Source organism: Streptomyces sp. NPDC048258, from assembly GCF_043201995.1.
In the GTDB taxonomy this organism is placed as follows: Bacteria; Actinomycetota; Actinomycetes; order Streptomycetales; family Streptomycetaceae; genus Streptomyces.
This window is the reverse complement of record NZ_JBICZH010000004.1, coordinates 1-56,264: the sequence shown is the minus strand read 5'-3', so window position 1 is coordinate 56,264 and position 56,264 is coordinate 1. Positions and strand designations below refer to the sequence as shown.

General features: G+C 69.0%; 50 protein-coding genes, 1 tRNA gene and 6 pseudogenes. 28 read left to right on the top strand and 29 right to left on the bottom strand.

Features of this window, described 5'->3' with window-relative positions:
• Nucleotides 1-187: 187 nt before the first annotated feature.
• The 10 genes and pseudogenes from ACGFYQ_RS10915 (at nt 188) to xdhC (ending at nt 9,352) form a co-directional block, all read left to right on the top strand.
• Nucleotides 188-676 carry a hypothetical protein gene (locus ACGFYQ_RS10915; protein WP_393742256.1) on the top strand — a complete coding sequence of 163 codons (489 nt, stop codon included), beginning with the start codon at nt 188-190 and terminating at the stop codon, nt 674-676.
• On the top strand, nt 598-1,362 hold the full coding sequence (locus ACGFYQ_RS10910) for a hypothetical protein (protein WP_393742254.1): 765 nt from the start codon (nt 598-600) through the stop codon (nt 1,360-1,362). The genes ACGFYQ_RS10915 and ACGFYQ_RS10910 overlap by 79 nt, the downstream gene beginning before the upstream one ends.
• 369 nt (nt 1,363-1,731) lie before the next feature.
• Nucleotides 1,732-1,947 (top strand): DUF6243 family protein, encoded by a 216-nt coding sequence (locus ACGFYQ_RS10905; RefSeq protein ID WP_393742252.1) that lies wholly within the window; start codon nt 1,732-1,734, stop codon nt 1,945-1,947.
• A gap of 183 nt (nt 1,948-2,130) precedes the next feature.
• Entirely contained in the window at nt 2,131-2,619 is a 489-nt protein-coding gene (locus ACGFYQ_RS10900; protein ID WP_393742250.1) for a nuclear transport factor 2 family protein, read from the top strand.
• Nucleotides 2,620-3,000: 381 nt separating this feature from the next.
• Nucleotides 3,001-3,552, top strand: a complete 552-nt coding sequence (ectA, locus tag ACGFYQ_RS10895) for a diaminobutyrate acetyltransferase (RefSeq protein WP_393742248.1) — start codon at nt 3,001-3,003, stop codon at nt 3,550-3,552.
• Between the two features lie 112 nt (nt 3,553-3,664).
• The gene (ectB, locus tag ACGFYQ_RS10890; protein WP_393742246.1) at nt 3,665-4,933 is read left to right on the top strand and encodes a diaminobutyrate--2-oxoglutarate transaminase; all 1,269 of its coding nucleotides are present in this window, start codon (nt 3,665-3,667) and stop codon (nt 4,931-4,933) included.
• 31 nt (nt 4,934-4,964) lie between these two features.
• The gene (locus ACGFYQ_RS10885) at nt 4,965-5,369 is read left to right on the top strand and encodes an ectoine synthase (protein ID WP_393742244.1); all 405 of its coding nucleotides are present in this window, start codon (nt 4,965-4,967) and stop codon (nt 5,367-5,369) included.
• 48 nt (nt 5,370-5,417) lie between these two features.
• Nucleotides 5,418-6,320 (top strand): ectoine hydroxylase, encoded by a 903-nt coding sequence (gene thpD, locus ACGFYQ_RS10880; RefSeq protein ID WP_393742242.1) that lies wholly within the window; start codon nt 5,418-5,420, stop codon nt 6,318-6,320.
• Nucleotides 6,321-6,765: 445 nt separating this feature from the next.
• Nucleotides 6,766-8,541, top strand: a pseudogene (locus tag ACGFYQ_RS10875) (xanthine dehydrogenase molybdopterin binding subunit); the annotation flags it as partial.
• A 1-nt stretch (nt 8,542) separates the two neighbouring features.
• Nucleotides 8,543-9,352 carry a xanthine dehydrogenase accessory protein XdhC gene (xdhC, locus tag ACGFYQ_RS10870; protein WP_393743247.1) on the top strand — a complete coding sequence of 270 codons (810 nt, stop codon included), beginning with the start codon at nt 8,543-8,545 and terminating at the stop codon, nt 9,350-9,352.
• 497 nt (nt 9,353-9,849) lie between these two features.
• Here xdhC and ACGFYQ_RS10865 read toward each other — a convergent pair whose 3' ends face one another.
• On the bottom strand, nt 9,850-11,064 hold the full coding sequence (locus ACGFYQ_RS10865; protein ID WP_393742240.1) for a hypothetical protein: 1,215 nt from the start codon (nt 11,062-11,064) through the stop codon (nt 9,850-9,852).
• A gap of 91 nt (nt 11,065-11,155) precedes the next feature.
• Between ACGFYQ_RS10865 and ACGFYQ_RS10860 the strand changes: the two genes are divergently transcribed.
• Nucleotides 11,156-11,229: transfer RNA gene (locus ACGFYQ_RS10860), tRNA-Met, on the top strand.
• A gap of 227 nt (nt 11,230-11,456) precedes the next feature.
• Here ACGFYQ_RS10860 and ACGFYQ_RS10855 read toward each other — a convergent pair.
• Together ACGFYQ_RS10855 and ACGFYQ_RS10850 are read right to left on the bottom strand one after the other, a co-directional pair.
• Nucleotides 11,457-12,002: an EF-hand domain-containing protein gene (locus ACGFYQ_RS10855; RefSeq protein ID WP_393742238.1), complete on the bottom strand. Its 546-nt coding sequence runs from the start codon at nt 12,000-12,002 to the stop codon at nt 11,457-11,459.
• A gap of 137 nt (nt 12,003-12,139) precedes the next feature.
• Entirely contained in the window at nt 12,140-12,946 is an 807-nt protein-coding gene (locus tag ACGFYQ_RS10850) for a hypothetical protein (RefSeq protein ID WP_393742235.1), read from the bottom strand.
• Between the two features lie 149 nt (nt 12,947-13,095).
• On the opposite strand from ACGFYQ_RS10850, the gene ACGFYQ_RS10845 reads away from it, so the two are divergent.
• Together ACGFYQ_RS10845 and ACGFYQ_RS10840 are read left to right on the top strand one after the other, a co-directional pair.
• On the top strand, nt 13,096-14,580 hold the full coding sequence (locus ACGFYQ_RS10845; protein ID WP_393742233.1) for a methyltransferase domain-containing protein: 1,485 nt from the start codon (nt 13,096-13,098) through the stop codon (nt 14,578-14,580).
• Nucleotides 14,581-14,609: 29 nt separating this feature from the next.
• Nucleotides 14,610-15,896 carry a cytochrome P450 gene (locus tag ACGFYQ_RS10840; protein ID WP_393742231.1) on the top strand — a complete coding sequence of 429 codons (1,287 nt, stop codon included), beginning with the start codon at nt 14,610-14,612 and terminating at the stop codon, nt 15,894-15,896.
• Nucleotides 15,897-16,272: 376 nt separating this feature from the next.
• On the opposite strand, the gene ACGFYQ_RS10835 is transcribed toward ACGFYQ_RS10840, so the two are convergent.
• Together ACGFYQ_RS10835 and ACGFYQ_RS10830 are read right to left on the bottom strand one after the other, a co-directional pair.
• Nucleotides 16,273-16,509 carry a hypothetical protein gene (locus tag ACGFYQ_RS10835; RefSeq protein WP_393742229.1) on the bottom strand — a complete coding sequence of 79 codons (237 nt, stop codon included), beginning with the start codon at nt 16,507-16,509 and terminating at the stop codon, nt 16,273-16,275.
• Between the two features lie 218 nt (nt 16,510-16,727).
• Nucleotides 16,728-19,667 carry a BTAD domain-containing putative transcriptional regulator gene (locus ACGFYQ_RS10830; protein WP_393742227.1) on the bottom strand — a complete coding sequence of 980 codons (2,940 nt, stop codon included), beginning with the start codon at nt 19,665-19,667 and terminating at the stop codon, nt 16,728-16,730.
• Between the two features lie 80 nt (nt 19,668-19,747).
• On the opposite strand from ACGFYQ_RS10830, the gene ACGFYQ_RS10825 reads away from it, so the two are divergent.
• The 7 genes and pseudogenes from ACGFYQ_RS10825 (at nt 19,748) to ACGFYQ_RS10795 (ending at nt 26,322) form a co-directional block, all read left to right on the top strand.
• Complete coding sequence (locus ACGFYQ_RS10825) at nt 19,748-21,382, top strand: GNAT family N-acetyltransferase (RefSeq protein ID WP_393742225.1); 1,635 nt, start codon at nt 19,748-19,750, stop codon at nt 21,380-21,382.
• A gap of 78 nt (nt 21,383-21,460) precedes the next feature.
• Nucleotides 21,461-21,709, top strand: a complete 249-nt coding sequence (locus tag ACGFYQ_RS10820; protein ID WP_393742223.1) for a hypothetical protein — start codon at nt 21,461-21,463, stop codon at nt 21,707-21,709.
• A complete protein-coding gene (locus ACGFYQ_RS10815) occupies nt 21,706-22,494 on the top strand; it encodes a VOC family protein (protein ID WP_393742221.1) in 789 nt (262 codons plus the stop codon). The genes ACGFYQ_RS10820 and ACGFYQ_RS10815 overlap by 4 nt, the downstream gene beginning before the upstream one ends.
• A gap of 101 nt (nt 22,495-22,595) precedes the next feature.
• Complete coding sequence (locus ACGFYQ_RS10810; RefSeq protein ID WP_393742219.1) at nt 22,596-23,813, top strand: glycosyltransferase; 1,218 nt, start codon at nt 22,596-22,598, stop codon at nt 23,811-23,813.
• Nucleotides 23,814-23,986: 173 nt separating this feature from the next.
• Nucleotides 23,987-25,177: pseudogene (locus tag ACGFYQ_RS10805) on the top strand (glycosyltransferase); the annotation flags it as partial.
• 18 nt (nt 25,178-25,195) lie between these two features.
• Nucleotides 25,196-25,933, top strand: coding sequence for an SAM-dependent methyltransferase (locus ACGFYQ_RS10800; RefSeq protein WP_393743245.1), 738 nt, complete (start codon nt 25,196-25,198; stop codon nt 25,931-25,933).
• A gap of 38 nt (nt 25,934-25,971) precedes the next feature.
• Complete coding sequence (locus ACGFYQ_RS10795) at nt 25,972-26,322, top strand: YceI family protein (protein WP_393742217.1); 351 nt, start codon at nt 25,972-25,974, stop codon at nt 26,320-26,322.
• On the opposite strand, the pseudogene ACGFYQ_RS10790 reads toward ACGFYQ_RS10795, so the two are convergent.
• Nucleotides 26,228-26,783 (bottom strand): annotated as a pseudogene (locus ACGFYQ_RS10790) (type III effector protein); the annotation flags it as partial. The gene ACGFYQ_RS10795 and the pseudogene ACGFYQ_RS10790 overlap by 95 nt on opposite strands.
• 98 nt (nt 26,784-26,881) lie before the next feature.
• Between ACGFYQ_RS10790 and ACGFYQ_RS10785 the strand changes: the two are divergent.
• Complete coding sequence (locus tag ACGFYQ_RS10785) at nt 26,882-27,421, top strand: phosphate-starvation-inducible PsiE family protein (protein WP_393742215.1); 540 nt, start codon at nt 26,882-26,884, stop codon at nt 27,419-27,421.
• 35 nt (nt 27,422-27,456) lie between these two features.
• Here the strand turns inward: ACGFYQ_RS10785 and ACGFYQ_RS10780 are convergent, their stop codons facing one another.
• The 9 genes from ACGFYQ_RS10780 to ACGFYQ_RS10740 form a co-directional block, all read right to left on the bottom strand.
• Nucleotides 27,457-29,208 carry an FAD-dependent oxidoreductase gene (locus ACGFYQ_RS10780; protein ID WP_393743243.1) on the bottom strand — a complete coding sequence of 584 codons (1,752 nt, stop codon included), beginning with the start codon at nt 29,206-29,208 and terminating at the stop codon, nt 27,457-27,459.
• Nucleotides 29,208-29,471 carry a UBP-type zinc finger domain-containing protein gene (locus ACGFYQ_RS10775; protein WP_393742213.1) on the bottom strand — a complete coding sequence of 88 codons (264 nt, stop codon included), beginning with the start codon at nt 29,469-29,471 and terminating at the stop codon, nt 29,208-29,210. Before ACGFYQ_RS10775 ends, ACGFYQ_RS10780 begins: the two co-directional genes overlap by 1 nt.
• A 239-nt stretch (nt 29,472-29,710) precedes the next feature.
• The gene (gene trxA, locus ACGFYQ_RS10770; RefSeq protein WP_393742211.1) at nt 29,711-30,169 is read right to left on the bottom strand and encodes a thioredoxin; all 459 of its coding nucleotides are present in this window, start codon (nt 30,167-30,169) and stop codon (nt 29,711-29,713) included.
• Nucleotides 30,166-32,805, bottom strand: a complete 2,640-nt coding sequence (clpB, locus tag ACGFYQ_RS10765) for an ATP-dependent chaperone ClpB (RefSeq protein ID WP_393742209.1) — start codon at nt 32,803-32,805, stop codon at nt 30,166-30,168. Before clpB ends, trxA begins: the two co-directional genes overlap by 4 nt.
• Nucleotides 32,796-33,203, bottom strand: coding sequence for a chaperone modulator CbpM (locus tag ACGFYQ_RS10760; RefSeq protein WP_393742207.1), 408 nt, complete (start codon nt 33,201-33,203; stop codon nt 32,796-32,798). Before ACGFYQ_RS10760 ends, clpB begins: the two co-directional genes overlap by 10 nt.
• On the bottom strand, nt 33,200-34,150 hold the full coding sequence (locus ACGFYQ_RS10755; RefSeq protein ID WP_393742205.1) for a DnaJ C-terminal domain-containing protein: 951 nt from the start codon (nt 34,148-34,150) through the stop codon (nt 33,200-33,202). The genes ACGFYQ_RS10760 and ACGFYQ_RS10755 overlap by 4 nt, the downstream gene beginning before the upstream one ends.
• Before the next feature lie 6 nt (nt 34,151-34,156).
• Complete coding sequence (locus ACGFYQ_RS10750; protein WP_393742203.1) at nt 34,157-34,774, bottom strand: nucleotide exchange factor GrpE; 618 nt, start codon at nt 34,772-34,774, stop codon at nt 34,157-34,159.
• Between the two features lie 9 nt (nt 34,775-34,783).
• A complete protein-coding gene (dnaK, locus tag ACGFYQ_RS10745) occupies nt 34,784-36,679 on the bottom strand; it encodes a molecular chaperone DnaK (RefSeq protein ID WP_393742201.1) in 1,896 nt (631 codons plus the stop codon).
• 52 nt (nt 36,680-36,731) lie between these two features.
• The gene (locus ACGFYQ_RS10740) at nt 36,732-37,217 is read right to left on the bottom strand and encodes a general stress protein (protein WP_393742199.1); all 486 of its coding nucleotides are present in this window, start codon (nt 37,215-37,217) and stop codon (nt 36,732-36,734) included.
• A gap of 289 nt (nt 37,218-37,506) precedes the next feature.
• On the opposite strand from ACGFYQ_RS10740, the gene ACGFYQ_RS10735 reads away from it, so the two are divergent.
• Nucleotides 37,507-39,288, top strand: coding sequence for a PucR family transcriptional regulator (locus tag ACGFYQ_RS10735; protein WP_393742197.1), 1,782 nt, complete (start codon nt 37,507-37,509; stop codon nt 39,286-39,288).
• Between the two features lie 836 nt (nt 39,289-40,124).
• On the opposite strand, the pseudogene ACGFYQ_RS10730 reads toward ACGFYQ_RS10735, so the two are convergent.
• The 5 genes and pseudogenes from ACGFYQ_RS10730 to ACGFYQ_RS10710 all read right to left on the bottom strand — a co-directional run.
• A pseudogene (locus ACGFYQ_RS10730) lies at nt 40,125-40,286 on the bottom strand (pirin family protein); the annotation flags it as partial.
• A 507-nt stretch (nt 40,287-40,793) separates the two neighbouring features.
• Nucleotides 40,794-41,336, bottom strand: a pseudogene (locus tag ACGFYQ_RS10725) (thiamine pyrophosphate-dependent enzyme); the annotation flags it as partial.
• Between the two features lie 256 nt (nt 41,337-41,592).
• Nucleotides 41,593-43,032, bottom strand: coding sequence for a cation:proton antiporter (locus tag ACGFYQ_RS10720; RefSeq protein ID WP_393742195.1), 1,440 nt, complete (start codon nt 43,030-43,032; stop codon nt 41,593-41,595).
• Nucleotides 43,032-43,874, bottom strand: coding sequence for a TauD/TfdA family dioxygenase (locus ACGFYQ_RS10715; RefSeq protein WP_393742193.1), 843 nt, complete (start codon nt 43,872-43,874; stop codon nt 43,032-43,034). The genes ACGFYQ_RS10720 and ACGFYQ_RS10715 overlap by 1 nt, the downstream gene beginning before the upstream one ends.
• Nucleotides 43,867-44,394 carry a nucleoside-diphosphate kinase gene (locus ACGFYQ_RS10710; protein WP_393742191.1) on the bottom strand — a complete coding sequence of 176 codons (528 nt, stop codon included), beginning with the start codon at nt 44,392-44,394 and terminating at the stop codon, nt 43,867-43,869. Before ACGFYQ_RS10710 ends, ACGFYQ_RS10715 begins: the two co-directional genes overlap by 8 nt.
• A gap of 188 nt (nt 44,395-44,582) precedes the next feature.
• On the opposite strand from ACGFYQ_RS10710, the gene ACGFYQ_RS10705 reads away from it, so the two are divergent.
• Nucleotides 44,583-45,047, top strand: coding sequence for a CYTH domain-containing protein (locus ACGFYQ_RS10705; protein ID WP_393742189.1), 465 nt, complete (start codon nt 44,583-44,585; stop codon nt 45,045-45,047).
• Entirely contained in the window at nt 45,044-45,907 is an 864-nt protein-coding gene (locus tag ACGFYQ_RS10700; RefSeq protein WP_393742187.1) for an NAD(P)-dependent oxidoreductase, read from the top strand. Before ACGFYQ_RS10705 ends, ACGFYQ_RS10700 begins: the two co-directional genes overlap by 4 nt.
• Here ACGFYQ_RS10700 and ACGFYQ_RS10695 read toward each other — a convergent pair.
• The 9 genes from ACGFYQ_RS10695 to ACGFYQ_RS10655 form a co-directional block, all read right to left on the bottom strand.
• Nucleotides 45,901-46,218, bottom strand: a complete 318-nt coding sequence (locus ACGFYQ_RS10695; protein WP_393742185.1) for a DUF190 domain-containing protein — start codon at nt 46,216-46,218, stop codon at nt 45,901-45,903. The two genes, ACGFYQ_RS10700 and ACGFYQ_RS10695, sit on opposite strands and share 7 nt — an antisense overlap.
• 30 nt (nt 46,219-46,248) lie before the next feature.
• On the bottom strand, nt 46,249-46,857 hold the full coding sequence (locus ACGFYQ_RS10690) for a histidine phosphatase family protein (protein WP_393742183.1): 609 nt from the start codon (nt 46,855-46,857) through the stop codon (nt 46,249-46,251).
• Nucleotides 46,854-48,233 (bottom strand): cation:proton antiporter, encoded by a 1,380-nt coding sequence (locus tag ACGFYQ_RS10685; RefSeq protein ID WP_393742181.1) that lies wholly within the window; start codon nt 48,231-48,233, stop codon nt 46,854-46,856. The genes ACGFYQ_RS10690 and ACGFYQ_RS10685 overlap by 4 nt, the downstream gene beginning before the upstream one ends.
• Before the next feature lie 65 nt (nt 48,234-48,298).
• Nucleotides 48,299-49,090, bottom strand: coding sequence for an HAD family hydrolase (locus ACGFYQ_RS10680; protein ID WP_393742178.1), 792 nt, complete (start codon nt 49,088-49,090; stop codon nt 48,299-48,301).
• Entirely contained in the window at nt 49,087-50,235 is a 1,149-nt protein-coding gene (locus ACGFYQ_RS10675) for an MFS transporter (RefSeq protein WP_393742176.1), read from the bottom strand. The genes ACGFYQ_RS10680 and ACGFYQ_RS10675 overlap by 4 nt, the downstream gene beginning before the upstream one ends.
• Nucleotides 50,236-50,380: 145 nt before the next feature.
• On the bottom strand, nt 50,381-51,301 hold the full coding sequence (gene hisG, locus ACGFYQ_RS10670) for an ATP phosphoribosyltransferase (protein ID WP_393742174.1): 921 nt from the start codon (nt 51,299-51,301) through the stop codon (nt 50,381-50,383).
• Nucleotides 51,302-51,310: 9 nt separating this feature from the next.
• Nucleotides 51,311-51,982, bottom strand: coding sequence for an SDR family oxidoreductase (locus tag ACGFYQ_RS10665; RefSeq protein ID WP_393742172.1), 672 nt, complete (start codon nt 51,980-51,982; stop codon nt 51,311-51,313).
• A 16-nt stretch (nt 51,983-51,998) separates the two neighbouring features.
• A complete protein-coding gene (locus ACGFYQ_RS10660; protein WP_393742170.1) occupies nt 51,999-52,757 on the bottom strand; it encodes a phosphoribosylaminoimidazolesuccinocarboxamide synthase in 759 nt (252 codons plus the stop codon).
• Entirely contained in the window at nt 52,747-53,379 is a 633-nt protein-coding gene (locus tag ACGFYQ_RS10655) for an NUDIX domain-containing protein (RefSeq protein ID WP_393742168.1), read from the bottom strand. Before ACGFYQ_RS10655 ends, ACGFYQ_RS10660 begins: the two co-directional genes overlap by 11 nt.
• 251 nt (nt 53,380-53,630) lie before the next feature.
• On the opposite strand from ACGFYQ_RS10655, the gene ACGFYQ_RS10650 reads away from it, so the two are divergent.
• The 4 genes and pseudogenes from ACGFYQ_RS10650 to ACGFYQ_RS10635 form a co-directional block, all read left to right on the top strand.
• Complete coding sequence (locus ACGFYQ_RS10650) at nt 53,631-54,398, top strand: hypothetical protein (protein ID WP_393742166.1); 768 nt, start codon at nt 53,631-53,633, stop codon at nt 54,396-54,398.
• A 21-nt stretch (nt 54,399-54,419) separates the two neighbouring features.
• Complete coding sequence (locus ACGFYQ_RS10645) at nt 54,420-55,241, top strand: hypothetical protein (protein ID WP_393742164.1); 822 nt, start codon at nt 54,420-54,422, stop codon at nt 55,239-55,241.
• A gap of 29 nt (nt 55,242-55,270) precedes the next feature.
• Entirely contained in the window at nt 55,271-55,597 is a 327-nt protein-coding gene (locus ACGFYQ_RS10640; RefSeq protein WP_393742162.1) for a DUF190 domain-containing protein, read from the top strand.
• A pseudogene (locus tag ACGFYQ_RS10635) lies at nt 55,594-56,264 on the top strand (vitamin B12-dependent ribonucleotide reductase); the annotation flags it as partial. The gene ACGFYQ_RS10640 and the pseudogene ACGFYQ_RS10635, both read left to right, overlap by 4 nt.

Genomic DNA, 56,264 nt, shown 5'->3' with positions numbered 1-56,264 from the left:
GTCCGCCGGTTCACCCGGCTCGCTCACCGTAAGTGGCCCTGCCGGCCTCGATCTCCGCGAACAGGGGACGATGAGGGCCGATTCCGCTGCACCCCTTCCGGTGGCCGGTGGCCGCGCGCCGTGGCCGGCGAGTGGAGACCGTGGATGAGCGACCTTCTCGAAGGTCCGGGGATGACGGCCAGTTCCCATGTACATGGTGGCGGCGTTCTTCCTCGGGGTCTTCTTCGCCATGCAGTCCGGGACGTTCGAGTCGGTCGTCTACGACACCCTGCTCGAGGAGACCGGGTCGAGCGATGACTTCGAGCGGGTCATCGGGCGGATCCGGGTGGTGGAAAGCGTCGCCCTCGTCGGGAGCGCACTGGCCGGCGGCGCCGTCGCGGAAGTCCTCTCCCTGCGGGACACGTACTTCCTGACCGTGCCGCCGCTGGTCGGAGCCTGCCTCGTGCTGTACCCATTCCGCGAGCTACAGCTGCACAAGGCCGAGGAGGCCGAGCCGCTCCGCCGCCAGATCGCGACCACCTACCGCGTGCTGCTCCAGCGCGGCCGGCTTCGTACGGTGATCACGCTGACCGTCGTCAGTGCCCTGCTGATGCAGGCATGCTGGAGTTCGGACCGCTGTGGCTGGTGGCGCTGGCCGTTCCGGCGTTCTGGTACGGGCCGCACTGGGCGGGCCTGACCTCCGCACTCGGCCTCGGCGGTCTGCTCGGGTCACATGGCCGGATGAGGCGGCGGCTGCCGGTGACGTTGCTGGCCGCCCTGATGGTGGGCTGCTGCTGCGTGCTGGTGACGAGCACCACCGTGGCACTGGTGATCGTCGCCCAGGTACTTCTCACGCTCGCGGTCGTCGCGGTGAGCATTCCGGTGATGCACCAGTTGCACGACGCGGTACCGTCGACCGTTCGTGCCGGAGTCGCGTCCGGCGTCAGCACCCTCACCTGGCTCGCCTTCGTGCCGTTCGCGCTGGTCATCGGGTTCGTCAGCGACAGACGAGGAGTCGGCGACGCGGGCTGGCTGTTCGTCGCGGTCGCGGTCGCGTCCGGGATCCTGATGATCGTGGTCCTGCCGGCGGCGCCGGGCACCCCGGCGGCCGTGCCTGTCGAGAGGGAACCGGAGCCCGCTTTCCCCGCGGATCGGTTCCTCCCCGACGACCACCCGGAATGGCCGGGCCATTGGGCGGTCCCGCCCGTCCCCTGGGAGGCACTCGGCCTCGACCCGGGTAGCCACGAGGCCCTCGCGGAAGTACGTACGGCGATCCTGGAGATGCCGGCCGAACTGCGGCGGGTCATCGTGCTGCGTGACGTCCAGAGCCGGTCGCCCTCCGAGACCGCCCAGCTCACCTTCCGCGAAGTACGCCGACGCTAAAGGTTGTCCCGTAACGGCCGGGCGCAAGTGAGATGATCTCTCATGCCGTCAGTGTGCTCGCGACCACGGACAACGCCCGCGGCGGGCCGGTGACGCCCATCTGGACCTGCCCCGGGCGGGCGGCGACCACCGGCGGGTGCTGGCTGTGCTGAGATTCCCGGAAGGAAACGGCCCGGCCGACGCCGGGGCGGCGAAAAGGTTGGTGCGCGGGGCCGACGGAACCGGGTAACGTCTTTGTCATGTTCTTCCAGACGCCGATTTACGAGTGAGAGCGTGATGGGCCCCTGCTGACGTCCTTCGACGTCGCCGCCCGTCCCCCACCGATGAATCCGTAGATCACTTCACTTCACATCATTACCGGGAGAACCCGTGACCGTGAGCAAGAACATCAACAACCCCGTGGGCATGGGCGGCGGCCAGCGCAAGAAGCTGTCCCGCGCCGAACGGCAGAACAACGGTCCGCACCGCAACCTCGACCGCCGGGGTGCAGCCGACCAGAAGGCGGAGCTGGTGCGCAAGATGCGCGAGAAGGCAGGCGCAGCCGAGGGCGCCGGGCAGGCGGGCGGCGACACCGCACAGAGCTGACGCACCGCCGCCGCAGGGCGGCACCGCACGGGGCAGGGCCCGGACCGCGACGCGCGGTCCGGGCCCTGCTGCCGTACCGGGGCTCTGCTGCCGTACCGGGGCTCTGCTGCCGTACCGGGCGCGGCCGGTCCCGCTCAGCTCTCGGCCGACCGGCCGAGCCGGGTCGGCTCGGAGGTGGCCGACATGCTCGACTCGACCGTCGGGTCGGTCAACAGCGCCCTCAAACGGGCCCGCGCCGGCCTGCAGCACCAGCTGCCGCCCACCGGCGAGCGAGAACCGGCTCCCGCCCCCGACTCGGCCTCCGAGCAGACGCTCGTGGCAGAGTTCGTCCGAGCCTACGAGTCCGGGGATCTGGACGCGCTGGTCGCCCTTCTGACGGACGATGTCTTCCTCTCCATGCCACCGATCCCCCTCGAGTACCAGGGCCGCGACGTGGTGGCCCGTCTCTTCGCCGGCATCTTCGACTCGGGCAGGAGGGTTGATCTCGTACCGACACGAGCCAACGGTCAGCCGACGTTCGGTGCCTACCTGCGCGGCTCCACCGGCAGCATCCGCCATGGAACGGGCCTGTTCGTCCTCACCCTCACCGGCGACCGGATCTGCGCCTTCACCCGCTTCGACAGCAGCGTGCTCCCGTGGTTCGGGCTGCCGCGATCGCTTCCTGGCCGATAGCCCGCGGCGCCCCACCACGACACCCGATCTCAGCCGGTCCGGCATCACGCACCCGGGCTCTGGGGCCCGCCCGCACCCCGCGAAATCCGTCGCGTCAGTCGGACGGCCCTCGCTTATAACCGCGCAGCTCTGAACGAAACCCCCGACCGACCGACGCAGACATCACATTCAAGTGGAAAATATGAGACAGAGCAAAGACGTTACCCGCTCGTTATAGAGGCGAGGGTGGGGTGAAAATGTCGGCATTTTTCATAGGACTACGGGCGCATTACCAGCGCTTCACGCTCCCTGGAAGGCGTCTTCAATTATCACGAGCCACCCCAATTCCGTAACCCCTTAGGGCCATGCAATTTGCGCCAGCCCTGGGTAACTTCGGCCCGCATGACTGCTCATGCAGAACTGGTCCGTTACAGGAAGACCCTGCCGTCCACTCCGACCACCTCGACGACGCACATCGACCGCCCCCGCCCAGGTGACGGCCCCCTGCTGTGGCGCCTCGCTCGCGACTCCAGGACGCTGGACCTCAACTCGGCCTACAGCTATCTCCTCTGGTGCCGTGACTTCGCCGGCACGTCCGCAGTGGCCCGCGACTCGTCCGGGCGTGCCGTCGGATTCGTCAGCGGATACCTGCGGCCCGACAGCCCCGGAACCCTGCTCGTCTGGCAGATCGCCGTCGACGAATCCGTCCGCGGCCTGGGAATCGCCGGGGCCCTGCTCGACGGCCTCTCCGCCCGTGTGGCGGCAGAACACGGATTGAGCTCCCTGGAGACCACCATCTCCCCCGGAAACCTCGCGTCGGAGCGACTGTTCGCCTCGTACGCCGCACGGCACGGCGCCACGCTCACGCGCGAAGTGTTGTTCACCGCAGAGGAGTTCCCGGACGGCGGGCACGCCCCGGAGGTCCTGCACCGCATCGGGCCGCTCCACTTCTGATCCCGGTTCCGGCCCGGCAGCCCGCTGTCCGCGAGCCGCGCCGGGCAGCCGTCCGGGCCACCACCCCGAAACACGCCGCACCGAACACCCCCACGCACACAGGAGAGTTGCCTTGACCATGACCGAGCCGGTCCTGTCCGTCTTCGAGACCGTGGAGTCCGAGGTGCGCAGCTACTGCCGCGCCTGGCCCGTCGTCTTCGAGCGCGCCACGGGAAGCCGGCTGTACGACGAACACGGCCGCGGCTACCTGGACTTCTTCGCGGGCGCCGGGTCCCTGAACTACGGCCACAACAACCCCGTCCTGAAGCGGGCCCTGCTCGACTACCTGGAGCGGGACGGCATCACGCACGCGCTCGACATGGCGACGACCGCCAAGAGGGCCTTCCTCGAGACCTTCCGATCCCACGTCCTCGAACCCCGCGCACTGCCCTACAAGGTGATGTTCCCGGGGCCCACCGGCACCAACGCCGTCGAAGCGGCACTCAAACTGGCGCGGAAGGTCAAGGGCCGCGAGTCGGTCGTCTCCTTCACCAACGCCTTCCACGGCATGTCGCTCGGCTCGCTCGCCGTCACGGGCAACGCCTTCAAACGGGCCGGCGCCGGCATCCCCCTGGTCCACGGCACGCCGATGCCCTTCGACAACTACCTCGGTGGCAGGACCCCCGACTTCCTCTGGTTCGAGCGCCTGCTGGAGGACCAGGGCTCCGGCCTCAACCACCCGGCGGCGGTCATCGTCGAGACGATCCAGGGCGAGGGCGGGGTCAACGTGGCCCGCGCGGAGTGGCTCCGCGCCCTCGCGGACCTGTGCCGACGCCGCGACATGCTGCTCATCGTCGACGACGTGCAGATGGGCTGCGGCCGGACCGGCGAGTTCTTCTCCTTCGAGGAGGCGGGCATCACTCCCGACATCGTCACGCTGTCCAAGTCCATCAGCGGCTACGGACTCCCCATGTCCCTGTGCCTGTTCAAGCCCGAACTGGACCTGTGGGAGCCGGGCGAGCACAACGGCACCTTCCGCGGCAACAACCCGGCGTTCGTCACCGCGACCGCGGCCCTGGAGACGTACTGGGGCGACGGCGTCCTGCGCGAGCGGACCCTCGTCCAGGGCGGGCGCATCGAGAGCGCGCTGCGCGAGCTGTGCGCCGAACACGGCCGGCTGGGCGCGACGTACCGGGGCCGCGGACTGGTCTGGGGCATCGAGTTCGCCCACAAGGAGCGCGCGGCAGAGGTGTGCCGGAGGGCCTTCGAGCACGGTCTCCTCGTCGAGACCTCGGGCCCCGAGGGCGAGGTCGTGAAGCTGCTCCCGCCGCTCACCGTCACCGGCGACGAACTCGACGAGGGCCTTGCCGTCCTCGCCCGCTCCGTCCGCGAAGCCGCCTGACCAGCACCTCCACACCACGAAGGGCACCACCATGATCGTCCGCTCGTTCCGGGACATCGAGGGAACCGACCGCCACGTCAGGGCGGCATCCGGCACCTGGGAGAGCAAGCGCATCGTCCTGGCCAAGGAACGCGTCGGCTTCTCCCTGCACGAGACCGTCCTGTACGCCGGCACGGAGACGTCCATGTGGTACGCGAACCACGTGGAGGCCGTGGTCTGCACGGCGGGGGAGGCCGAACTCACGGACGAGGAGACGGGCCGGACCTACACGATCACGCCGGGAACCATGTACCTCCTCGACGGCCACGAGCGGCACACCCTGCGCGTGGAGCACGAGTTCCGCTGCCTGTGCGTCTTCAACCCGCCCGTGACCGGCCGGGAGGACCACGACGAGAACGGCGTGTACCCGCTGCTCACCGAACCCGACCACAGCTGACGTACGAAAACGTACGGAAACGTACAGAGAGGAGAGGCAGGCACCACCATGACCTACGCATCCACCCGCACTGTGACCGACCTGTATCCGACCCGGGGCTCCGAGGAGGTGCTCACCGGCCGCGTGGACCCCGTCGTCTGGTCCGAGCCCGGGACGCCGGGCCCCATCTGGGCCCACGAGCTGGAGAGCTTCGAGCGCGACGGCTACCTGTCCGTCGACGAACTCATCACGCCCGAAGAGGTGGACGTCTACCGGGCCGAGATGGACCGGATGCTCCGTGACCCCTCGACGCTGGCCGACGAGCGGTCCATCGTGGAGCCGAAGTCCCGGGAAGTACGCTCCGTCTTCGAGGTCCACCGGATCAGCGAGGTGTTCGCCGCCCTCGCCGCCGATCCGCGCGTCGTGGGGCGCGCGCGACAGATCCTGGGCTCCGAGGTGTACGTGCACCAGTCCCGGATCAACGTCAAGCCCGGTTTCGGCGCCAGCGGCTTCTACTGGCACTCCGACTTCGAGACCTGGCACGCCGAGGACGGCCTGCCGCACATGCGCACCGTGTCGGTGTCCATCGCCCTGACGCCGAACTACACCACCAACGGCGGCCTGATGATCATGCCCGGTTCCCACCGGACCTTCCTGGGCTGTGCCGGTGCGACGCCGAAGGACAACTACAAGAAGTCCCTCCAGATGCAGGATGCGGGCACCCCGTCGGACGAGGCGCTGACCAAGTTCGCCTCGGCCTGCGGCATCAAGCTCTTCACCGGCAAGGCGGGCTCGGCCACCTGGTTCGACTGCAACGCGATGCACGGCTCGGGTGACAACATCACGCCCCACCCGCGCAGCAACGTGTTCCTCGTCTTCAACAGCGTCGAGAACCGCCCGTCGAAGCCCTTCGCCGCCCCGGTGCGCCGCCCCGGATACATCGCCTCGCAGGACTTCACCCCCGTGCGCTGACGCGTCCGGCCGACCCGGCCCGGCACCTGCCCGGCCGGGTCGGCCGGTCCCCCGCACCCGATTTGGTTGTGCGTACGAAGGCCCGCCACACAAAGTGGCGGGCCTTCGTGGAATCGACCCACATCGGCTTGACCGATGAACCCGCGGCAACGTAACTTCGACCGCACCGATTCGCGAGCTACTGGAAGGAGGCGAAGCCGGATGTCGACCATCTCCGCACTGCTTCGCCTCGCTCACCAGATCGCCTGGGCTCCCGGTCGTGTAGCACACGGCTGCTGAGCAGCCCCCTTGTCGGCGTGCCCGATTGCGGCCCCGGCACCTTTCCACCTCTGTCATCGCACGGCACGTCGTTGCGTGCCGATTTGCTGCGCTCTGGGTTCTCGAGCTGCGCCACCGAAAGAGAAAGCTCCTGAAATGGCGACTAGGATAGTCAGATCGACCGCGCGCCGAGACGCAGGAAATCGTCGCGCACGTGCTCGGCCTGCACAGCCACGAGGTGACCGTTCAGTGCCTCCGGATGGGTGGTGGCTTCGGCGGCAAGGAGATGCAGCCGCACGGGTTCGCGGCCATCGCCGCCCTCGGCGCCAGGCTGACCGGTCGGCCGGTTCGGGTACGGCTCAACCGGACCCAGGACCTGACCATGTCCGGCAAGCGCCACGGGTTCCACGCCACGTGGAAGATCGGCTTCGACACCGAGGGCCGCATCCAAGCCTTGGACGCCACCTTGACCGCGGACGGCGGCTGGAGCCTGGACCTGTCCGAGCCGGTGGTGGCGCGCGCACTGTGCCACATCGACAACACCTACTGGATTCCCCACGCACGCGTCACCGGTCGCATCGCCAAGACCAACAAGGTCTCCAACACTGCCTTCCGCGGCTTCGGCGGACCGCAGGGCATGCTGGTGATCGAGGACATCATGGGCCGGTGCGCGCCGCTGCTCGGCCTGGATCCGATGGAGTTGCGGGAGCGCAACTTCTACCGGCAGGGCCAATCGACGCCGTACGGACAGCCGGTCCCCCACCCCGAACGGATCTCCGCCGTCTGGCAGGAGGTCCAGGACAACGGGGGCATCGCCGAGCGGAAGCGTGAGATCGCGGCCTTCAATGCCGCACACCCGAACACCAAGCGGGCGCTCGCGATCACCGGCATCAAGTTCGGAATCTCGTTCAACCTCACCGCCTTCAACCAGGCCGGCGCGCTGGTGCTGGCCTACAAGGACGGCTCGGTCCTGATCAACCACGGCGGCACCGAGATGGGCCAGGGCCTGCACACCAAGATGCTGCAGGTGGCCGCGACCACGCTGGGTATCCCGCTGCACAAGGTGCGGCTGGCCCCGACGCGAACCGACAAGGTGCCCAACACCTCCGCCACCGCCGCCAGTTCCGGAGCGGATCTCAACGGTGCGGCGGTGAAGAACGCCTGCGAGCAGATCCGCGAGCGGCTGCTTCAAGTGGCCGGCACCCAGCTGGGTGCGAACGCCTCGGATGTGCGCATCGTCGAGGGCGTCGCGCGCACCCTCGGCAGCGACAAGGAGCTGGCCTGGGACGACCTGGTGCGCACCGCGTACTTCCAGCGAGTTCAGTTGTCGGCGGCGGGTTTCTACCGGACCGAGGGTCTGCACTGGGACGCGAAGGCGTTCCAGGGTTCCCCGTTCAAGTACTTCTCCTACGGAGCCGCGGCGACCGAGGTGGAGGTGGACGGCTTCACCGGCGCGTACCGCATCCGGCGGGTGGACATCGTGCACGATGTCGGCGACAGCCTGTCCCCGATGATCGACATCGGTCAGGTCGAGGGCGGTTTCGTGCAGGGCGCGGGCTGGCTGACGCTCGAGGACCTGCGGTGGGACACCGGTGACGGGCCGAACCGCGGCCGGCTGCTGACCCAGGCGGCGAGTACCTACAAGCTGCCGAGCTTCTCGGAGATGCCCGAGGAGTTCAACGTCACGCTGATGGAGAACGCCACCGAAGAGGGCGCGGTGTACGGGTCCAAGGCGGTGGGTGAGCCTCCGCTGATGCTGGCGTTCTCGGTGCGAGAAGCGCTGCGGCAGGCCGCCGCGGCGTTCGGCCCCGCCGGAGTCAGCGTGGAACTCGCCTCCCCCGCGACACCGGAGGCGGTGTACTGGGCGATCGAAGCAGTCCGCAGGGGCGGCGCGCAGCACGACGATCACGCGCTGGGCGGCAGCGAGGCACCCACCGGTGCAACCGCTTTGAGCAATGCCTGACATGACATGGGTGGCCGCGGTCGCGCGGTTGCGGGCACGCCGGGAACCCGGCGTGCTCGTGACCGTCGCGACCGTGCGCGGCCACGCGCCCCGCAAGGCCGGTGCCAAGCTCGTCGTGGGACCGACCGAGACCTGGGGTTCGATCGGCGGCGGCAACATCGAGGCCGTCGCCATCGATCGGGCGCGCGAGCTGAACGGCACGGCCGATCCGGAGCCGGAGCTGATGGAATTCGCCCTCAACGACAAGGTCACCAGCCGACACGGCGTGCAGTGCTGCGGCGGAGCCGTCACCGTGCTGCTCGAACCGCTGCCGGTGGTCCAAACGGTGGCGATCTTCGGCGTGGGGCACGTCGGACTGGAGCTGGCACGCATCCTGGCCCGCCACAACCTCGATCTGCACCTGATCGACACCCGCCACGACATACTCACCGACGAACGGCTCGGCGTGCTCGCGGACGCGGTGGCGCAGATCCACGTGCACCACACCCCGCTGCTTCCGGAGGAGGTGCTCACTGAGCTACCGCCCGACACCCACGTCCTGATCATGACCCACGATCACGCCGAGGACGCCGCGCTGTGCGACGCCGCCCTGCGCACCGCAGGGCTCGGCTCGATCGGACTGATCGGCTCGGCCGCCAAATGGGCGCGGTTCCGGCAACGCCTGGCCGCCGAGGGCGGCCACGACGCCGCCACGATCGACCGGATCAAGACCCCGATCGGAATGACCGGGATCACTGGCAAGGAACCCGCCACGATCGCGGTGAGCGTCGCGGCAGACCTGCTCCGGACCTTCGAACAGTCCCGCCACTGAGCCGCGCCGAACCCGGTTGCCGCGGCGCCGCCACCGGGAGGGTCTGCCGGGGACCGGTACTTCCGTCCGCCCAACCATGTTCGCGAACGCCGACTGACCCTGCTCAGTCGGCTGCCGGGCATGTATCGCGCAGGCCGGGGGGAGTCGGGCGGCGCCCTCCGGCCCTGATGGCGTCGAAGAGACGTTCCGAACGGTGACGGGCGACGACGGGCGACGGGGGACGGGGGACAGGGACCACCATGAGAAGCACAACAATCAGCTGATGGCGCTGCTCGACGAGTGGGAGAAGCAGCACAACACAGGCGCCGGCCTTTACGAACTCCGGACCATGGAGCGCAACGGCGCCGGCCTGGCCACCCAGTCCAATGCCTTCGACAAGGTGAAGTCGGTCCTCCTCGACGCCTACCGCCTCGGCATCTACACCGAGAACCCCGTCCTGTGCGTCAAGCCCCCTCAGTACGACCCCGAGCGAGCGGTCATCCCCTCCCCCGCCCAGCTCAGTCCTGCCAGTAGAACAGCAGTGTGTGGACGTCCAGCGGGTCGCGGCTGCCGAAGTAGTACACCCCGAGGTCGGTGACCTGGATCGAGCCGACTTCGTGGTCGATCCAGCGGAAGCCGGCCGATTCCAGAGCACGGCGGACAGCCGGATCGTCGTCGTGATCGGCGGCGAACCGGCCGAGCGTACTGATGTGCACCTCGCCGCCGCTCTCGCCGTAGCCGATCACGTCGTACGTACCGTCGCCCTGGCGGTTGGCCTCTCCGCAGGAGACCGGTGGCTTCGGCGCGAGCCCCGCGGCGGTGAGCGCGGTGGTGGCCCGCAGCAGCCGCTCGGCGGGCTCGGGACCGGTGGGCGGCTCGGTGCACAGGGCCTCGATCCGCCACCGCGGATCGCTCCGCTCCTCGCACCACTGCCCGTACTCGTGGACGATCGCCGCGCGCAGCTCCTCGTCCAGGCCGGCCACCTCGACTCGGGGCCGCCCCAGCGCCTCGTATAGCCTCCGGGTCTCGGCGGCGTCATCGGTCAGCCGGTGCAGCGCGTACACGGCCCACAGCTTCGCCTCCTTCGTCGGCGCCTCGGCGAGGTAGCCGCGCAGCCGTTCGGAGTCGGTCATGAGCGCCTGGGCGCGGTACGCGACTCCCCGGTCGGGATCGGCGAGTGCGCCGGTCACGTCCTCGCCGGCGTGCTCCCGCATGCGGACGCCGATGGATCGGTCCTCGGGCCGGGCCTCGCCGAGTTCGGCCAGCACAGCCTCGAACCCGTACCGTGCGGCCAGTTCGTCCAGCCCCGCCTCGCCGGTCTCCCGCCGGTGACGCCACGGACTGAAGGCGAGCGTCGCCAGGGCACCCGCCGCCGTAAGGTCGCCGAGTGCGCCGCGGGCCTTGAGGACCGCCTCGGCCATGCCGTACGCGCTGTCCTGCTGCCGGTCCTCATGCCGCAGCCAGGACAGCAGCTCCGGGCGGTCCGCGAGGAGGCCCAGCAGCGCGATGCGCACTTCGCTCACATCACCGGTGTCCTGGACGCACGCGATCAACTCGGCCACGCGCCGCTCCGGCACCCGTCCGGCCAGCGCCTCCGCGCAGGCCCTGCGGCGCCACCACGGCTGTGCCGCGTCGGACGCGCACCTCACGAGGGCGTCCGCGTCGTACCCGCGCAGCCCCGCGGTGTCGGTCCGCCCGGCTTCCGGGCTCAGCGTCTCGATCGTCTTCGGCATCCCGGGATGCTACTCGGCGGAGCATGACGTCTGTGCAAGTCAGCGCTGGTCAGGAGCGGTCCTTGTGGTGCCGTAGGGTGGGGTTCACCGACGCGGGGTGGAGCAGCTCGGTAGCTCGCTGGGCTCATAACCCAGAGGTCGCAGGTTCAAATCCTGTCCCCGCTACTACCAAGCAGGGCCCGGATCCTCAAGGATTCGGGCCCTGCTGCCGTATCCGAACGTGTAGGGCATCGCGGCGAGCTGCCTTGAAAGACCTCACGGCGGTCTGCGGGTGCTGCCGGCGGCCCCCGAGGGCCATCGCGTGCGAGCCTTCGGCGTACAGGTCCCACGTCCGGGGTCAGCCGTCGTTTCCTGTGGTGAGACCGTCAATTGCGGTGGTTCTGCCGTGGTTGTCAGTTCACCGGGCCGAGGAGGGAGTTGGCTGCGCATTCGGGGCTGTCGCTGAGGAGGAAGTCCGTCCAGCCCGCCACGAACTCCTGACGGGTGATGCGGCCGTCGCCGTCCTCGTCAAGCAGGCCGCGGGCGGTTCGTGCCTGCTCCGCTTCCAGTCCCCATGCGCTGAGGTACGCCTCGAGCTGCTCCACCGTTGCCACGCCATCGTTGTCGGCGTCGATGGCCGCGAACGAGGATTCCAGGGCGGGGACGAGGCGGTCCTGCAGTTGGGTGCGGTTGCCGTAGGAGGCCGCCATCGCCTGGTGGAACTCCTCGCGGCTGATCCTGCCGTCGCCATCGGCGTCGGCGTTGTCGCGCAGCGTGTGCCAGCAGTTGCCCCATTCCTTCAGCAGGGCTTCTTCCTTGGGCGTGCCCTGCACTGCGGTGGCGCGGGCGATCGACTTGATGAGGCCGGTGAAGTCCTTCTCGTCGAGGACGCCGTTTCCGTTGGTGTCGAGAAGGTCGAACGTGCGGTTGTAGCGGCGGGTGATCACGGTGCTGGTCACTGTTGCGTATCCCTTGATCGAGGTGGTTGTGCGTTGTTTGCCGTCATGCCCCTCGGGGAGGCCGGGGGCGGGGCGCCCATGGCTCCCCTGGCGTTGTCTCCCTGGGTGGGAGGGGAAGTTGCCGGGGAGTCAGGGGTTCATTCGTCGGAGCCGGCGCCGGTGCCGAGCCGGTAGAGGTGGAAGTCCATGTTGGCGCCGTAGGGCAGGAAGGGGGCCGGGGTGATGCTCCGCAGGTGCCGGGCGCCGGTGAACGAGCCGGTGAGGGAGTCGTGCGCGATCTGGTCGTTGGTTTTGATCGCGATGTGGCACGGCAGGCCGTTACGGGAGCGGCGGATGTCGTCGAGGATCTCCGGCACGGGGGGTGAGGTGCGGGTGAGGTCGAGGCCGTCTGCGGTGAAGGCGGGCCCCCAGGGCGGTTCCACGACGTAGGTGTCGCGGGTGCTGCGGGCGGGGAGTTTGCCGAGCAGGTCGCGGTAGTCGATCAGGTGCAGGCTGATCGACGAGCCGATGCGGTCGAGGTTGTTGACCGTGCTCTCGTAGACGTCCGGGTCGAGTTCGGCGGCGTGCACGGGACAGCCCAGGTGCCGGCCGAGATGGTGGCCGAAGTTTCCTGAGCCGCAGAACAGATCCACGACCATCGGGTCGTACGCGTCCGGCCCTTGCGGCCGGGTGTCGGCCTGGAGGCGGGCAAGTTCCTCGGCGACCGGGAGGGTGTAGGCGTCGACGGAGCATTCGATGGTGGTGCGTCCGAGCAGCCTGATGCCCTTGGCCGCCATGTCGGGGGCGGGGATCCCGTACAGGGAGAGCCCTTCGGGGTGGCCGTAGATCAGCTGGCCGGCCTCGCACAGCTGCTCACCGCTCAGCACGGTGGTGCGCAGGTCGCCCAGAAGCCGGTCGCGGAAGGCGAAGTAGGCGGCGTGGCCGGTTTCGGTGGTGGTGGACACGTGCGGTTCTCCGGTCTGGTGCGCGGGCGCCCGAGGGGGGCGTGCGCGCGGCGATCACACCGGCGCACTACGTTTGGTACATGAATGAATACGGAGTGTAGTGTCACGGTCGCGACTTGATCACCAGATCCGGAACAGGACCCTCCGCTATGACGACGCACGAAGTGACGTTCCCTCCCCAGAGTGACGGATCGACCGAACAGGCCGCCCGGCCTTTCGATGCCCTCGGCAAGGTGTACGAAGACACCTACGCTCACCTTCCGGAGCAACTCGCGGCGATCGAATGGCTATTGGCCCGGCTCCCCGAGCGGGCGAAGGTGATGGACATCGGCTCGGGTACCGGCAGGCCGACCGCCGACCTCATCGCGGCGGCCGAGCACCACGTGACGGGTTACGACGTGTCCACGACGATGGTCGAGCTGGCCCGCATCCAGGTCCCGAGCGCACACTTCGCACTGGCCGACGTCCGCGCCCTGCCGGACACACCCGGCCAGTGGGACGCCATCACCGCGTTCTTCCCGCTGCTGCAGATGCCCCGCACCGACCTGGACGCCACCCTCGCCCGGATCGCCGACTGGCTGGCCCCGGGCGGGCTGTTCGTCTTCGCCACCGTGCCCTTCGATGTCGAGGACACCGAGATCCAGTGGATGGGCCAGAGCATCCGCGCCACCAGCTACCCGGCCGAGACCTTCGGCCGGCTGCTGCGTGCGGCCGGACTGGACGTCGTCCATGAGGAGCTGAGCGTGTTCCACCCGCAGTTCCCCGGCATGGGTGCCGAGGAGCACCTGTTCGTCTACGCCCGCAAGCCCGGCGGCCCGGCCGTACCCGCTCACGCCCTGGCCGGCCCCTACCCGCTCCCCGGGGTCTACCGGGGGCCGCATGAGCTCAGCGAGCAGGGCTGGCTCGGCATGGAAGCCCGCTTCGAACGGCACGACATCACACCCGTCGTCGAGGCGCTCGCGCGCAACAACCGGGTTCTGGACGTCGGCGGCGGCAGCGGGGCCGTCGTGAGGGAACTGGCTGGCCGGGTGGGGTCGGTGACCACGGTCGAGCCGCACGCAGCACGTGAAGAGAGCATGCGGCCGCTCGCCGCGCCCGGGGTGAGCGTGCTGCCCGGATGCGCCGAGCAGCTGCCCGTCCGCGACGCGGAATTCGACGCTGCCCTGGCGACCTGGGTACTGCACTACACCGACGACCCCGACGCGGCCGTCGCCGAGATGGCCCGGACCGTCGACCGCACCCACCCCGAAGCGCAGATCATCCTCGTGCAGGGGGCCCCGGACAACGAACTCATCGGCCTGTGGAACCGTGTCTGCGCCCCGCTGACCGGAGAAGGCCCCGACCACCAGGGCTACCTGCTGACCCGCGCTGCCCGCGTCCTGGCCGAGAGCGGATTCGAGGACATCGGCTTCACCCGCGCCCGCGTCGACGTCGTCTTCCCCGAGGAAGGCGCCGAAGCCAAGGCCCAGGCCGCGGCCGCGGCACTGGCCGCCTTCTGGAACACCGGACATCCGAGGCTCGCTCAACTGCGCCAGGCGCTGCTGCCCGCCCTGCGCGATCACTTCGCCGGCGGCGCCGACCGCTTCAACGACGACGGCGTGCTGCTCACCGCCCGTCCCCGCACCACGCTCTGACAGCGAGCCGACCGGAAGGCACGACCTCCGTGGCCCTCAGCCAGCCGACTCCCGCTCCGCCCGTCACCCGCCGCTTCGCGCGCTGCCCGGTCACCGAGCCAGGCGCCATCACCGCACACGGGGCCGGTGAACCCGGCCCCCTGTACACGCACCTGCGCAGCCGGCACCCCGTCTACCACGACCCGCAGCTGGACGTGTGGGTCGTGTCCCGCCACCAGGACATCGACACCGTCCTGCGCCACGGAGGCGGCACCTTCTCCACCGCCCTCGGCTACATCCCCCTGCACCCGGTCCACCCTGATGCCCAGGCCGTACTGGAACAGAGCGGCGCCGTACCGGTCCTGTCCTCCCTCGACCCACCGCACCACGCCCGTTTCCGGCGGGCGATGAACGCCACGTTCCCCACCACCGACCGCCGCATGGCCCCCCACCAGGACCTGCTCCGGGACGAAGCGGCCGCCGCGGCCGCCCAACTGGCCTCGCGTCCCTCCCGCACCGCCGACCTCGTCGCCCACTACACCCGCCCGCTCGCCACCGCCGTCCTCGGCCGCCTCACCGGCATCCCGCCCCATGACCAGCACCCCATCGCCCAACGGGCCGCCGCCCTCTCCAACCTGGTCTGGGGACACCTCGACCCCGCGGGGCAACTCGCAGCCGCCCACGCCCTCAACGCCCTGTGGGACTACTGCCTGGCCCTCACCGAACAGCGTGCCCACAGCCCCGGCGAAGACCTGATCACCGCATGGCTCGCCCACGAGGACAGCGACGGCAGCCGCTTCACCACCCGCGAGGTCGCCTCCACCCTGATGGAAGTCCTCATCACCAACGCGGAGATCACCCCCCGCCTGATCACCAACACCCTCTACCAGCTGCTGAAAACGGGAGCACTCCACTCCAGCCGGCACACCGGACGCCTTCCCCAGGCCGTCGAGGAAACCCTGCGCCACGACCCACCCTTGACCGGCTGGCTACGCTCCACCACCCGCGACACCCACCTCGCCGGCACACCCATCCCCGCCGGCTCACGCCTCCTGCTCCTCCTGGCCTCCGCCGCCCGCGACGAACACCACGGCCTGAACCAGGCCGACAACTTCGACGCCGACCGCACCAGCCAGCCCCCCAGCCTGGCCTTCGGAGCCGGCATCCACTACTGCCCCGGCGCCCCCTACACCCGCCACCTCACCCTCCACGCCCTCACCGCCCTCGCAGACGCCTGCCCCACCCTCACCCTGACCGACCCCCACCACGCCACACCCGAGAACTGGCCACCCAACGCGGCACTCCGAAGCCCCCACACCCTCACAGCCACCTGGTAACCAGCTGGGCCGGCCGGAGGCCACGCCCACCCACACCCGGCCGCGCACACCCCGCCGCCACGCCCCCACCACCGCGCACGGCACCGTCACCCTCACCTGAGCGGCCCCCGTCCAAGCCCGGTCGTCGTGCACCGACATGAGCCGGGCAGGAAAGGCCGAGCAAGGCCGAGCAGGCAAGATACGCGCCCGAGGCGATCGCACTGCCAGCGACACCACACCACGGCCCCCGGGACCCGCCTGGGCCGCTGGCCGAATCTCCGGCGTGATGGAACCAATGCGGTCACAGCATGCTGCCCTCGTCGGCCCGGGCGGCAGGTGTCACCTGGCTCGACGAGTCGCACGTGATCAACGTGCGCCCGGCCCGCGAGGTTCTCAGTCACGACGGGCTTGGGGCTGTTGGCGGCGACTGAACCAGATCCGAGCGTGCCAGGTCCGAGTGGGTCAGGTTGGCCTCGGTCACGCCGAGGCTCTTGCGTGCGTGGTCGATGTATTCCTGCCGCGCGATTCGATAGTTCTCATAGGCCCGGTCCCAGCCTTCGCTGCTGTCGCCTTGGCCGGGAGTTGCTCGGGCGAGTCGTTCCATTTGCCAGAGGTATTGGTTCATGCGTTTCACTGCGGCGATTGTGTGCCTGTCTCCCAGGAGTAGCAGTGTTTCGGAGAGGGCGGTGCGGTGGACTTCCGCGTCGCCGAGTCTGCCGAGTACCTCGGGGGTGGGTTCCAGCGGGTGGGGGCCGGCGGTCAAGCCTCGGGCGACCGCGGCCTGCCCGTCTCCGTCCGGACCCGCGGAGTCAGCGCAGGGCCGGACCGTGCCGCCGCCGAGACGATCCTCGGCTACGACGACGCGGTGGTGGAGTTCAGCGCATCCTCGATGGTGCCCGCCTCCTGCGGTGTCGGCGGCAGCCCGGTGAGAAAGGTGCGGATCTCGTCGGCCTCGGGGACCGCGAGGGCGGTGTAAAGGTCAAGGGCCTGTCGGGCATGGTCGTGGGCGAAGTCGATGCGGCCGAGGTCGCGGTGAACGTGCGCCAGGCCGTCATGGGCGCGGGCCTGCTCGGGGCGGTAGCTGAACTCGCGGGCGAGGGTCAGCGCGGTGTCGTGCTCGGCCGCGGCCTGGGCGAGGTCGCCCAGGGACCGGGCGGCCTCCGCTAGGGCGTTGAGCGACTCGGCCTCGTCTCCCGGGAAGTCGAACCTCCGGCTCAGCTCCAGGGCCTGGTGGTGATGGCGCCGGGCCTCGTCGTGGCGGCCTTGTCGTTGGCACAGCAGCCCGATGTTGTTCAGCACGACGGTCTCGCCGATGCGGGATCCCGTCTCGCGGTACACGTGCAGCGCTTGCCGGTGGTGCTCGTGGGCGTCCTCGTACCGTCCTTGGCGTGCGTGGACGATGCCGAGGTCGGTCAGGCATCTGGCTTCGCCACCGCGGTCGCCGAGCTCCCGGAAGAGCGCGAGCGACTGCGCGCAGTGGTCGTGGGCCTGGTCGTATTCCCGCCGCCGCCTGAAGACGGTGCTGAGGGCCTGCAGTGCGCCGGCCGCGACCCCCTGGTCGCCGATCCCGCGCGCGAGGTCCAGGGCCTGTCGGTAGTGCTCGGCCGCTTGCTCGTAGGCGCCGTTCCACCAGAAGTGCACCTGGCCGAGATCGATGAGCGTGCGGGCTTCGGCGGCCGTGTCGCCGCTCCGGCGGGCGGCTCGCAGTGCCAGGCCGCAGAGGGCCAGCGCGTCGGCCTGGTGGGCGTGGCCCAGCAGGTAGCGGTGCAAGGTGGCGGCCAGTTGGCTGGTGTGCGGGAGCCAGTCGTGCTCGGCCGCGTACTGGGCGGACGCCATGAGGTTCACGCGTTCGCTGTCCAGCCAGGCGATCGCCTCGGCCTCGTCCCGCGGGAGCGAGGCCGGGGTGTCCGGCGCGGGGATTCGCGGCCTGCGGTTCTTGCCCTCGGGGTAGAGGTGGTCGATGGCCGCGCACGCGGTGTGGAGATAGTGGTGGAACAGCCGGCCGAGGGCCTCGCGCTGGGCGTTGGGAAGTTCCTGGGCGGCCGCGGTGGCGAGGGCGTGTTCGCGCAGCAGGTCGTGGAAGGTGTACCGGCCGAGTTGGTGCTGGGTCAGGACGTGGGCGTCCAGGAGGTCTTCCAGGAGCGTCTCGGCCTGCTCGAGCGGGAGGTCGGCCAGCGCGGACGCCGCCTCGGGGCTGATGTCACGGCCCGGCTGGAGCCCCAGGAGCCGGAACATGCGCTGCTGATCCGGAGTCAGCTGCTCGTAGGACAGCGTGAACGCCGCTGCCACTCCTCGCTCCGAGGTGGCCAGCTCGGAGAGTCTGCGGCGCTGGTCGCGGAGCCGGTCGGCCAGGTAGGCGACGGTCCAGCGCGGGCGGTGGTGCAGGCGGGCGGCGGCGATTCGGACGGCCAGCGGCAGGAATCCGCACAGCTGCAGGACATCGAGGACGGCCAGGGGTTCGGCGCCCGCCCGTTCGCCGACGATCGCCGTGAACAGCTCCAAGGCGTCCGCGGCGGGCAGCACGTCCAGGGACAGGGCATGCGCCCCGTCCAGGTCGGTCAGCCGCCGGCGGCTGGTGATCAGGATGAGGGCGCGGGAGGATCCGGGCAGCAACTGGCGTACTTGGTCGGCGCCGAGGGCGTTGTCCAGCACGGTCAGCACACGACGGCGGGAGAGCTCGGACCGCCACATCGCGGCGCGATCGGCGACCGAAGCGGGTATCTGCTGGGTGGGCACGCCGAGTTGGCCCAGGAGGATCTCGAGCGCGGCACCGGCGTCGAGCGGCACCTGACCGGCGGTGTGCGCCTGCAGGTCGATGAAGAGCTGTCCGTCCGGGAAGTGGTCCGCGAGGCGGTGCCCCGCGTGGACCGCGAGCGTCGTCTTGCCGACGCCGGCCATCCCGTCGATCGCCGAAATCGTCACGACGCCGCCGTTGTCGCCCGACCACAGGCGGATCAGGCCGTCCAGCTCGTCTTCGCGTCCGGTGAAGTCCGGGACGTCGTAGGGCAGGAAGTTGATCCCCTGCGGCTTCGCCGGCGCGGTGACCGGCGGCCGCAGATCGGGGGCGTCCCGCAGGATGTCCTGTTCGAGCTTGCTGAACGCGTGGCCGGGGTCCAGTCCCTGCTGATCGGCCAGGGTCGCCCGGAAGGTTCTTGCCACGTCCAACGCGTCGGTTTGGCGTCCGGCGCGGTGCAGGGCGAGCATCAGCTGGCAGCAGAGCCGTTCCCGCAAGGGGTTGGCGGCTGCGTGGACGGACAGTTCGTCGATGAGGTCGTCGTGCCGCCCCCGGGCCAGTTCCAGCTCGGCCAGGCGCTCGACGGCGGTCAGCAGTTGCCCGTTCAGACGCGCTCTGGCGCTCTGGACGTAATGGGCGGTGATGTCGGCCAGCGGCTCTCCCCGCCACAGCGCGAGCGCGGCACGTATCTGGTCCGCGGCGTCCCCCGGGTCGTCGGAGACGGCCGCTGCGCTGGCAGTCAGGCTGGTGAACTCGTCCAGATCGAGTTGCCCCCGCTCGGGGGTGATCACGTACCCGGCCGGTCGCGTGGCCAGCATCCCGTCGGCTTCCGAAGCGCGCAGCATCCGTCGGATCGCGGCGATCGTGGTCTGGATCTGCGCGCGGGCGGAATCCGGCGGCAGCGGCCCCCACATCGCGTCGATCAGGCGATCCGTACTGATCGCGACCCCGCCATGCAGCAACAGGTAGGCGAGCACCGCGCGATGACGGGGTGCCAGACCAGGCGCATCCGAACCGGGAGCCACGGCCTCCACCGGACCGAGGATCGTGAACCGCATTCCGTTACTCCCGGGGTCACCAGTGCGTGCATCGAAGAAGCATCGCGAATGTATCAAGATCAACCTGCAGGGTTACCGGCATGTCACTCCACACCGTTGAACCGGAGATCGCGACCGGTGAAACCGCAGCTCTGTTCACCGCCACGCACCGGGCCCTGGGGGTCATCCCCAACCTGGCCAGGGTGATGGCCAACAGCCCGGCCGTACTGAAGGGGTACTTGGGCGTCGTCACCACCCTGAGCGCGGAGGGAACCCTGCCGGCGGACGTGCGCGAGAGCATCGCGTTGCTGGTGGCGCAGGAGAACGGGTCCGACTACTGCCTGTCCGTGCATGCGTTCCGCGGGACCAGGACGGCCGGGCTGAGTGCGGCCGAGGCCACCAGCGCACGCCGGGGCAAGGCCGACGACCCCTGGGCCGCCGCTGTCCTGGAGCTGGCCGCCGTGACGGTCCGTGCCCGCGGGACCGTTGCCGACGAGCAGCTGGCCGCGGCCCGGCACGCCGGCCTGTCCGACGGGCAGATCGTCGAGGTCATCGCCCATGTCGCTCTCAACGTCTTCACCAACTACCTCGCCACGGCTGCCCGTGTCGACGTCGACTGGCCGCTCGTGCGCCACACCGACTGGACGAACGCCCGAAGTACCCGAAGTGCCCCAGGTACCCGAAGTACTCCAAGTACCCGACGTACGACCGACTCGACCACGAAGGCCATCACCTTGCCCACATCAGTACAAGTCAACCCGCTCCAGCACGTCTCGGCCGCCGAAGCCATCGCGTGGCATCAGGTCGTCGCGGCCTCGACGGCCCACGACCTGCCCGGAGTTCCGACCCCCGACCCCGGACAGATCCACGCCCAGCTCACCCGGCCTGCTCTGGGCAGCCGCCGGCTGACCTGGCTGGCCACCGGTGCGGACGGCGTCCCTGTCGGAGTCGCCGGCCTGCGGGTGTTCACCTCCCCCGGCCAGGAGCACCTGGCCGAACTGGAACTCCACGTCGACCCCGCACACCGCCGCCGGGGAACCGGCTCCCTCCTGCTGTCAGCGGTCGTGGCAGCCTGCCGCACCGAGAACCGGCGCAGCCTGATCACCACGGCCGCGGCCGACGGTCCGGGCGAAGCCTTCAGCGAACGGTGGGGTTTCCGCCGAGCACTGGCCTTGAGCCACCTCGTGCTGCGCCTCGACGAGACGGACCGGGCCGACCTGCTCCGGATCGCCGATGCCGAGCACCCCGGCTACCGGCTGACCGGCTGGACCGGAACCGTCCCCGACGACCTCGCCGCTGCTTTCGCCGCGGCCAAGAACGCGATGAACGACATGCCCGTCGGTGACCTGGACTACGGCAGTGTGGCGTGGGACGCGGACCGCGTTCGCGCCATGGCCGCGGTGGTCGCCGACCGCGGGGACACGCTGCTGACCGTCGCCGCCGTACACGACAGCGGCACCGTGGCCGGCTACACCGAGATCCTGATCCCCCACGGAGCGCCGCCGCGGGTCCAGCAGTACGACACGGCGGTCGTGCCCGAACACCGCGGCCACGGGCTGGGATTGTGGGTCAAGACCGCCATGGTGCACCGGCTGCGCGCCGAGTACCCCGGCGTCGTCGAGATCGAGACGGACAACGCCGACGACAACGTCCACATGCTGGCGGTCAACCACCGACTGGGGTTCCGCTCCTACCGGCGCACGTGCGAGCTCCAGCTCGACGTGCCCGCGACCTGATCCGTGTCCACCTCCATCTCCACCCCCACCCCGCCCTCACCCCACCTCCGACTCGAAGAAGCGAGAAGCGAGAAGCACGTGCGCAGGTTCATCTCCTACATATCCGCCACCTTGGACCGCTCCATCGCAGGGCCCGGGGGCCGCGCGACCTACGACCCGGGCCTGAAGGCCGGGCTCACCAGCCCGTACGCCTACCTGACGCAGTACGTGGCCTCCCGCACGCTCATGAGCCCCGATCCTGCGGTGACCGTCGTCGACGACCGGGTCGGCACGCGAGCGTTCGACTCCGGGTTCGCCATCACTCACTTTGCGAAGGTGCTGTCATGAACGTCTCCTCCTCCACCCTCTCCCTGACCGTCGCCGACGTGGACGCCTCCCGCGCGTTCCTGTGCACCCACCTCGGCTACGAAGTGGCCATGGCTGACGACAGCTTCGTGTCCCTGACGCGCGGAGACGCCGCCGTCGACGTCGTCCTGCTCCGCGGAGGTACGGACGTCCTCCCGCCCGAGCAGCGCGACCAGCGGGCGGCCGGTCTGATCCTGGCACTCACCGTTACCGACCTCGCGGCGGAGGAGGCCCGGCTGCGCGCGGCGGGCGCCCCCATCACCATGCCGCTGCGCGAAGAACCGTGGGGCGAACGGCTGTTCCAGATGACAGACCCGAACGGTGTCGTCGTCCAGCTCGTCGAATGGGCGGCCGCCGCCGACGCCGATCCGGCCGGCGACGACGAGAGCACCGCCATGGTCGTGATCACGCCCTCCACCGACCACGTCACCATCTCCCCGAACGCCACCATGGCCCGTCTGGCGGCCCCCAGCCGCGGCAGCACCGAACTCAGCACCTGGACGGTCACGATGGACGCCGGCGCCACCGGCCCCGAGCACTCCATCAGCCGCGAGCAGGTCTGGACGGTCACCGCGGGCGCGCTGGAGGTGACCTGCCGCGGCCATACGGTGAAGGTCGCGGCCGGCCAGACCCTGATCCTGCCGCCAGGCCGTCTCCGCCGGATCCACGCCCTGGAACGGGCCGAGGCCCACGTCTCGATGCCCGCCGACGGGGTCGCCTCCGTTCCCGGCACCGAGGGCACCCGTGAACTGCCCTGGGCTCGATGACTCAAGAGACACGGCTGATCGTTCCCGCTGCCTTCGCCGTCTTGAGTGCAGGGTGAAGGCAGCACCATTCGCTGGACCACGGAAAACAGGAGATTCAAGAAGTGCGTGTGCTGTTGTCAACATATGGGTCACGTGGGGACGTCGAACCGCTGGTGGGGCTCGCGGTGCGGTTGCGGGAACTCGGCGCGGAGGTGCGGGTCTGCGCGCCGCCGGACGAGGACTTCGCGGAGCGGCTGGCCGGAATAGGCGTGTCCGTGGTGGGCGTCGGCCAGTCAGCGCGCGCGCTGACGACTGCGGCGCCGCCGCCGTCGAAGGCCAACCTGCCGCAGCGCGCAGCTGAGTTGATTGCCAGTCAGTTCCAGGTGATGCCCGCGGTGGCAGAGGGGTGCGACGTGCTGGTGGCGACGGGCGCGATGCCCGCCATCGCCGGGGCGCGGTCGGTGGCCGAGAAGCTGGGCATCGGCTACGTGTCCGTGATCTTCCAGCAGCTGACGCTGCCCTCGCCGCAGCGCCCGCCGCTGGCGTACCCGGGGCGGCCGTTCCCACCGGAGGTGACCGACAACCGGGCACTGTGGGAGCTGGACGCCCAGAGCATCAACTCGCTGTTCGGTGAGGCTCTCAACACCAACCGGGCGTCGATCGGCCTGCCCCCGGTGGACAACGTCCGCGACTACGCCTTCGGCGACCGGCCGTGGCTGGCGACGGACCCGGTGCTGGACCCGTGGCTGCAGACGCCGGACCTCGACGTCGTACAGACCGGCGCGTGGGTCCTGCCCGACGAGCGGCCGCTCCCGGCGGATCTGGTGGCCTTCCTGGAGGCCGACGCGCCGCCCGTGTACGTGGGCTTCGGCAGCATGGCCGTGCGAGGAGGCCAGGAGGCTGCCCGGGTGGCCATCGAGGCGGTCCGCTCGAAGGGCCACCGGGTCCTCGTCGGGAGCGGCTGGGCGGAACTGGGCCTCATCGACGACCGGGACGACTGCTTCGCCGTCGGCGAGGTCAACCACCAGCAGCTGTTCGGACGAGTGGCTGCCGTCGTGCACCACGGCGGCGCGGGTACGACGACGACGGCCGCTCGGGCCGGCGCTCCGCAGGTGGTGGTACCCCAGCTGGCGGACCAGCCGTACTGGGCCGCCCGGGTGGCCGAGCTGGGCATCGGCGTGGCTCACGACGGCCCGGTTCCGACCGCTGAGTCCCTGTCGGCCGCGCTCAGGACGGCCCTGGACCCGGATACCGGCAGCCGGGCCAAGGCCGTCGCCGGCACGGTCCGCACCGACGGGGCGATGCTGGCAGCAAAGTTGCTCCTCGACACCGTCAGCTGAGGAGGTCCAGGCGGGCCCGCAAGTTCCTGACACACCCACGCGGCCCGGGCAGACGCCCGGCCACCACCACCCGACACGAACCGGCCCAAGGGCCCGGTGCAAGACCCGGAAGACCGGGTCCTGCCGCACGATTGCCGGCCGAGGCCGGCGTCCACAGGAATGAGAATGACGACATGCGTGTGCTGTTGATGGCGTACGGATCACGCGGCGACATCGTGCCGCTGGCGGGACTGGCGGCGCAGCTGCGGAAGCTCGGGGCGGAGGTGCGCGTGTGCGCACCGCCGGACGAGGAGTTCGCGGAGCTGGTGGCCGGTGTCGGTGCGGAGCTGGTGCCCTTCGGGCGGGACGTGCGCGCGCTGCGGACGGGAGCGCCGCCGTCGGACGCGGCGGCGTTCGCGGCCGAGCTGGTCGCCGCGCACTTCGACACGGTCGGCAAGGCGGCCGAGGGCTGCGACGTGCTGGTGGCGAGCGGTCTGATGCCGGCCGGCGCCCGCTCGGTGGCCGAGAAGCTGGGCATCCGCTACGTGTACGCGGGTTTCCACCCGTTCGAGATGCCCTCGGCGCACTACCGACCGTCGGCGCGGCCCGGCCCGCCGGCTCCGCCCGACATGACCGACAACCAGGCCCTGTGGGACCTGGACGCCCAGAAGGTCAACGCCCTCTACCGCCAGCCCCTCAACGCCCACCGCGCGGCGATCGGCCTGCCGCCGGTGGACAGCGTCCGCGACCACGTCTTCGGCGAACGGCCGTGGCTGGCGGTGGACCCGGTCCTGGGTCCGTGGCAGCAGCTGACGAACCTCGACCTCGTGCAGACGGGCGCGTGGATCCTGCCCGACGAGCGCCCCCTGCCCGCCGACCTGGAGACGTTCCTGGACGCCGGCACCCCGCCGGTGTACGTCGGCTTCGGCAGCATGCCCATGAGCACGGCCACCGACATCGCCCGGACAGCCGTCGAGGCGGCCCGCGCGCAGGGCCGTCGCGTGCTCGTCTCCCGCGGCTGGGCAGACCTGGGTCTGGTGGACGACTCGGACGACTGCTTCGCCGTCGGCGACGTCAACCACCAGTCCCTGTTCCGCCGGGTCGCCGCCGTCGTGCACCACGGCGGCGCGGGCACCACGACCACCGCCGCCCGAGCCGGTGCACCCCAGGTGGTGGTGCCCCAGTTCGTGGACCAGCCGCACTGGGCCGCCCGCGTGGCCGACCTGGGCATCGGTGCGACACACGACGGCCCGACCCCGACCTTCGAGTCCCTGTCAGCCGCACTCGAGACGGCCCTGACTCCCGAGACGGAAGCACGGGCGAAGGCCGTCGCCGACACGATCCGCACCGACGGGACGGCGGTGGCCGCGAAGCTGCTCCTCGACACGGGGCACGCCGCGCCGATGAGCCGCGAACAGATTTCCAAGATCGCCCACGCCGGCCACCCGATAAAGTCTCCGCTCGACGACGACTCGGTCAGCCGGCTGCTCGCACACGGGCTCCCGCGGGGCGACGAGCGAGTCCTCGACCTCGGATGCGGCACGGCGGAATGGCTCCTGCGCGCCCTGACGGCGCGCCCGCACCTGCGCGCCGAGGGCGTAGACGTATCCGACGTCTCCCTGGTGCAGGCCCGCCGGGCAGCGAGCGAACTCGGAGTCGGCGAGCGCCTGGTCCTCCACCGGCAGGAGGCCGCGGACTTCGACTCTCCCCAGCCGTTCGACCTGGTCATCAGCGTCGGCGCCACGCACGCCTTCGGCGGTCTCCTCCCCACCCTCGCGGCAGCCCGCGAGCACCTGGCTCCCGGAGGCCGCGTTCTCATCGGTGAGTCGTTCTGGGACCGCGCCCCTTCACCGGAGGCCGTCGAGTTGTTCGGTGACCTCGCCGACCTGGCGACCACGGTGGACACCGTCGTCGCCGACGGATGGACCCCTGTCCACGGCCACGTCAGCACCCGCGGTGAGCTGGACGCCTACGAGTGGGCCTGCTGGGGCTCGCTGGCCGCATGGGCTCTGGACCACCCTGACGATCCGGCCGCCGCACAGGTACTGGAAACTGCCACCGCCCAGCGTTCGCAGTGGCTGCACGGATACCGGGACAGCTTCGGCTTCCTCTGCCTGGTCCTGCGTCAAACATCGGATTGATCGCATAGGGCTGCCGGCAATCCATTCGTCGGGCCTGGATGCCCAGGGTCGCCCCGATGGCCGCCGCCGAACCGCGGCAGCCGGAAAACTTGGGACAGTGGGACACCTCTTGGTGGGAGGAGGGGCGGAACCTCGGGCCCAGGCGGCGCGCCGGCTTCGTCGCCACGACGCGTATCGATCGGCATGACTTCGGAGTGAATTGGAACGATGTGGTCGACCGCGGCGGAGTGGTCGTCAGCGCCATGGTCGATGTCACGGTCGACGTCGAGGCCGTCCACGAGACCGAACGGGGAGTCGGCGCCCTGGCAGCGGGTCAAGCGGGGTCGTCGTGGCGAGGGCCGCGCGGAGTCGGTCGAGCGAGTGGCGGGCGACGGTGGGGAGGTCGGTGAGGGCGGTGATCTGGCCGGCGATGCGGCGCAAGTCGGCGGCGTTGCGGCGGGCCCATTCGGCTTGGGTGCGGTCGGCGGCGCGGCGGTCGCGGGCGGCCTGGACGCGTTGTTCGCCGGTGGCTCCGGCGGGGCCCGGTCGGTCGCGCAGGTAGCGGCGTTCGGCGGCCTGGCGGCTGGCGAACGCCAAGGGGACGGGCGAGGACGGCCCAGCTTGCTCCCGCGTGCCTGGCCGTTTCGATCAGGCCGGTCTCCCGTCCGGCGAGCTGCTCGCGGGCCTGCCGCAGCAGCAGGGAAGCCACCGCCTGCTCCGCGCCCGGGCTGGCGGCGGGGGTGTCGGAGGTCTCCTGCCCGGCGGCGTGCAGGGCGTCGTCTGTGGCGTGCAGGGCCGCAGCGGCGGCGAGGAACGAGGCCGGGCTTCGGCCCTGCCTTCTCCTGCCGCGGGGTAGGACTCGGTCGGTGATGTCGTGCCTCGCCCCTTCCCCAGGCTGCCACCAGGGAGGAATCCCCTCGTCCACCCGTTTGGCAGCACACCGCGCCTGCTGGCCGGGGCGCCCCTAGGATGCCGACTGTGAGACCCAAACTCCCGAAGATCGAAGGCGGAGGCCGGGTACAGGGCCTCCTGCAGCTCATCGAGGACGGCATCCACCTCGTCGTCGCGGCGCTCCTCGTACTGCTCGCGGGCCTCCTGACCGTCGGGGTCGTCCACGACGTCATCAGGTCGATCCAGGGGCCGTACCAGGAGGAGACGGTCGTTCTCTCCGCCCTGGACAACGGCCTTGTGCTGTTCATCGTGGCCGAGCTGCTCCACACCGTCCGCCTCACCATCAGGAACCAGACCCTCGACGCGGAGCCGTTCCTCGTCGTCGGCCTGATTGCCGGCATCCGCAAGGTGCTCATCGTGACGGCCGAGGCGGAGAAGTCCTTCCGGTGGAACGTCGAGGGGATCGAACTGCTCATCCTGGCAGGGCTGATCCTCGTCATGGCGACAGCGGCATACGTGTGGCGGCGCTCCACGCGGCCAGGGGACTACTTCCCGCTCCAGGAGGCGCGGGGCTCCTCGTCGCCGGAGCCGTCACCCACCCCGGTGCGCGGGCCCTGATCCGTCACCTCGCGCGGCCACGGCCGCCCGCGCCATCATCGCGAGGACACCGACTGGCCCGCCACCGGCCGACGTCCCTCAGGGCCGGTGGTGACCAGGTTGCCCCTCCTTTCCCGGTGCTCGTGCACGAGGCGGATCGCCATGGCGCCTTCACCGGTCGCCGAGGCCACCCGTTTCACCGAGCCGCTCCTGACGTCGCCGGCGGCGAAGACCCCGGGAAGGGTGGTCTCCAGCAGCATCGGATCGCGGCCGAGCGAGGCCCACTGGTTCGCGTCGGCCGCCGCCTGGGCGTCGGCGCCGGTGAGGACGAAGCCCTTCTCGTCCAGGGCCAGCACGCCCCTGAGCCATTCCGTGCGCGGCCGGGCCCCGATGAACACGAACAGCGCCGCGGCCTGCAGCTCGCGGCGCTCACTGCTTGCGCTGTCCTCCACCATCAGCGACTCCAGCCTCTCTTCCCCACAGACGCCCCGGACTTCGGTGTGGAGCAGCACCTCGATCTTGGGGTGCCGTTCCACCTGGTCCACCAGGTAGCGCGACATGTCCGCGTTGAGGTCACCGCCCCGGACGAGGAGGTGGACCCTGGACGCGTGGTTGGCGAGGAACAGCGCCGCCTGCCCGGCGGAGTTCCCGCCGCCGACCACGGCGACCGGATCCGCCTGGCAGAGACTGGCCTCGTGGACCGTCGCCGCGTAGTAGACGCTGATGCCTTCCAGGCGGTCGATGCCGGGCACCTCGAGCCTGCGGTACCACACGCCCGAGGCGAGCACCACGGCGCCGGCCCGGGCCCGGAACCCGTCTGTGAAGGTGACGACGTACTCATCGTCCTGCGGGGTGAGCCCGCTGACCTGCGCCGGCACCATGAGGCGGGCACCGAACTTGTGGGCCTGGAGCACCGCGCGTTCGATGAGCTCGCCCCCGGAGATGCCCGACGGGAAGCCGAGGTAGTTCTCGATGCGTGACGAGGTAGCGGCCTGGCCTCCGGTGGCCACGGCGTCGACGGTGACCGTGGTGAGGCCGTCGGAGGCACCGTACACGGCGGCGGCGAGTCCCGCGGGGCCCGCGCCGACCACCATCACGTCGCACCGTCCGGTCTCGGGCGAGGGGGCGGGCAGCCCGATGAGCCGGGCGAGTTCGGCGTTGCTCGGATTGCGCAGCACCCGCTCGCCCTTCCAGAGGACCACCGGTGTCTCCTCGGGACGGATGGCGAACCGGCGCAGCAGTGCCTCCGCCTCCTTGTCCCTCTCCAGATCCACCCAGCGGTGGGGCAGCCGGTTGCGGGCAGCGAACTCACGCAGCCGCAGCGTGTCCCGTGAATAGCACGAGCCCAGGATCCGGAAGCCGGCACCGAGGCCGATGAGCAGGTACCTGCGGCCCAGGTAGGCGCGGAGGATCAGGTCGCCGAGGACGGGGTCGCTGCCGACCAGGGCTCGTTGCCGTTCCACCGGTACGGCCAGGATCTCGCCGGCCTCGCGCACCACGGCGGTGTCGAATGCCCCATGGCCCTCCAGCAGCCCGAGTTCACCCAGGAACCTGCCGGGTCCGTGCACCGCCACCGTGCGCTCGTCGGGCCCGCCGTGGTCGTGGAGGATCTCGACGGCTCCGCTGAGGATCGCGAGAAACTCCCGAAACGGCTCGCCCTCGCGGTACAGCACCTCGCCCTCGGCGGTCCTGCGGCGCTCACCGTGGGCGGTCAGGTCCTGGAGCTGCTCCGGTGTCAGGCGCGGGAACGCCCCGTATCGGTCCGGTGTCTCGCGGACCGCCCCGTGTTGGTGCTCGGCCGCGCTCATCAGACCGGGGCCTCGTGGACGTAACACCAGCGCCAGTCCTCTCCCGGCTGGAAGGACTGCACGACGGGGTGAGCGGCGCTGCCCGCGTGTCGCCTGGCGTGCTTGAGGGGTGAGGAGTCGCAGCAGCCGACGTGCCCGCAGGTGAGGCAGAGCCGCAGGTGGGCCCACGGGGAATGCTCCCTGAGACACTCCTCGCAGCCCTCCGGGGTATGCGGCGTCACCGGGCGCACCATCGCCACGTGCGGGTCGGGAATCGTGGCCATGATCGTTCTCCTTCCGTGGATGGGACAGCTCGGCCGCGGCCCGCGATGGTCTCTTCCATTCAGCGGCGCAGCTCCGGGGCGGGTGCGGCACCAGCCCGCGGGACATCACCGCTCCCATACAGAGAAGGACCAGGGTCGGCACCGTCCTGATGACCTTGGCCGGTGCGCGAGCGTGGCGAGGGGTCGACGTCGGGGCTGTGCGGTGTCGTGGGGTTTCCGCGGTGGCCGGTCCATCGTGTTCACCCTCCATCAGTGGTCTGCCGACTCGCCAACGCCTGCTCGACCCACGAGCGCAGGACGTGCGCGGGTGCCGCCCCGGCCTGCCGGGCGACCGTCTTGCCCTGGTCGAGGACGAGCAGGGTCGGCACCGCCTGCACCTCGAACTGCCGGCCGAGCCTCGGGTTCTTGTCGACGTCGACCTTGACGAGCTTGATCCGTCCGGCGAGGTCGCGGGCGACCTGTTCGAGGGCGGGGCTGACCATGCGGCAGGGGCCGCACCAGGTGGCCCAGAGGTCGACGACGACGGGCGTGGTGGCCTGGTCGGCGATCTCGGCGAAGTCGTCGTCGCCCGCGTCGACGATCCACGGCAGGGGCTGCTTGCAGTGGCCGCACCTGGGGCGGCCCTCTGCGGCCACGGGAACCCGGTTCCCGCGCCCGCAGTTGGGGCAGGTCACCGTCGTCGTGCGGGCGGTGTTCACGCCGCCCTCGCTTCCCGGGCCCCCTCCTGCTGGTCGTAGGTGACCACCAGCTCTCCGTGTTCGGCGTCGACGCGGACCGTCGCGCCGTCCTGGACGTCGCCGCGCAGCAGGGCGCGCCCGACCAGTGTCTCGACCTCGTGGGAGATGTAGCGCCGCAGCGGCCGGGCCCCGTACACCGGGTCGTAGCCCTGGTGGGCGATCAGCTCACGTGCGGCATCGGTGAGTTCGACGGTGATGCGGCGCTCGGCGAGCCGCTGTCGCAGCTCGTCGAACTGCAGCTCCACGATCCGTTCGATCTGCCGCTCGCCGAGCGGCTTGAAGAGCACGATGTCGTCGACGCGGTTGAGGAACTCCGGGCGGAAGTGCCCGCGCAGCTCGCCCATCACCAGGGCGCGGGCGTCCGGCTTGATCTCGCCCTCGGCGGTGGCGCCGTCGAGGAGGTGCTCGGAGCCGATGTTGGACGTCATGATGATCACGGTGTTGCGGAAGTCGACCGTGCGGCCCTGAGCATCGGTGATGCGGCCGTCATCGAGGATCTGCAGCAGGGTGTTGAAGACATCGGTGTGCGCCTTCTCGACCTCGTCGAACAGCACGACGGAGTACGGCTTGCGGCGTACGGCCTCGGTGAGCTGACCGCCTTCCTCGTAGCCGACGTATCCGGGCGGTGCGCCCATCAGCCGGCTGACGGTGTGCCGCTCCTGGTACTCGCTCATGTCGAGGCGGACCATGTTCTCCTCGGAGTCGAAAAGGGACCGGGCGAGGGTCTTGGCCAGCTCGGTCTTCCCGACGCCGGTGGGGCCGAGGAAGATGAACGAGCCGATGGGGCGGCGAGGGTCGCGGATGCCAGAGCGGGCGCGGATGATGGCGTCGGCGACGAGCTTGACGGCCTCGTCCTGGCCGATGACGCGCTCGCGCAGGATCTCGTCGAGGCGCAGCAGTTTCTCGCGTTCGCCCTCCTGGAGGCGGGCGACGGGGATGCCGGTCCAGGCGGCGACGATCTCGGCGATCTCCTCCTCGGTGACGACCTCGCGCAGCAGCCGGTTCTGCCCCTGTTTGGAGGCCAGTTGGTCTTCCTCCGCGGCGAGTCGGCGTTCCAGGTCCTGGAGGCGGCCGTAGCGGAGTTCGGCGGCGCGGTTGAGGTCGTAGGCGCGTTCGGCCTCCTCCGCCTCGTGGCGGACCTGTTCCAGTTCCTGGCGCAGTTCCTGCACGCGGCGGATGCCCTGCCGTTCGGCCTCCCACTGGGCGTGTTTGGCGTCGGCCTCGGCGCGCAAGTTCGCCAGTTCCCTGCGCAGCTCCCCCAGGCGGGCTTCACTGGCGGGATCGGTCTCCTTGGAGAGGGCGGCATCCTCGATCTCCAGGCGGGTGACGCGGCGGGTGATCTCGTCGAGTTCGGCGGGCATCGAGTCGATCTCGGTACGCAGCCTGGCGCACGCCTCGTCGACGAGGTCGATGGCCTTGTCGGGCAGGAACCGGTCGGTGATGTAGCGGTGGCTGAGGGTGGCCGCGGAGACCAGCGCGGTGTCCTGGATCTTCACGCCGTGGAAGACCTCCAGACGTTCGCGCAGTCCGCGCAGGATGGAGATGGTGTCCTCCACGCTCGGCTCGTCGACCACCACCTGCTGGAAGCGGCGTTCGAGGGCGGCGTCCTTCTCGATGTGCTTGCGGTACTCGTCGAGGGTGGTGGCGCCGATCATGTGGAGTTCACCGCGGGCGAGCATCGGCTTGAGCATGTTGCCCGCGTCCATGGCTCCTTCGGCGGCGCCCGCGCCGACGACGGTGTGCAGTTCGTCGACGAAGAGCAGGATACGGCCCTGGGCGGCCTTGACCTCGCTGAGCACGGCCTTGAGGCGTTCCTCGAACTCACCGCGGTACTTGGCGCCGGCGACCAGGGAGCCCATGTCGAGGGCGAACACGATCTTTTCGCGGAGTCCTTCGGGCACGTCGCCGCGGACGATGCGCTGGGCGAGGCCCTCGACGATGGCGGTCTTGCCGACGCCGGGGTCGCCGATGAGGACGGGATTGTTCTTGGACTTGCGGCTGAGGATCTGGGTGACGCGGCGGATCTCGGCGTCCCGGCCGATGACCGGGTCGAGCCTGCTGTGCCTGGCCTCGGCGACGAGATCGCGGCCGTACTTCTCCAGCGCCTCGTAGGCCACCTCGGGGTTGGCGGAGGTGACGCGCTGGTTGCCGCGGACCTGGGTGAGCGCGCTCAGGAACGAGTCCCTGGTGATGCCGGCCTCCTTGAGCAGGCGTCCGGCGGCGGTAGAAGAGCCCTCCTCGGCCAGGGCGAGCAGGAGGTGCTCCACGGACACGTACTCGTCCTTGAGGCGCTTGGCCTCCCGTTCGGCGGCGTCGAGCAGGCGGGCGAGGCGCTGAGTGACGAAGACCTGGCCGGGGGCCGCGCCGGGGCCGGTGACCTTCGGGCGGCGGGAGAGTTCCTCGCGCACGGCCGCGCGCAGTTCCTCCGGCTCGGTGCCGGCCTGTTGCAGCAACCGCGGGATCAGACCGTCCTCCTGATCGAGAAGTGCGAGCAGCAGGTGTTCCCCGTCGACCTCGGTCTGGCCCATGCGGACTGCCGCGGTCTGGGCTTCTTGGAGGGCTTCCTGGGACTTCTGGGTGAGACGGTTCATGTCCATGGGGGTGTTTCACTCCTCGTGCCGCGGCCGCGCACGGCGGCTTCGAGCAGGCTGATGCGGTCGAGCAGGTCGAGCACCAGACCGATGGAGGCGTAGTTGAGGCAGAGTCCGGAGCGCAGCCGCTGGATGCGGGCGAGGACCGCCGGGGCCGTGGGGTCGAACACCAGGTGCCCCGCGGCGTCGCGTTCGGCGTCGACCAGGCCGAGGGCGACGAACCGGCGGATCAAGTCGGGGTGGAGGCCCGAGCGACGGGCCACGGCGTCCAGGGAAAGCCTGGTGACGGGCACGAGCGCGTACCGGACAGCCGTTGAGGCGGTGACGTCGGTGCCCGTTCGTACCGGACGGTCGCCCATGCCGGCCCGGCCGATGCCTGCCGCTCCCGCGGGTCGGTCGTTCATCGCGTCCTCCTGGGGTCGTACGAAGAGGTGGCGGCGAGCTCCTCGAACAGTTCGCGCTCCCGGTCGCCGAGGGTGGGGGGCACCATGACGCGGATTTCGGCGTACAGGTCGCCGCCTGCGCCGCGCGGGTTCGGCATGCCCTCGCCGCGCAGCCGCAGCCGCCGGCCGCTGGACGAGCCCGCGGGCACCGTGACCTTGGCCGTGCCACCGCCGGGGGTGGGCACCGGCACGGTCGCACCCAGGGCCGCCTCCCAAGGTGCTATCGGGACCTGGACGTGCACGTCGCGGCCGTCCAGCCGGAACCGGGGGTGGGGCTGGATGCGCACCCGCAGGTACAGGTCGCCCGCGGAGGCGTCACCACGGCCCCGGCCGCCCTCGCCCGCCAGCCGGATGCGCTGCCCGTCGGTGACGCCCGGCGGCACGTTGACCTCGTACCGCCGCGACTGCCCGGTGGGACCGGCGAGCGTGACGGTGCGACGGCCGCCCCTGTACGCCTCCTCCACGGTGAGCGGCAGCTCGGCCTCCTGGTCGGCTCCCGGTACACCGGCGCGGGCGCCTGCTCCGAAGAGCGAGCCGAACAGGTCCTCGATGTCGATGTCCTCCGCTGCGAAGTCGTCGCCGAAGCCGGTGGTGTACCGGGCGCGGGGGCCGCCCGCGCCTGCGGCCCTCCCACCGCGGAAGCCGCCGCCCGCTCCGGCCGCGACCCGTTCGTCGAAGTCCTCGGGGACCTTGCGGAAGTCCTCGCCGAAGCGGTCGTAACGGGCCCGGGTCTTCGGGTCCGACAGGACGCTGTACGCCTCGTTGAGGTCCTTGAAGCGTTCCTCCGCCCCCGGGTCCTTGTTGACGTCGGGGTGGTACTTGCGGGCGAGCTTGCGATATGCCTGCTGGATCTCGTCCTGGCTCGCGGTCCGCGACACGCCCAGCACCTCGTAGAAGTCCCGTGCCATGACCGGTCACTCCCGCTTCGCGACCGTCACGGCGGCGGGTCTGAGCTGCCGTTCGCCGTCCCCGTAGCCTGGGCGCAGCACCTCGACGACTGTGCCCGGTGCCGCGTCGGGGTCCTGGACGACGGCGACCACTTCGTGCCGGGCCGGGTCGAAGGCGACGCCGGTCTCGGCGTGCCGCGGGTAGCCGAGCAGTTCGAGGACGTTCACCGCCTGATCGCGTACGGCCCGTACGCCCTCCACGATCGCGCCGGGGTCGGCTCCGGCGTGGGTCAGGGCGAGTTCGAGGTTGTCCAGGACGGGCAGGAAGGCGGCGGCCGTACGGGACCGCTCGACCGTCCGCTCCCGCTCCAGTTCCCTGGCGTGACGCTTGCGGAGGTTGTCGAGGTCGGCGAGCGCGCGCCGCCAGCGGTCCTCCAGTTCCTGGATCGCGGTCGTGTACTCGTCCTCGGACGGTGCGGGGCCGCCGGCCGCATCGGGGCCGGGTTCCTCGTCCGTGGCAGACCCGGGCCCGGCCGGCGGGCCCGAGGGCGGAAGATCCCCGCGGGGAGGGCGTACGGCGCCCTCCGGAGCCGGGTCGGCCTGGTCCGGCACGGCCGGGTCGGGTTCCCTGGGGTGGATCGGCATGGCGGTTCCTCAGTCCTTGTCGAACTCGGCGTCGATGACGTCGTCGTCACCGCCACCGCCGGTCGCGCCGCCCCCGGTGGTGTCCTGGCCGGGACCGCCGGTGGCGGCGCCGCCCTGATGCGCCACCAGCCCTGCCAGCACCTGCTGGAGTTCGGAGGACAGGGGCCGCACCCGCTCCACGCCTGCCTCCTCCTTGACCGCCGCCCGGGCATCCGACACCAGCATCTCGGCGCGTGCCTTCTCGTGCGCGGGTGCCGCGTCGCCCAGTTCGGCGAGGCGCTTCTCGACCTGGTACGCGACGGCGTCGAGCTCGTTGCGGGCATCGACGGCCTCGCGCAGCGCCTGGTCCTGGCCCCGGTTGCTCTCGGCCTCCTGGACCATGCGTTCGACCTCGCTGCGGTCCAGGTTGGAGCTCTCGCTGATGGTGATGCCCTGTTCCTTGCCGGTGTCCCGGTCGCGGGCCTTGACCTCGAGAATGCCGTTGGCGTCGACGTCGAAGGTGACCTCGATCTGTGGTTCGCCCCGTGGCGCCTGCCGGATGTCGGTGAGCTGGAACCGGCCGAGCACCCGGTTGTCTGCGGCCCTCTCGCGCTCGCCCTGGAGGACCACCACATCGACGGCCGGCTGGTTGTCCTCGGCAGTGGAGAAGGTCTCGGCGCGGCGCACCGGGATGGTGGTGTTCCGCTCGATGATCTTCGTCATCACGCCGCCGCGCGTCTCTACGCCCAGCGACAACGGTGTGACGTCGAGCAGCAGGACGTCCTTGACCTCGCCCTTGAGCACCCCGGCCTGGATCGCGGCGCCCAGGGCCACGACCTCATCGGGGTTGACGCTCATGTTGGGTTCCTTGCCGCCGGTCAGCCGACGCACGAGGGCCTGTACGGCGGGGATGCGGGTGGAACCGCCGACGAGAATGACCTCGTCGATGTCGCTCTCGCTGACCTTGGCGTCGGCCATGGCCTGCTGGACCGGTCCCAGGCACCGTTCCACCAGGTCGCCCGTGATCTGCTCGAACGTGGACCGCATGATCGAGTCGGTGAGGTGCTTGGGGCCCGAGGCATCGGCGGTCACGAACGGCAGGCTGACCTGCGTCTGCGTCACCGAACTCAGCTCGGTCTTGGCCTTCTCCGCCGCCTCGAACAAGCGTTGCAGCGCCTGCGGATCCTTGCGCAGATCGATGCCGTTCTCCTTCTGGAAGTCGTCCGCGAGGTAATCCACCAGGCGCCGGTCGAAGTCGTCACCGCCCAGGTGACTGTCGCCGGCGGTGGACCGCACCTCCACCACGCCGTCGCCGACGTCAAGGATGCTCACATCGAAGGTGCCGCCGCCCAGGTCGAAGACCAACACCGTCTCGTGCTGCTTCTTGTCCATGCCGTACGCAAGGGCCGCAGCGGTCGGCTCGTTGATGATCCGCAGCACCTCCAGCCCCGCGATCCGTCCGGCGTCCTTGGTGGCGGTGCGCTGAGCGTCGTTGAAGTAGGCGGGCACCGTGATGACCGCCTCCGTGACCCGTTCCCCCAGCTGCTTGGAGGCGTCGTCGGCGAGTTTGCGCAGCACCTGGGCGCTGATCTCCTCAGGGGCGTACAGCTTGTCGCGCACCTTGAAGCGGGCCGCCCCGCCGTCGCCCTCGACGACGTCGTACGCCACCGCCCTGGCCTCCTCGGAGATCTCGTCGAAGTGCCGGCCGATGAACCGCTTGGCCGAGTAGATGGTGCCCTTGGGGTTGAGGATCGCCTGGCGCCGGGCCATCTGGCCCACCAGGCGCTCGCCGGTGTCGGTGAAGGCCACCACGGACGGTGTCGTGCGGTTGCCCTCGCTGTTGGGCACCACGGACGGCTCGCCTCCCTCCCACACGGCGATCACCGAGTTCGTGGTGCCCAGGTCGATGCCTACTGCCTTGGCCATGAGGAACTCCTCCCGGTGCGTCGGCATGCGCCGGCACTGCGGATCCGATCGTTCAGGTTTGGGCGGGAGGTCCGGCGCCGGTGGTCCGCAGCCCGCCGAGCAGCCTTACGGCCTCGTCGGCGACCGCTTCGTCCACGACGACGTCGTACCGGCTGGGCTCCATCGAGCGGACGGAGGCGAAGTCCCGGCGGCCGCCCTGCAGCGCGTACAGCAGCAGCCCGAACAGCGCCCCCACGATCGCTCCGAAAATCAGGCCGTAGAGGGCGACGAGCAGGGCGGAGACGAGCGGGTCCACCCAGTCGACCAGGCCGAAGAGCCAGCCGATCAGCGCACCGGGAAGGGCCCCGCTCGCCGCTCCGTGCAGGGCGGCTCTGCCGTAGCCCATACGGCCGATGACCTGCTCGACGAGGCGGACGTCCTGGCCGATGATGGCCACCCTCTGCACGGGAAACCCCTGGTCCGTGAGGTGGTCGACGGCGCGTTCGGCTTCCTCGTACGTCTCGTACGTGGCAACGGGCCTACGGGGCTGCTCGGTCATCGCCCAGTCCTCCTCCCGGTGCGCACGGCGGCCCCCGGCACGCCCCAGAGTCGCTTAACCGAGCAGCTCTACGCCTGCACCCGGCAGGTCAAAAAGCAACGGAGCCCGTCGCCCCGCGAGCACGAGACGAAGACTCCGGACATTTCGGGTAACTTGGTCGAAGGGGCGTACAGGAAGGGGCGCTGTCACCTTTCTGTTCTGAGGGCTCGGGGGAAGGGGGAGTAATCCCCATCGTCGGCCGCTGTGCCCGGAACGTGTAGCGCCGGCTCGGGGAGAACGGAGTGATCCCATGGCCGGCAGCCGGGCACACAACCTGCGCCGCCGCCTCTCCGACCGGGAGGGCAGACTTCCGCGGGGCAGCCCCGTGCGGCACTCCACGGCCCCGCGGAGAGGGCGACGCCCACCCGTCCCAAGCCCAGCGGACCATGCCCTCCACGAACTGATGGTGCTCTCCTGGGCCCTGCTCGACACTCGGGACGAAGGCGAGATCCTGCGCCTGGCCATGGACCACATAGCCGCCGCAGGTCCATACAGCGCCGAGGCCGGATACCTCAGGGTGGACGGCGACCTGGTCCCCAGCCCGAGGAACGGGCAGATCCATGCTCTGGCCGTGGACCGGAGGGTGCGGGAGCTGGCCGGGCAAGACGGCCATGTGACCGTATCCGGCCTGCCCTGGGGCCGGGCCCTGGGGCTGCGCGGACCTGAGGGACTCCACGGCTACCTCGTGGTGACGTCCTGCTCCCGGCCCACCGAGGCCGAGCGATCCCTGCTCGCCACGCTCGTCCGGCACACTGCTGCTGCTCTGTCAGTCGCCTTCGCATACCGCCGTCAGGCCGAGGACGCGCTGGAGCTGTACCGGCTGAGGGAGGAACGGACAGCCCTCCAGCGGCAGCTGATCTCCGTCGAGTCTGAGCTGGGGTTCCAGCGGGCCGTTCACGCGCTCATGGCCGACGTCGCTGACTCGGGCGGCGGCGAGGAAGCCATCACCCGCGCACTGCACGGGCTCACCGGACTCCCCGCGCTGGTCGAGGACCGCTTCGGTCGGCTGAGGTCCTGGACCGGCCCCAGCCGCCCCGACCCCTATCCGGAACCGGACCCCGTGCGCCAGGACGAAATGCTGCACGCCGTTGCCCGGGAGGTCGGGCCGGTGCGGATAAGGGACCGGCTGATCACCCTGGTCCGCCCGCACGGCGAGATCCTGGGCGTGCTGGCCCTGGTCGATGCCCGGGGCCAGGCCGACGAGCACACCGTACTCGCGCTGGAACACGCCGCCACGTCGCTCGCCCTGGAGCTGGCACACCTGCGTACTCTGGCCGAAGTGGAGCTGAGGCTGCACCGCGAGCTGGTCGACGACCTCCTGGCAGGTACGGGCGAGGCGAGCGCCTACGCCCGGTCCGAGGCGGTCGGACACGACCTGCACCGCAGCCACTACATCGTCGTGGTGCAGTGGTCGAACCGGACAGCGGACGATTCCTTCGCGCAGACCGTGGGCCGGGCGGCCTCTGCCGTGGGCATGCGCTCGCTGCTGACCCGACGTTCCGACCACGTGGTCCTGGTCGCCGACGCCAGACCGCACGCCCGCGCGCTGTACGAGGCGCTCGCCCGAGAGACCGGGACACGGTCCGGGACGATCGGGGTGAGCGCCTCTTGCGACTCCCTGGACGACATCCCCCACCGCTACCAGGAGGCGCAGCGCGCCCTGGAAGTGCGCCGCCACTCCCGCGAGCAATACGGCACGACCTTCTTCGACGAGCTCGGCCTCTACCGCATCCTGGGACCCGGCAACGATTACCGGGAACTGGAGACGTTCGTCAACGAGTGGCTCGGGCAGCTCATCGACTACGACTCCCGGCACCACGCGGCCATGGTGGAGACCCTGTCCCGGTACTTCGACTGCGGCGGCAACTACGACGAGACCGCCGAATCCCTCGCGATCCACCGCAGCACGCTGCGCTATCGGCTCCAGCGCATCCGCGACATCAGCGGCAACGACCTCGCGAACGTCGAGGACCGGCTCAACCTCCAGGTGGCGACCCGAGTATGGAAGATCGTGCTGGGCGGACCCCGCTAAATGCCCAGCCAGAACTGCTGTGCGAGCGAAGTCGGGGGCAGTTGGTCGGGCTGCCCTGTTACGGGAGTGTCTGATCAACGGCGGATCTGCTGATCAAGGGAGAGACGCCAAGTGAGCGAGACGATTGGGCACGAGTCGGTGGAGGAGTCGGATGGTGGTGGATGCCGTCGGCTGCGGCGTAAGAGCAGCTCGTCGCGATGCCGGTTGACCGGGCTCGGAGCGAGAGCCTGCGGCTGACTGGTGAGGGCGGCTGCTACAGATGCCGACAAAGCGGCTTCTGCTGGCGGGTCATGCCCTCGATTGAAGGTCAACCTCATCGGATCAACGAGCGAGCCGGGAAGCTGGTCGGCCGAGCTATAGCAATGAACTCCAGGCCCCCATCCACCCAGGCCTGCTCCGTGGCGTAGGAATCTGACCATGCCATGGACCCCTTGCCAACTCGACAGCAGCGGCTGCAACACCCCGCTTTGTTCACTGCCCACAACGTCGCGCGCCGGCCGCCGCGACAGAACGACAGTGGCCCGCAGACTCAAAGGAGAGCTCCACCTGGAAGCCTTCCACGGCAGCCGGGGGATCCCGGACCGGACCCCTCGGCGCGATGCTCTCCTGCCGGAACACACCCCAACGCGCCCCAGGAAATCTAACTACTGGTCAGTAGAGTCAGCAAAGGGTCAGCATTCGTCCGACTAGACCTGACCACAGCCTGATCCACATGAGACTCGACCTCAAGATCAAGAAGCCACTCCGGAGACCGTGCCAACTTCTGATAGACGCCTAGAAGCGGAACCAAATCGCAGCGACTACGCCCGACTCCACCGTGACGACATCAGCACAGCTCAGCGCACTCTTCCCCTGGGCTTCAAGCGAGTTGGGGGCAGCTCTGGAGCCGGAATCGGAGGGCCGTCGTAGCCCTTCACTTCGCCGAAGCGACTGCCGTTCATCCAGTCCTCGCGGGCCTGTGCGATATCCTCTTGGGACCGTCCGATCCAGTTCCAGAACCATTGGATCGCCTGACGTTTTCGCAGGTCAGGGAGTTATAGATCCCTCAAAGTCATCGCTCGGCCGATCCCCTAACGGATGGTCAGAACCCTGCCCCTTGGCCTTCGGTGGTGATTGCTCGGCGGTCGAACCGCCGGCCACCGTCCCCGGCACATCCCGCAGCCGGAGGATCGCCTGCATGGCCACGCTCCGCCGATCGTCCTGCTCAATGTTGCCGGAAGCAGCCCCTGGCCTGCTGTCCGAAGCCGGCGGTGCCTTGATTACGCGCCGGGCAGGCCTGTCCCCTGAGGGATACCCGAAGTGGGACGTTCGCACGACATAGTCCGTCAGGATCTAGTAGTGCTTTGTCGGGTCTGGGCTTCGGCCCCCGGCGCCCTCACTCGGCGGCGCCGGGCTATGCCCGCGACCTGCGGCTGAGGGCGTCGGCCCGCCGCTGCCAAAGCGCCAGCCCCGTCGCATCGCCCCTGGTCAGCGGAACCCGACAAAGCACTACTAGGGGGCGCCGTGTGAGTGGGGGCGAACATGCGGAGCAGGGCCGGGAGAACCAGGACGCTCGGGCCAGGGGTGGCGAGGGCCGCGGTCATATCACGCTCCATACCCGCGGGGGTGGTCAGGGAAGCCGGGACGCCGAACGACTCGGCCAGTCGGACGAAGTCCGGGCGGGCGAGTTCGGTCGCGGTGGCCTCGCCGAAGGTGTCCGTCATGTACTCGCGCAGGATGCCGTAGCCGCCGTCGTCGACGATCAGCCAGGTGACGTTCAGGCCGAGTTGGCAGGCGGTGGCCAGCTCGGCGATCGAGTACATCGCCCCGCCGTCCCCGGAGACCGCGAGCACTGGCCGGTCCGGGGAGGCAGCCGCCGCTCCGATCGCCGCGGGGAATCCGTAGCCGAGGCCGCCGGCGCCCTGTCCGGAGCGCATGGCGTTCGGCACGCAGGCGTCGAAGGCGGACCAGGCCCAGTAGCCGAGGATCGTCATGTCGAAGAAGACCGGGGCGTCGTCGGGCAGAGCGCGTCGCAGCGAGGCCAGCAGGTCGCGTTCCAGTCCCAGCTCTGCTCGTCGAGGCGTGCGCCGACCCGCTTGAGGAGGCTGGCCGCCGCCTCCTCGGCGCGGCCGTCCGGCTCCCTGGCCGGGATGGAGTCGAGCAGCCCGGCCAGGGCCCGCCGGGCGTCGGCATGGGGGCCAGGGGGCGGGGCTCGGCGCGCAGCCGGGTCACCGGGGGGACGGTGGTCGGTGCGAGCAGTACGTTCGTCCTGGGGGATCTCCACCCATCCGCATCAGGCGCCCTCGCGCCAGCGCCTGCCTCGGATCAGGATTGTTTGCGGCCCCCACCTACCCATCGGTCGATGGCCGACAGCGTCGGGGAGGTCATCACAGTGGAGACGAGTGCCATCAGTACGAACATGGTGAACAGGGCCGGACTGACGACACCGAGGTCGAGACCGACATTGAGCACTATGAGCTCGGTCAGCCCGCGGCAGTTCATCAGCGCACCGAGTGAGAGTGCACTCGGCCAGTCGAAGCCCGTGGCCCGAGCCACGATCGTGGTGCTGCCCCACTTGACGACCACCGCGACGACAATGAGCAGCAGACACCACGCCCACTGCTGCCAGTCCGTGCCCAAGAGGTTGAGCTCTGTTCGGAGTCCTGAGTATACGAAGAAGAGTGGCAGCAACAGGACCTCGGTCACGCCCCGTATCCGGAAGGCCGACCGCTGCACAGTCAGCAGGCCACGCGGCATGACGGCGCCCAGCAGGAAGGCGCCAAAAATCGAGTGGATACCGATCCACTGGGTGCTGAGCGCGCACACCATGATGCCGCAGAGCAGGAGCGACAGCACAGCCGCATCGGGCAAACGCCGTACCGTGGCGCCCGAGGACTCCTGTGGTGAGTCCTGTGCCGACCGAAGCAGCGCCGGCCGCACGACTCGCCACATGAACAGGATGAAGACGAGGGTGAGGGCCACGGTCAGACCGACATCGGTGAAGGAGGTCTGCTGGACGATCGCGACCACCGCCGCCAACAGACACCACGCGGTGATGTCGCTGATGGCGGCACCGGCCAGGGCAGTGGTCCCGATGAGCGTGCCCTTGAGGTTGCGGTCGGCCACGATCCGCGCGAGTACCGGGAACGCCGTGATGCTCATAGACACACCGAAGAACAGGGCGAACTCGGCAAATCCCACGTGCGCCGGCGCGAACCCTTCGTACATGGCGAACGCGAGAACGATCCCAGCCAGCATGGGCACGGCGACACCGCTATGACTGATAAGCAGGAGACTCCTGGCGCTGTCGCGGACATGTCTGAGGTCCAATTCAAGGCCCACAAGGAACATGAAGAAGATGAGGCCGAGCTGAGCGAGTATGCCGAGCGGCCCCAGGAGATGCTGCGGCATCAGCACCGCGTAACCCGTCGGCCATACGAGACCGAGGACTGACGGGCCCAGGAGGATGCCGGCGAGGATCTCCCCGATGACCCCGGGCTGGGATATCCGCCGGAACAGCCGTCCGGCCAGTTGGCAGGCAACCAGTACGACGGGCAGGGCCAACAGCAGATCAGTGAACACGTCGGGCACCGCGTGTCCCGGAGACCGGCCCCCCGTCACTTCGCCGCTCCCCAGCACCTCGCTGCCGAATCGCAGCAGCACCACGGTGACCGCGAGTGGAAACACCACCAGGACCACGTAGAGAATCCACGGGCGCGCGGCTTGGTCACGTGAGGTTCTCTCCCGTGTGCGAACCGTCGTCATCAGGGATTCTCCGCCACTGGTGCGAGCCGTGGGTTGACGATGTCCAAGGGCCCGCTGGGGATGGCGAACGCGTCTGTGCTCCAGCCCCAGATGGAACACAGCCGCCGCTTGGGATCACTGTGTGCGTCTCTGCCGTGGAGCATCCGGTAGTTGTCGATGCAGAGCATGTCTCCTGCTTCCAACCGGAACATCGGCCCACTGTCGCGCGCCCTGAGCACCGCTTCCTCCCACCGGCGCACGAACCGCCGGTCGTTCTCCTCTGTCGGCCCGCCCACTGGTGACAGATAGGGGTGGTAGCGCCCCTGGAATCGCCCCGTGGCACTGCTGCGCACGAGGGGGTGACTGCTGCCCTGGGGGTAGTTCGGCTCGGAATGGTCGACGCCGACGGTCCGGCAGAACTCCGCCAGGTCCGCGTTCAGCGGGTCCTTGGCCAGAAGGTCGATCAGGCGGGAGGTGTCGATCAGGAACGACTCGCCGCCGACGACGGACGGACGCTCGCACCACAGGAATAAGTGGTCCGGCGCCAAATCGCCGAACGCATAACCGTCATTGTGCGGGGGCATCCGTTCCTCCGCCACGCTGAAGGCGCGCTTTCGTCCCCGTTCATCTACGGGTTGCGCTGCTACGGCCTTGGCCTGTTCCGTCTCGTTGTGTCCGGTCACGTCGATCTGTGTACCGATCCGCACTGCCTTCTCGCCCATCACCTGGTGGCCCAGAGAGAGGGCAGTCGGCTCGTCCTGTACACCAGCGAGGACCGCGGCACCCCGGCCACGCACCAACGCGCGCGCCTCGTCTGCGCTGGCCACCCGTTCCGGTATCACGCTCGCGTTCATGTCACTCATCTCCGGGTCCGTCGGAAAATCGCTCGACTAGTGTCCGGTACTGGTGGAGTTCCTCCTTCGTGAACCAAACATCCAGTTCATGCGCGGCGTCCGCGGCGTTGCTGGAGGCGTGGACAACGTTCGCGATTCCCGTTCCGGTCGCCTCGCTCGCCTGCCGGCTGTGGTGGCCCCAGTCTCCTCGAATGCTGCCCGGGACCGCCTCGTTGGGGCATGTCGCGCCCACCAACTTGCGTACGGTCGCGATGACATCGTGCCCTTCGAGAGCCACGGCGATCACGGGCGCACGCTGCATGAAGGCGGCGCTGCGTAGGTAGACATCCTGGCCGCGTCGCTCCTCCAAGTCGAAGTAGTGACGCCGTACCAGCTCCGCGTCCATCGCCCTCATCTTGACACCGATAATCTTGTACCCGGCATCCTCGAAGCGGGAAAGGACCCTTCCCGATATTCCGCGGACAACGGCGTCGGGCTTCAGGAGCACCAACGTCCTTTCCGCGCACGGGTCGTTCGGCGTGACGTCCATTCTTTCCTCTCCTGGTCACTGCTGCGGAAGAAGGGAGCTGCGGGAGGCTGTGACGTTTCTACACTCAATCCGGACAGCCTAGAAGTAGCCCTACGACGACCTCCGTGGGAGTAGCCCTTCGGCCAGCTCTTCAGAGCACCACCTTCGTGCACCTGTCTCCCCGCGCGAGCGGCACTCAACATCGGACCATGGCTGTGGAGATCGAGCGTAAATTCCTCATCGCGGACAGAGTGCCTTTCCATGACACACCGCCGCTCAAGGTCCGGCAGGGCTATCTGGTGCGCGGTGACGTTGAGGAGGCTCGGATACGACAGGAAGGGGACGTCTACTCCCTGACCGTGAAGAAGGGCATCGGCTTGGCACGGGAGGAATTCGAGGTCGTCATCGACTCGAGGCGTTTCGACGTGCTGTGGCCGGCCACCGAGGGCGCCCGCGTGACCAAAACACGCCGGCTCCTGGCACTGGAGTCCGGCCATGTGGCGTGCGTCGACGAGTTCGAGGGTCATCTGGAGGGCCTGGTAACCGTGGAGGTGGAGTTCGGATCGAAGGAGGCGGCGCTCGCCTTCGCCCCACCCAGCTGGTTCGGCCTCGAGGTAACGGGAGTTCGCGGGTATGCGAACAGCGTGCTGTGTACGCAGGGCGTGCCCAAGTGAGCCGCGTGGCGGTGGTTGGCCTGGGCCGCATGGGCACGGCCGTGGCCCACAAATTCGCGCTCGCCGGGCACGAGGTCACGGTGTGGAACCGGAGCCGACCGGCGCCGAGGGCGCTGACAGATGGCATGGCCGTCGCAAGCAGCCCGGCGGGCGCCGTCGCCGACGCGGATGCAGCCGTCATCCTGGTGGCCGATGACACGGCATTGCGTGACGTGGTGAGCGGTCCTGACGGTGTCGCTCGCGGCGCGAGGGCTGGAGTCACCACGGTGATGCAGATGTCCACCGTCTCTCCCGCCTCGATGCGCTGGCTCGAGCAGGAACTGCCAGAGGGCGTCGGCCTGCTGGACGCGCCGGTCATGGGCAGCGTGGATGCGGTCCGGAACGGGACGCTCACCATCTTTGCCGGCGGCACGCCCGATCTCGTGCGCCGTTGGACGCCCCTGCTCCAGGAGCTGGGCCCGGTGCAGGCAGTGGGCGGGACCGGTTCCGGCACTTCGGCCAAACTCGTGGCCAACGGAGCCCTGTTCGGTGTGCTGGCACTGCTGGGCGAATCATTGGACCTGGCGGTGGGGCTCGGACTTCCAGCTCCCACCGCCTTCGACGTGCTGGCCGCGACTCCACTCGCCGCGCAGGCCGAAAGGCGCCGTCCATCGCTGGTGAAGGATGCCTACCCACCGCGGTTCACACTCGATCTCGCAGCCAAGGACGCGCACCTCATCCTCGGTACGGCGGCAGCCAACGGGATATCGCTTCCTCTCGGCGAGGCCACTCTGACCTGGATCCGCAGTGCCCTCGAGGCGGGCCGCGCCGGCGACGACTACACAGTGATGCTGCGTCGTCCCGGCCGCTCGTATCAGTGACCGGTCGGGATCCGCTCCACCAGTTCAAGGGTGGCCACCGTGTCGTCGAGAGTCCTGGACAGGTCCCGAACGAGCTGCCGCACCTTCTCCTCTCGGTCGACGACCACCACGGTGAGCGGATGCCGCCTGACCACGCGCAGCATCGAGGTGAGCACCCGCTCCTCGAGCGGGAGGTCGGCGCCCTCGAACACGCTGGCCCCGGCCATACCCAGCTTGCGGGCCCTGCGCACGATCTCGAAGGCCTTGGGCGTGTGCCGCCACATCGGTCCGCCGGTCAAATGCACGCTCAGTCGGCACAGTTGATCACTCATGCCACACTCCAGTGATAGCCGGGTCACGGGTCAGAGGGTCCGCAGCGGGACCGGCAGGTGGTCCCACAGGCTGAGATGCGAGACACGCCACCTGCCCTTCCTCCATTCGAGCGACGTAATGGAGGCGTTGTACACCTGAAAACAGGTCAGGTCTGTCTGCAGAGCGACTCTGAGTACCGTTTTGATGAGCCCACCGTGCGTCACCGCGAGAACAGGCGCCTTCGTCTCCTCGGCCCATTGGGCAAGCTCGAAGAGGGCCGACTCGGCCTGCCTGCGGAACAGGACGTACCGTTCGGGGAAGGCTGGCACAGGATCGAGCCGAGGAGCGAAGGGCCCTTCGGCAAGTGGCAGTTCGTCCACGACGTGAAACGGCGCCTCAGCCAGGTTCGGCAGCACCGGAGCCGGCAGACCGAGGGTCCTGGACACGCAAGCGGCGGTCTCCCGAGCTCGTTTCAGGGGGCTGGTCACCATGCTTCCGACGTCCAGGCGCCCTCCCGCGTCCAGTGCCGGGTGCTCGGCGAGCCAGTCCGCGAGCAGGCGGGCCTGCGACCATCCTGTAGCGGACAACGGGGTGTCGAGATCGTCAGTCGGCTCGATCTGCCACTGTGACTGGCCGTGCCGCGCCATGTGTATCTTCACGGTGAGTTCCGGCCTTTCGTTCCGACCTCGCTCCGGAGGAGCGCATGGGGTTGCGTTGCCGTGGGTTCGGGCGAGCGGGGTGTGTGGGGCAGGGTTTCGATCCATCCACGGGAGACGGCGCGGCCCAGCCAGACACCGCTGGCCTGGGAGGTCAGGATCGAGAGCACCACCAGCGACACGAAGAAGCTTTCGTTGATCACCCCGGCCTCGTACGTCACCGACGCCAGGACTATCCCGGGCCCTCCTCTGGCGTTCATCGCCATCGCCAGGTTGATCGCCGATCGACCCTCTTCGCCGGCCAGGCGCGCGCCGATCCACACGCTGCCGAACTTGGCCGCGCAGGCGAAGACCGCGAACCAACCGAAGAAGGCAAAGTCGAACTGTCTGACGAGATCCAGCCGCAGCCCGACGATCGCGAAGTACACCGGTACCAGAAAATTCATGGCCAACGAGTTCAGCTCTGTGACGGCCTCCCCCTCGCCCTTCGTCGCCTCAGGACTGCACATCCCCGCCACGAGTGCACCGAAGATCGGGTCGATTCCCAGCCCGATGCACGACGCGCAGAGAATGAAAACGAGCACGAGGCGGTCGGCGAGGACGGACGACTGGACAGAGGAGGCACCGCCTCGCTTCCTGGAGAACCAGCCGATCGCCCTGGGGCCCTGCCAGAGTAGGAGGCTCAGGAAGAGGCCGGGCACCACCGCGAAGTACACCACTGTCCACGCGGTGGACTCGATGCCTGTGGCGGCCAGCAGACCGTAGACATCACCGCCCTTCCGTTGAGAGAGGCCCAGGACGATGGCGAGCACGACGTACAGAACGATGTCCTCGATGACCGCGACGGTCAGGACGATTTTGGAGAACCGTGTCCCCATGATGTTGAGGTCGAACATGATGCGGGAGATCACGGGGACGCTGGTGACCGCCACCGCCATGCCGAACACCAGTGCTAGGGAGTCCGGCGTGCCGGCACGCCCGGTGAGATCGTCCACGCCGACCGCTCGGGCCAGCAAGAAGCCGAGGGCGAAAGGAATCAAGAGGCCCGCGACGGTGATGGCCGCGATGGTGCGCCGGGCGAACCCGGTCGTGTACCTGCGCATGCCAACACCCGTCTGGTAGACGAGCAGCAGCAGCCCGAGATGGTAGAAGATGCCCAGGGCGCTGGCCGCCGCCCCCTCGCCGGGCAGCAGCCAAGCCTGGAGATCCGGAAGGAGCAGGCCGAGTAGCGACGGTCCGAGCACGATTCCGCCGACAATCTCACCCACGACCGGCGGCTGGCGGAGGCGTCTGAAGACGTGACCGCCGGCACGAGCCACCAGCAGCAGCACACACAGGGCCAGCAGGACGTGTCCGACGTCCGCCACTTTCAGTGACATGAGAGCTCCCATAAGTCCGTGCGGGCCTGGTCACCGTTCCTCGACTCACTTCACGAGAAGGCCGATCAGCCTGGCTCGTCCATCTGTTCAAGCCACTTGGCCACCCCGTCATCGTCGTTCGAGCCCGTCACTTCGCCCACCGACGCAAGGACATCGGGGTGCGCGTTGGCAACGGCCACGGCATGCCCGGCCCAGCGGAGCATGGGCAGGTCGTTGGGCATGTCACCGAAGGCGATCACGTCCCGGCTGTGGAGGCCGACCGTCCTGGCGACGAGCCTCAGCGCGTTCGCCTTGGTCACACCTCGTGCCATGACCTCGCAGAACAGCGAAGCCGAGATCGTGACTTCGCAGTCCGGCAGCGCCTCACGGACAGCCTCGCAGTACCGACCTGCCGCTCCGTCAAGTTGCACCAGCAGTTTCCCGAAGCCCTCCGCCGTGAGCGAGTCCTCCAGCCTCGGCAGGCGGTGGGCCTGGTGGCCGAGGACCGCGGGAAGCTCGAACCCGTCCTCCAGCACCAGATCGAACCCCTGCTCCGCGCCCAAACGGACGAGGGGAAAACGCTCGCGGAGCGCTGTCATGGCGGCGGCCGCCCTCGTACAGTCCAGCGGGTGGTACTGGACGAGCGCGTCGCGCCAGAAGTCGTAGACCACGGCGCCGTTGCCGCAGACGGCCAGAGACCGGCCCCCTATGGCCGCGGCCACCGCACGTGTGTCCCGAACGGGGCGGGCCGTGGCGATCACGACCACGTGTCCGGCGTCCTGCACCCGGCGGATCGCCATCCGGGTACGCTGCGACACCTCGCCGGCGGTGTTCAGCAGGGTTCCGTCAAGGTCGCAGACGATCATCCGACGTTTCAACGTGCCAACGACCCTTCTCGTTCGGGAATCCGGATTTTCGCGACGACCGCCATCGCCAGTGCGGCGGCGACGCCCGGAATGAGGAAAGTCCATCCAAGGCTGGCGTGCTGCCTTGTCAGACCTGCCAGCGACGATCCGGCTGCGTTGCCGGAGAGCACAGCCGTGACCACCCAGGCGAAGGCCTCGGTCGCCATCCCCGCCGGCGTCAGGTCACCCACGATGGAGAACCCACAGGTGAGCACGGGTGACAGGAAGGCTCCCGCGCAGAACATCAAGGCAGCAGTGGGCAGCGGAGGCAGGACAAGCGCCAAGGGCAGGAACGACAGGACCATCCCAATGAGCAGGAAGCGCAGTTGACGGTGGGCGGGTGTCCGCCAGGTGTGCGCTCCGAAGATGAGCCCGCCGAGCAGAGCTCCGAAGGAGTTGACGCCGAGCAGGAGACCCGAGAGGCCCGGCCACTCGGAGTACTCCTCGTGGGCGACGGCGCCGATGTTGATGGCCCCGAGTGCCACGCCCACACAACCCAGGCTGATCAGCAGCCGCCGCAGCTCCGGGGAACGCAACGGTCCGGCCCAGTCCGGGGTGTGCGGTTCGCCGCGCCAATTGCGGACGACGGGAGGGGCGATGAATGCCAGGGTGCCTCCGGCGACGGTCGCCGCCACGACGAGGAGCGCCGTTCCCGACGACCAGACCGACCCGATCAGCACGATCAGCAGAGGGCCGCTGACGAAGACGATCTGCTGGAGGGAAGCGTCGAGGGCGAAGGCCGGGGTCAACAGCCGCCGGCTCGGCAGCATGCCGATCCACAGGGCCCGTAGGCAGGATTCGAGAGGGGGAGAGAAGAGTCCCGCGACGGCCACCGCGGCCGCGGTTAACAGGGGCTGGGCGGTGCCCTGCAGCACCAGCCACACGAAACCCGTTGCCGATGCCAAGGCACTGGCGATGAGCACGAACCCTTGGCCGCGTCGGTCCACGGCCCGCCCGAGAAGGGGGCCGCCCACGGCGACGCACAATCCGTACAGTGCGGTCAGGCCCCCGACGAGTCCGAAACCCGCCCCTTCGGAACGCAAATGAAGCGCGATTCCGAGGGGCGCCATCCCGTTCGGTAATCGACCGACCAGGTTGGTCGCGAGCAGGTATTTCACCTTCGGCTGCCGCAGGCACTCTCGATATGCGTCCAACATGCCCCAGATTACCCAATTCTTCCGTAGTGTCAGGATAGTGGGCGGAGGTAACACCGCGTGCACCCGCCAGCCTCATGTCCTCACACACTACCGACCCGGACTCGGCTCATCGTCCGGATCTGTTGTTCGGCATATCGCGCTCTGGATAATTGGGCACAGTTTTGAGCACGTCCGACTCGGCGACTTCCAGCGCACCGGCCTCCAGAATTGCATCCATCATTTCCGGGAGGCCTTTTCGAGGTGCCAGACCTTGCAGAACAGACACGTCCGTATCGACGAGATCCACGCCCACCCGCCAGGACCCGACCGGCATGCAGGGGACGACGGCAGGCAGCCGTTCCGCGGGCACCCGAACCGTCATCAGGATGCGCGCGGGGCCCGAGTGCGCGGAGTTCAGCATCCGTATCACCTTGAGGATTCGGTCGCCTTTCGCCTCATCCGCGGCGGACGCCGGACTCGCGATGATCTGGGGGGTGCAGGTGCGAATGGTCTGGAGGATCCGGAGGCCGTTGTGCTGCAGTGAGGATCCCGTCTCCACCACGTCGATCACCGCATCGGCCAGTTCCGGTATCTTGGCCTCGGTCGCCCCGTACGAGTGGACCATCTCCACGCTCAGTCCGGCGTCCCGGAAGAACCGCTGACCTATGCCGACGTATTCCGAGGCGACCCGCAGCCCGCGCTTCAGATCCGCGATCTGTTGAGCCTCGTGCTCGAGCGGCACGGCGAGAACGATCCGCCAGGGCCCGTTCGTGAGCTTGGCATAATTGAAGGACTGCAGGACTTCGACTTTCGCGTCGGCCTCCTCAACCCAGTCCGCGCCGGTCAGGCCGAAGTCGAATGCCCCGCTTTCCACCACGAACGGGATCTCACGCGGCTTGTAGAACGCGACTTGGATCGGGCCCCCGTATTCGATCCTGCCTCGATAAGAACGCCCCGAGGGTCGCTTGACCTCCAGGCCCGCCCTTGCGAAGAGGTCCAGGGTGCGCTCTTCCAGAGAAGTTCCCTTAGGCAGAGCAAGGGAGAGCATGGGTTCTCCTTAGACGTAAAGCAACCGGTCGATGCCGGTGACAGGTGCCTGAAGAGGGCTGGCGGGCCGGAGCTCTATCTCCCCCACCACCACATCATCGGGAAGTCCGACAATGGATGCGACGCATTCGGCGATCGAATCGACCGTCATCTTGTGCGGGGAATCGTCGCCTTCCAGATTCGCGATGGCTCCGGGAGAAACCAGACAGGCACGCACTCCGTTCTTGCGTTCCTCCAGCAAGAGCGTCTCGACGAAGGCGGTCATCGCCGCCTTCGTCGCGCTGTACGCGACGCCCCCTTCGAAGTATCGGGTCCCGGCATGGCTGCCCATGAAGACGATCTGCCCCCTGCCCACGCGAAGTGCCGGCAGCACCGCCTGGGTCAGGTGAAAGTGCGCACTGAGGTTCACCGCGAGCATCCGGTCCCAGTCCGCGACGCGCATCGCCGCGATCGGCTCCAGCACCCGGTCGACCGCATTGGAGACGCACACGTCGATACGGCCCGTCCGCTCGATAACCCACTCGACGGCGGCGTGGATCTGGCCGAGGTCGGCGAGGTCGCAGGGGACCTCGGTGAGCCACTCCTCATTGAGCGGCGTCCGGTTGAGACCGAACACGCGGTGGCCACGCCGATGCAGTTCCGCGGCTATGCTCCTGCCACTGCCCCGGTTCGCGCCCGTCACCAGGGCCACTGGAGTCTCAGTCGAGCTCATCGAGCAGCTTTCGCCAGGCAGCCGTGATCTCCGCGTGGCCGGCGCCCCTGCGGAAGAGGTCCTTGTCCAGGGAGGAACCGTCGGGGTGCCGCAGTCGCATGCAGTCCTGGGACACCTCCGAAATGAGCACGGGTTCGCCATCGGGAGCCGAACCGAAGATCAAGCAGAAGTCCCACACCTCGATGGGGTCCAGCCAGGACTTGAGGGTGTCGTTCACCACCAGGGCCAGCCGGACGAATTCGTCGACGGGCAGCCTCAGCGCGCGGAGGTAGCTCTCCGAGATCGGCTGGTCCTCGGGATCCGTGCGGTAGTCGAACTTGACCACGGGTGCGGGAAGTACCTGCTCCGGCTCGAAGAGTCCGGGGTACTTCACGAGGGTGGACCCGACGGCGCGGTTCTTGACCACCACCTCGAAAGGCGGAGCCGGACAGTACTCGGCGAGGTAGCAAGTGGCCGAGACTCGCCGGGTGAACGCCGTGCGCACGCCGCCCTTGGCCAGCCGGGGAGCGACGCGCTCATAGAAGTCGAGACGCAAGGGCCCGGTGTCGGTGACCATCTCGTCCCGGTTGTAGGTGAAGCTGCGCAGGCTGGGAATTATCTCGACGAGACAGTTCCCGTCGGACAGCAGCCACAGTTTCTTGCTCCTGCCTTCGATGTCCGGCGGCCGGCTGTCACGCAGAGCCAGCAGGTCCGCGTCCGGCCAATCTGCCGAGCCCGTGCCCGGCACGATAGAACTAGTCACCATTCTCCTTCGACGAAATGCATCCACCTGACTCGGGAATGAGCCCAAGTCGATGTGCCATGAGGAACAACAGCATGGTCTTGCCATCGACGACGGGCTGCCGCATCAAGGTGTCAAGGCCCGCATCGGCCGATATCTCCAGAACTTCGTTCTCCTCTCCCTCGGACGCCAGACCCCCACCGTCCGACACCTTGCCGGCCGCGGAGTACTCACCGAAGAAGAGGTGCATCTTCTCGTCACTCAATTGCGGACTCATGTATGTGGTGAGGAGATGCAGCAAACCGCTCACTCGGTAGCCGGTCTCCTCCTCGGCCTCACGGCCGGCCACTTCACCGGCATCCTGCCCGTCCAGAAGGCCACCGGGAGCCTCGATCAGTGTTCCGCCCGGGTCCCCGTCCAACAGCACAGGGACCCGGAACTGGCCGGTGAGCAGGAGGGTGTGCCGGGAGCGGCAGTACAACAGCACCGACACCCGGTCTCCGCGGCCCGCCGTCAGACGCTCCAGCCGACGCCGCCCACCATTCCGGGAAATGACGTTCAGCGTGTATTTGCGAAGAGTTATCCAATCCGAGCAGAGCACTTCCGAATAACCTACCTCGGCCCGAAATTCAGCGCCCTCGGACACTCACTCCCCCACGGCCTACCAGTCGAGTCCACCATTCTCGGGGGACAGGAACAGGCCGCCTCCCCTCAATACCGTCGTACTCTCACGCAAAGATGCGATGGCAACAAGTGAACCAAGGGGGTGGCCGTTGGTGTACCTCGCCGCACGCCGCTGACCTGGCATATCGTGCAACGGGTTCATCTCTCAGGGGATGAGCGTGATGCGTTTACGGAACCAACCCTGAAGCGCGTAATGGAGGAGGAGATTCAGACATGCCCCTGACCGGCGCACAGATCCTCGGCGAGAACCTCAACTACGACACGTTGCACAGTATCGTCGAGAATCTCCCGAAGAAATTGGACACGGATACCGTCGCAGGTAACCTCGACATGATGAGGGCGCTGAGCGCCCCCGGCGTCATCGTCCCGATCCTGCGCGAGGCTATAGAGCGTGATTCATTGCGCAAGGAAATCGCAGACCGCTCCTACCGGCACGTCAACCACTTCGACAAGATCGTTCTGATCGACACGGGAAACAGCCTGGGGTATCGCCTCACTCTCCACCTGTGGGCCCCGCCCTACACCGAGGAGGAGCTCCAGGACGAGATGATCCACGACCACCGCTTCAGCTTCTGGTCGAGCGTCCTCGTCGGCAATCTCGTGTCGGAGAACTTCACACGCACCTCGGACGGTCCCTCGTTCCAGGAGTACCGCTACTTCCCGGAGAAAGTCGGCCTGTCGACCATGTCCAACTTCTACGAGTTCATGGGCGAGACCGGGCTGACCACGACCGAACCGGCGACGGTGCCGGCCGGCGAGTCCTACTTCCTGCTGAACGAGAGCATCCACCGGGTCCTGCTTCCCCGGACCGAAATGACCTGCACCCTGGTGCTCCGAAGCCCACGTGTCAGGAGCTACGCGAACGTCTTCAACACGGCCTACCCGCGCACCGACACCACGATGAAGAACGTGATGTTCACGCCGGAGCAGCTCACCGAGAAGATCTCCCGTCTCGCCAACCGGATCCAGACCGCCCGCTGAGTCCCAGGAGGAACCACCGCCATGGCCGAACCGAAGGTGCTCGACGAGCCCGTGTACACCAAGAACGGGAACTCGGCGCTGTTCAACCAGCTCGCGCTGAAGATCGAGATGGACTCCGTGTCCCAGCAGGACTATTACGCATGGCTCGATGACGCCACCCGCACCATCGGCGCCGCGGTGCCGGGCGCGCAGATCGCCGAGAAGGAGAACGCCCGCAAGTCACCGCCCCTGAACACCGCGGTCTACTACGACACTGCGGACCACCGGGTCCTTCCGACCGGAGCGCTGCTCCGGACCTCCTGCAATAAGATCACGCACGCGTTCTGTGCCTACAAGGGCGCCCATGACGAGCACAGCGTGCGCCGGGACTACCGCTACATATTCGACGGCGCGGAGAAGAGCACGATCCAGGATGCGCCGGCCTCGGACGAGGCGGTCTCCATCGTGTACAAGCTGCTCCGCCGTACCGACATCCAGCACCCGGGCATCCTCCTCCAGAAGGAGCACGGGATAGACCCCACGCAGCTGACACCGGCCCTTCTGCTGGAGGACTACCGCTACACGTTCTTCGTGTGGCTGGACGGCAAGGACGCCCTCCGGTGCAGCCTGGACCGCGCGTTCGTCTCGAACTTGCGCCTCCACGAGGACGAACGCTCGGTGCGACCGGTGAGCGAGGTAGAGCTGGCGATCTATCCCCACATTTCAGACGAAATAGCCGGGGACACAAGGGTGGTGTCGCTCATCAAGGAGCTTTCGCGCTCACTGTGCGAGCGCTTCGATACACGGGTGACCACCGACATCAAGTACCAGCGGTCGGCCAAGTCCCTGGGAATAGCGGACTGATGGGGTCAGCCTGGCGACTGTCCATTCACTTGGACGAACACGATCGATGGAAGCGGAAGCCGCTGAGCTCCGAGCTCGTCGCACGGGCTGTCGAGTTCGGCATCCTGACAGCCAACGCCATGCGCGGAATCGAGGGCTACGGAAGATCCGGCATCCTGCACACGACGCGCATCCTGAGTATGTGCGACTCCCTCCCCGTGCTGGTGACTCTCGTCGACACGGACGAGGCCCGGCTACGTGCCTTCGTCGCTTCAGTGGCGCCGCTGCTCGAGGGCAAGCTCGTGCTCATGGATGCCGCGCTGAGTGTGGTCGCCGACTCGGCGCTGCCGGCGGGCCTCGGGAGGAAGGAGCCGTGATCAAGATCTCTATCGAGCGTATCCACACCACCCCCGGCGTGCACCCGTACGACGAGGTGAGCTGGGAGCGCCGTGACGTCGTCATGACCAACTGGCGTGACGGCTCGGTGAACTTCGAGCAGCGCGGCGTCGAGTTCCCCGACTTCTGGTCGGTGAACGCGGTCAACATCGTCACCAGCAAGTACTTCCGCGGCGCGGTGGGCACCCCGCAGCGCGAGACCGGTCTGAAGCAGCTGATCGACCGGATCGTGAAGACGTACACGAAGGCCGGCGAGGACTACGACTACTTCGCGTCGCCCGCCGACGCGGAGATCTTCGAGCACGAGCTGACCTACGCCCTCCTGCACCAGATCTTCAGCTTCAACTCCCCGGTGTGGTTCAACGTCGGCACGCCCCAGCCGCAGCAGGTCTCCGCTTGCTTCATCCTGGCCGTCGACGACTCCATGGAGTCGATCCTCGACTGGTACAAGGAAGAGGGCATGATCTTCAAGGGCGGCTCGGGCGCCGGCCTGAACCTCTCCCGCATCCGCTCCAGCCGGGAGACGGTGCAGGGGGGAGGAACATCGTCCGGTCCGGTCTCCTTCATGCGTGGCGCCGACGCGTCCGCCGGAACGATCAAGTCGGGCGGCGCCACCCGCCGCGCGGCCAAGATGGTCGTCCTGGACGT

What these genes read in the sequence shown, in the direction of transcription:
- ACGFYQ_RS10915 (WP_393742256.1), top strand. Translation starts at nt 188, where the DNA reads ATGTACATGGTGGCGGCGTTCTTCCTCGGGGTCTTCTTCGCCATGCAG.
- ACGFYQ_RS10910 (WP_393742254.1), top strand. Translation starts at nt 598, where the DNA reads ATGCTGGAGTTCGGACCGCTGTGGCTGGTGGCGCTGGCCGTTCCGGCG.
- ACGFYQ_RS10900 (WP_393742250.1), top strand. Translation starts at nt 2,131, where the DNA reads ATGCTCGACTCGACCGTCGGGTCGGTCAACAGCGCCCTCAAACGGGCC.
- ectA (WP_393742248.1), top strand. Translation starts at nt 3,001, where the DNA reads ATGACTGCTCATGCAGAACTGGTCCGTTACAGGAAGACCCTGCCGTCC.
- ACGFYQ_RS10885 (WP_393742244.1), top strand. Translation starts at nt 4,965, where the DNA reads ATGATCGTCCGCTCGTTCCGGGACATCGAGGGAACCGACCGCCACGTC.
- thpD (WP_393742242.1), top strand. Translation starts at nt 5,418, where the DNA reads ATGACCTACGCATCCACCCGCACTGTGACCGACCTGTATCCGACCCGG.
- xdhC (WP_393743247.1), top strand. Translation starts at nt 8,543, where the DNA reads ATGACATGGGTGGCCGCGGTCGCGCGGTTGCGGGCACGCCGGGAACCC.
- ACGFYQ_RS10865 (WP_393742240.1), bottom strand. Translation starts at nt 11,064, where the DNA reads ATGCCGAAGACGATCGAGACGCTGAGCCCGGAAGCCGGGCGGACCGAC.
- ACGFYQ_RS10845 (WP_393742233.1), top strand. Translation starts at nt 13,096, where the DNA reads ATGACGACGCACGAAGTGACGTTCCCTCCCCAGAGTGACGGATCGACC.
- ACGFYQ_RS10830 (WP_393742227.1), bottom strand. Translation starts at nt 19,667, where the DNA reads ATGCGGTTCACGATCCTCGGTCCGGTGGAGGCCGTGGCTCCCGGTTCG.
- ACGFYQ_RS10825 (WP_393742225.1), top strand. Translation starts at nt 19,748, where the DNA reads ATGTCACTCCACACCGTTGAACCGGAGATCGCGACCGGTGAAACCGCA.
- ACGFYQ_RS10815 (WP_393742221.1), top strand. Translation starts at nt 21,706, where the DNA reads ATGAACGTCTCCTCCTCCACCCTCTCCCTGACCGTCGCCGACGTGGAC.
- ACGFYQ_RS10800 (WP_393743245.1), top strand. Translation starts at nt 25,196, where the DNA reads ATGAGCCGCGAACAGATTTCCAAGATCGCCCACGCCGGCCACCCGATA.
- ACGFYQ_RS10795 (WP_393742217.1), top strand. Translation starts at nt 25,972, where the DNA reads ATGCCCAGGGTCGCCCCGATGGCCGCCGCCGAACCGCGGCAGCCGGAA.
- ACGFYQ_RS10785 (WP_393742215.1), top strand. Translation starts at nt 26,882, where the DNA reads ATGCCGACTGTGAGACCCAAACTCCCGAAGATCGAAGGCGGAGGCCGG.
- ACGFYQ_RS10780 (WP_393743243.1), bottom strand. Translation starts at nt 29,208, where the DNA reads ATGAGCGCGGCCGAGCACCAACACGGGGCGGTCCGCGAGACACCGGAC.
- ACGFYQ_RS10775 (WP_393742213.1), bottom strand. Translation starts at nt 29,471, where the DNA reads ATGGCCACGATTCCCGACCCGCACGTGGCGATGGTGCGCCCGGTGACG.
- clpB (WP_393742209.1), bottom strand. Translation starts at nt 32,805, where the DNA reads ATGGACATGAACCGTCTCACCCAGAAGTCCCAGGAAGCCCTCCAAGAA.
- ACGFYQ_RS10760 (WP_393742207.1), bottom strand. Translation starts at nt 33,203, where the DNA reads ATGAACGACCGACCCGCGGGAGCGGCAGGCATCGGCCGGGCCGGCATG.
- ACGFYQ_RS10755 (WP_393742205.1), bottom strand. Translation starts at nt 34,150, where the DNA reads ATGGCACGGGACTTCTACGAGGTGCTGGGCGTGTCGCGGACCGCGAGC.
- ACGFYQ_RS10750 (WP_393742203.1), bottom strand. Translation starts at nt 34,774, where the DNA reads ATGCCGATCCACCCCAGGGAACCCGACCCGGCCGTGCCGGACCAGGCC.
- dnaK (WP_393742201.1), bottom strand. Translation starts at nt 36,679, where the DNA reads ATGGCCAAGGCAGTAGGCATCGACCTGGGCACCACGAACTCGGTGATC.
- ACGFYQ_RS10740 (WP_393742199.1), bottom strand. Translation starts at nt 37,217, where the DNA reads ATGACCGAGCAGCCCCGTAGGCCCGTTGCCACGTACGAGACGTACGAG.
- ACGFYQ_RS10735 (WP_393742197.1), top strand. Translation starts at nt 37,507, where the DNA reads ATGGCCGGCAGCCGGGCACACAACCTGCGCCGCCGCCTCTCCGACCGG.
- ACGFYQ_RS10720 (WP_393742195.1), bottom strand. Translation starts at nt 43,032, where the DNA reads ATGACGACGGTTCGCACACGGGAGAGAACCTCACGTGACCAAGCCGCG.
- ACGFYQ_RS10715 (WP_393742193.1), bottom strand. Translation starts at nt 43,874, where the DNA reads ATGAGTGACATGAACGCGAGCGTGATACCGGAACGGGTGGCCAGCGCA.
- ACGFYQ_RS10710 (WP_393742191.1), bottom strand. Translation starts at nt 44,394, where the DNA reads ATGGACGTCACGCCGAACGACCCGTGCGCGGAAAGGACGTTGGTGCTC.
- ACGFYQ_RS10705 (WP_393742189.1), top strand. Translation starts at nt 44,583, where the DNA reads ATGGCTGTGGAGATCGAGCGTAAATTCCTCATCGCGGACAGAGTGCCT.
- ACGFYQ_RS10695 (WP_393742185.1), bottom strand. Translation starts at nt 46,218, where the DNA reads ATGAGTGATCAACTGTGCCGACTGAGCGTGCATTTGACCGGCGGACCG.
- ACGFYQ_RS10685 (WP_393742181.1), bottom strand. Translation starts at nt 48,233, where the DNA reads ATGTCACTGAAAGTGGCGGACGTCGGACACGTCCTGCTGGCCCTGTGT.
- hisG (WP_393742174.1), bottom strand. Translation starts at nt 51,301, where the DNA reads ATGCTCTCCCTTGCTCTGCCTAAGGGAACTTCTCTGGAAGAGCGCACC.
- ACGFYQ_RS10660 (WP_393742170.1), bottom strand. Translation starts at nt 52,757, where the DNA reads ATGGTGACTAGTTCTATCGTGCCGGGCACGGGCTCGGCAGATTGGCCG.
- ACGFYQ_RS10650 (WP_393742166.1), top strand. Translation starts at nt 53,631, where the DNA reads ATGCCCCTGACCGGCGCACAGATCCTCGGCGAGAACCTCAACTACGAC.
- ACGFYQ_RS10645 (WP_393742164.1), top strand. Translation starts at nt 54,420, where the DNA reads ATGGCCGAACCGAAGGTGCTCGACGAGCCCGTGTACACCAAGAACGGG.